61 protein-coding genes and 2 pseudogenes (2 of these 63 cut by a window edge) are annotated in these 57,671 nt (G+C 35.6%); 20 read left to right on the top strand and 43 right to left on the bottom strand.

Going from position 1 to position 57,671, the window contains the following annotated elements:
• The 3 genes in view from LF20184_RS01385 to LF20184_RS01375 are tightly spaced (at most 9 nt apart) and all read right to left on the bottom strand, a layout consistent with a single transcriptional unit that may run on beyond the window.
• Position 1, bottom strand: partial view of a hypothetical protein gene (locus LF20184_RS01385; RefSeq protein ID WP_010018826.1) — a 1-nt sliver only. 974 nt of this gene lie to the left of the window's left edge; only 1 of the gene's 975 nt is visible here; the start codon is cut by the window's left edge — 1 of its three bases falls inside, at position 1; the stop codon falls past the left edge of the window.
• 2 nt (positions 2–3) lie between these two features.
• A complete protein-coding gene (locus tag LF20184_RS01380; RefSeq protein ID WP_010018827.1) occupies positions 4–732 on the bottom strand; it encodes a hypothetical protein in 729 nt (242 codons plus the stop codon).
• 9 nt (positions 733–741) lie between these two features.
• Positions 742–1,095 carry a hypothetical protein gene (locus tag LF20184_RS01375; RefSeq protein WP_010018828.1) on the bottom strand — a complete coding sequence of 118 codons (354 nt, stop codon included), beginning with the start codon at positions 1,093–1,095 and terminating at the stop codon, positions 742–744.
• 211 nt (positions 1,096–1,306) lie between these two features.
• On the opposite strand from LF20184_RS01375, the gene LF20184_RS01370 reads away from it, so the two are divergent.
• A complete protein-coding gene (locus LF20184_RS01370; RefSeq protein ID WP_010018829.1) occupies positions 1,307–2,005 on the top strand; it encodes a Bax inhibitor-1/YccA family protein in 699 nt (232 codons plus the stop codon).
• A gap of 123 nt (positions 2,006–2,128) precedes the next feature.
• Here LF20184_RS01370 and LF20184_RS01365 read toward each other — a convergent pair whose 3' ends face one another.
• From LF20184_RS01365 to LF20184_RS01340, 6 genes are all read right to left on the bottom strand, one after another.
• On the bottom strand, positions 2,129–4,384 hold the full coding sequence (locus tag LF20184_RS01365; RefSeq protein WP_010018830.1) for a hypothetical protein: 2,256 nt from the start codon (positions 4,382–4,384) through the stop codon (positions 2,129–2,131).
• A gap of 159 nt (positions 4,385–4,543) precedes the next feature.
• On the bottom strand, positions 4,544–5,479 hold the full coding sequence (locus LF20184_RS01360) for a metal ABC transporter substrate-binding protein (protein WP_010018831.1): 936 nt from the start codon (positions 5,477–5,479) through the stop codon (positions 4,544–4,546).
• Positions 5,476–6,327, bottom strand: a complete 852-nt coding sequence (locus LF20184_RS01355) for a metal ABC transporter permease (protein WP_010018833.1) — start codon at positions 6,325–6,327, stop codon at positions 5,476–5,478. The genes LF20184_RS01360 and LF20184_RS01355 overlap by 4 nt, the downstream gene beginning before the upstream one ends.
• On the bottom strand, positions 6,327–7,067 hold the full coding sequence (locus tag LF20184_RS01350; protein ID WP_010018835.1) for a metal ABC transporter ATP-binding protein: 741 nt from the start codon (positions 7,065–7,067) through the stop codon (positions 6,327–6,329). Before LF20184_RS01350 ends, LF20184_RS01355 begins: the two co-directional genes overlap by 1 nt.
• 668 nt (positions 7,068–7,735) lie before the next feature.
• A complete protein-coding gene (locus LF20184_RS01345) occupies positions 7,736–10,267 on the bottom strand; it encodes a M1 family metallopeptidase (RefSeq protein WP_010018836.1) in 2,532 nt (843 codons plus the stop codon).
• Positions 10,268–10,595: 328 nt separating this feature from the next.
• Complete coding sequence (locus tag LF20184_RS01340; protein WP_010018837.1) at positions 10,596–11,081, bottom strand: GNAT family N-acetyltransferase; 486 nt, start codon at positions 11,079–11,081, stop codon at positions 10,596–10,598.
• 82 nt (positions 11,082–11,163) lie between these two features.
• Between LF20184_RS01340 and LF20184_RS01335 the strand changes: the two genes are divergently transcribed.
• Positions 11,164–11,622 carry a nitroreductase family protein gene (locus LF20184_RS01335; RefSeq protein ID WP_010018838.1) on the top strand — a complete coding sequence of 153 codons (459 nt, stop codon included), beginning with the start codon at positions 11,164–11,166 and terminating at the stop codon, positions 11,620–11,622.
• A 405-nt stretch (positions 11,623–12,027) separates the two neighbouring features.
• Here LF20184_RS01335 and LF20184_RS01330 read toward each other — a convergent pair whose 3' ends face one another.
• Positions 12,028–12,537 (bottom strand): DUF2798 domain-containing protein, encoded by a 510-nt coding sequence (locus LF20184_RS01330; RefSeq protein ID WP_010018840.1) that lies wholly within the window; start codon positions 12,535–12,537, stop codon positions 12,028–12,030.
• A 198-nt stretch (positions 12,538–12,735) separates the two neighbouring features.
• Between LF20184_RS01330 and LF20184_RS01325 the strand changes: the two genes are divergently transcribed.
• Positions 12,736–13,080 carry a hypothetical protein gene (locus LF20184_RS01325; protein ID WP_010018842.1) on the top strand — a complete coding sequence of 115 codons (345 nt, stop codon included), beginning with the start codon at positions 12,736–12,738 and terminating at the stop codon, positions 13,078–13,080.
• A 44-nt stretch (positions 13,081–13,124) separates the two neighbouring features.
• Here LF20184_RS01325 and LF20184_RS01320 read toward each other — a convergent pair whose 3' ends face one another.
• Positions 13,125–13,769 carry an FMN-dependent NADH-azoreductase gene (locus tag LF20184_RS01320; protein WP_010018844.1) on the bottom strand — a complete coding sequence of 215 codons (645 nt, stop codon included), beginning with the start codon at positions 13,767–13,769 and terminating at the stop codon, positions 13,125–13,127.
• Between the two features lie 80 nt (positions 13,770–13,849).
• Here LF20184_RS01320 and LF20184_RS12925 point away from each other — a divergent pair, with 80 nt between their 5' ends.
• The 3 genes and pseudogenes from LF20184_RS12925 to LF20184_RS13165 all read left to right on the top strand — a co-directional run bounded on the left by LF20184_RS12925 (position 13,850) and on the right by LF20184_RS13165 (position 14,769).
• Entirely contained in the window at positions 13,850–14,269 is a 420-nt protein-coding gene (locus tag LF20184_RS12925) for a helix-turn-helix transcriptional regulator (protein WP_235699457.1), read from the top strand.
• A pseudogene (locus tag LF20184_RS13170) lies at positions 14,248–14,385 on the top strand (helix-turn-helix transcriptional regulator); the annotation flags it as partial. The gene LF20184_RS12925 and the pseudogene LF20184_RS13170, both read left to right, overlap by 22 nt.
• Positions 14,386–14,484: 99 nt before the next feature.
• Positions 14,485–14,769 carry a WYL domain-containing protein gene (locus tag LF20184_RS13165; RefSeq protein ID WP_459561637.1) on the top strand — a complete coding sequence of 95 codons (285 nt, stop codon included), beginning with the start codon at positions 14,485–14,487 and terminating at the stop codon, positions 14,767–14,769.
• Between the two features lie 86 nt (positions 14,770–14,855).
• On the opposite strand, the gene LF20184_RS01310 is transcribed toward LF20184_RS13165, so the two are convergent.
• The 4 genes from LF20184_RS01310 to LF20184_RS01295 all read right to left on the bottom strand — a co-directional run bounded on the left by LF20184_RS01310 (position 14,856) and on the right by LF20184_RS01295 (position 17,000).
• Positions 14,856–15,053 carry a hypothetical protein gene (locus LF20184_RS01310; protein WP_010018845.1) on the bottom strand — a complete coding sequence of 66 codons (198 nt, stop codon included), beginning with the start codon at positions 15,051–15,053 and terminating at the stop codon, positions 14,856–14,858.
• 60 nt (positions 15,054–15,113) lie between these two features.
• On the bottom strand, positions 15,114–15,332 hold the full coding sequence (locus tag LF20184_RS01305; RefSeq protein WP_161595643.1) for a cytochrome b5 domain-containing protein: 219 nt from the start codon (positions 15,330–15,332) through the stop codon (positions 15,114–15,116).
• Positions 15,333–15,420: 88 nt separating this feature from the next.
• Positions 15,421–16,089, bottom strand: coding sequence for an SDR family NAD(P)-dependent oxidoreductase (locus tag LF20184_RS01300; protein ID WP_010018847.1), 669 nt, complete (start codon positions 16,087–16,089; stop codon positions 15,421–15,423).
• A 71-nt stretch (positions 16,090–16,160) separates the two neighbouring features.
• A complete protein-coding gene (locus LF20184_RS01295; RefSeq protein ID WP_010018848.1) occupies positions 16,161–17,000 on the bottom strand; it encodes an alpha/beta fold hydrolase in 840 nt (279 codons plus the stop codon).
• A gap of 119 nt (positions 17,001–17,119) precedes the next feature.
• Here LF20184_RS01295 and LF20184_RS01290 point away from each other — a divergent pair, with 119 nt between their 5' ends.
• Entirely contained in the window at positions 17,120–17,968 is an 849-nt protein-coding gene (locus LF20184_RS01290; protein WP_010018850.1) for a LysR family transcriptional regulator, read from the top strand.
• 38 nt (positions 17,969–18,006) lie between these two features.
• On the opposite strand, the gene LF20184_RS01285 is transcribed toward LF20184_RS01290, so the two are convergent.
• The 3 genes from LF20184_RS01285 to LF20184_RS01275 form a co-directional block, all read right to left on the bottom strand.
• Positions 18,007–18,192, bottom strand: coding sequence for a hypothetical protein (locus LF20184_RS01285; protein ID WP_010018851.1), 186 nt, complete (start codon positions 18,190–18,192; stop codon positions 18,007–18,009).
• An 18-nt stretch (positions 18,193–18,210) separates the two neighbouring features.
• A complete protein-coding gene (locus LF20184_RS01280; RefSeq protein ID WP_010018852.1) occupies positions 18,211–18,975 on the bottom strand; it encodes a helix-turn-helix transcriptional regulator in 765 nt (254 codons plus the stop codon).
• 438 nt (positions 18,976–19,413) lie between these two features.
• Entirely contained in the window at positions 19,414–21,741 is a 2,328-nt protein-coding gene (locus LF20184_RS01275; RefSeq protein WP_148223955.1) for a hypothetical protein, read from the bottom strand.
• A 274-nt stretch (positions 21,742–22,015) separates the two neighbouring features.
• Here LF20184_RS01275 and LF20184_RS01270 point away from each other — a divergent pair, with 274 nt between their 5' ends.
• Entirely contained in the window at positions 22,016–22,336 is a 321-nt protein-coding gene (locus tag LF20184_RS01270) for a PadR family transcriptional regulator (RefSeq protein ID WP_010018855.1), read from the top strand.
• 5 nt (positions 22,337–22,341) lie between these two features.
• On the top strand, positions 22,342–22,674 hold the full coding sequence (locus LF20184_RS01265) for a DUF1048 domain-containing protein (RefSeq protein WP_010018857.1): 333 nt from the start codon (positions 22,342–22,344) through the stop codon (positions 22,672–22,674).
• A gap of 42 nt (positions 22,675–22,716) precedes the next feature.
• Here the strand turns inward: LF20184_RS01265 and LF20184_RS01260 are convergent, their stop codons facing one another.
• Positions 22,717–23,574 carry an aldo/keto reductase gene (locus LF20184_RS01260; RefSeq protein WP_010018858.1) on the bottom strand — a complete coding sequence of 286 codons (858 nt, stop codon included), beginning with the start codon at positions 23,572–23,574 and terminating at the stop codon, positions 22,717–22,719.
• 111 nt (positions 23,575–23,685) lie between these two features.
• On the opposite strand from LF20184_RS01260, the gene LF20184_RS01255 reads away from it, so the two are divergent.
• Entirely contained in the window at positions 23,686–24,567 is an 882-nt protein-coding gene (locus tag LF20184_RS01255; RefSeq protein WP_010018859.1) for a LysR family transcriptional regulator, read from the top strand.
• A 137-nt stretch (positions 24,568–24,704) separates the two neighbouring features.
• Here LF20184_RS01255 and LF20184_RS01250 read toward each other — a convergent pair whose 3' ends face one another.
• The 11 genes and pseudogenes from LF20184_RS01250 to LF20184_RS01200 form a co-directional block, all read right to left on the bottom strand.
• Positions 24,705–24,983, bottom strand: a complete 279-nt coding sequence (locus LF20184_RS01250) for a type II toxin-antitoxin system RelB family anti-toxin (protein WP_010018861.1) — start codon at positions 24,981–24,983, stop codon at positions 24,705–24,707.
• A 1-nt stretch (position 24,984) separates the two neighbouring features.
• On the bottom strand, positions 24,985–25,353 hold the full coding sequence (locus LF20184_RS01245) for a type II toxin-antitoxin system RelE/ParE family toxin (protein ID WP_010018863.1): 369 nt from the start codon (positions 25,351–25,353) through the stop codon (positions 24,985–24,987).
• 62 nt (positions 25,354–25,415) lie between these two features.
• Positions 25,416–25,709 carry a HigA family addiction module antitoxin gene (locus LF20184_RS01240; protein ID WP_010018864.1) on the bottom strand — a complete coding sequence of 98 codons (294 nt, stop codon included), beginning with the start codon at positions 25,707–25,709 and terminating at the stop codon, positions 25,416–25,418.
• A 120-nt stretch (positions 25,710–25,829) separates the two neighbouring features.
• Positions 25,830–26,698 (bottom strand): annotated as a pseudogene (locus LF20184_RS01235) (aldo/keto reductase).
• 99 nt (positions 26,699–26,797) lie between these two features.
• Positions 26,798–28,219 (bottom strand): hypothetical protein, encoded by a 1,422-nt coding sequence (locus LF20184_RS01230; protein WP_010018865.1) that lies wholly within the window; start codon positions 28,217–28,219, stop codon positions 26,798–26,800.
• 79 nt (positions 28,220–28,298) lie between these two features.
• Positions 28,299–28,604, bottom strand: coding sequence for a helix-turn-helix transcriptional regulator (locus tag LF20184_RS01225; RefSeq protein ID WP_010018866.1), 306 nt, complete (start codon positions 28,602–28,604; stop codon positions 28,299–28,301).
• Positions 28,605–28,618: 14 nt separating this feature from the next.
• Positions 28,619–28,915, bottom strand: coding sequence for a type II toxin-antitoxin system RelE/ParE family toxin (locus tag LF20184_RS01220; protein ID WP_029606458.1), 297 nt, complete (start codon positions 28,913–28,915; stop codon positions 28,619–28,621).
• 77 nt (positions 28,916–28,992) lie between these two features.
• Positions 28,993–29,649, bottom strand: a complete 657-nt coding sequence (locus LF20184_RS01215) for a GNAT family N-acetyltransferase (protein WP_010018868.1) — start codon at positions 29,647–29,649, stop codon at positions 28,993–28,995.
• Positions 29,650–29,879: 230 nt separating this feature from the next.
• A complete protein-coding gene (locus LF20184_RS01210; protein WP_010018869.1) occupies positions 29,880–30,746 on the bottom strand; it encodes an aldo/keto reductase in 867 nt (288 codons plus the stop codon).
• 41 nt (positions 30,747–30,787) lie between these two features.
• Entirely contained in the window at positions 30,788–31,537 is a 750-nt protein-coding gene (locus tag LF20184_RS01205; RefSeq protein WP_010018871.1) for an SDR family oxidoreductase, read from the bottom strand.
• A complete protein-coding gene (locus LF20184_RS01200; protein ID WP_010018873.1) occupies positions 31,537–32,079 on the bottom strand; it encodes a DapH/DapD/GlmU-related protein in 543 nt (180 codons plus the stop codon). The genes LF20184_RS01205 and LF20184_RS01200 overlap by 1 nt, the downstream gene beginning before the upstream one ends.
• Positions 32,080–32,194: 115 nt before the next feature.
• Between LF20184_RS01200 and LF20184_RS01195 the strand changes: the two genes are divergently transcribed.
• From LF20184_RS01195 to LF20184_RS01190, 3 genes are read left to right on the top strand one after another with little or no spacing between them, the layout of a single operon-like run.
• The gene (locus LF20184_RS01195) at positions 32,195–32,755 is read left to right on the top strand and encodes a LysR family transcriptional regulator (protein ID WP_235699458.1); all 561 of its coding nucleotides are present in this window, start codon (positions 32,195–32,197) and stop codon (positions 32,753–32,755) included.
• A complete protein-coding gene (locus tag LF20184_RS12915) occupies positions 32,727–33,044 on the top strand; it encodes a hypothetical protein (RefSeq protein WP_235699459.1) in 318 nt (105 codons plus the stop codon). The genes LF20184_RS01195 and LF20184_RS12915 overlap by 29 nt, the downstream gene beginning before the upstream one ends.
• Position 33,045: 1 nt before the next feature.
• Positions 33,046–33,696 carry a nitroreductase gene (locus tag LF20184_RS01190; RefSeq protein ID WP_010018874.1) on the top strand — a complete coding sequence of 217 codons (651 nt, stop codon included), beginning with the start codon at positions 33,046–33,048 and terminating at the stop codon, positions 33,694–33,696.
• Positions 33,697–33,748: 52 nt separating this feature from the next.
• Here LF20184_RS01190 and LF20184_RS01185 read toward each other — a convergent pair whose 3' ends face one another.
• Positions 33,749–34,498 carry an alpha/beta hydrolase gene (locus tag LF20184_RS01185; protein WP_010018876.1) on the bottom strand — a complete coding sequence of 250 codons (750 nt, stop codon included), beginning with the start codon at positions 34,496–34,498 and terminating at the stop codon, positions 33,749–33,751.
• A gap of 77 nt (positions 34,499–34,575) precedes the next feature.
• Between LF20184_RS01185 and LF20184_RS01180 the strand changes: the two genes are divergently transcribed.
• From LF20184_RS01180 to LF20184_RS01170, 3 genes are all read left to right on the top strand, one after another.
• Positions 34,576–35,439: an NmrA family NAD(P)-binding protein gene (locus tag LF20184_RS01180; RefSeq protein WP_010018878.1), complete on the top strand. Its 864-nt coding sequence runs from the start codon at positions 34,576–34,578 to the stop codon at positions 35,437–35,439.
• Positions 35,440–35,520: 81 nt separating this feature from the next.
• A complete protein-coding gene (locus tag LF20184_RS01175) occupies positions 35,521–36,678 on the top strand; it encodes an SLAP domain-containing protein (protein ID WP_010018880.1) in 1,158 nt (385 codons plus the stop codon).
• Positions 36,679–36,838: 160 nt separating this feature from the next.
• Entirely contained in the window at positions 36,839–39,592 is a 2,754-nt protein-coding gene (locus LF20184_RS01170) for a cation-translocating P-type ATPase (protein ID WP_010018881.1), read from the top strand.
• 78 nt (positions 39,593–39,670) lie between these two features.
• Here the strand turns inward: LF20184_RS01170 and LF20184_RS01165 are convergent, their stop codons facing one another.
• From LF20184_RS01165 to LF20184_RS01150, 4 genes are all read right to left on the bottom strand, one after another.
• Positions 39,671–44,302 carry a hypothetical protein gene (locus LF20184_RS01165; RefSeq protein ID WP_010018882.1) on the bottom strand — a complete coding sequence of 1,544 codons (4,632 nt, stop codon included), beginning with the start codon at positions 44,300–44,302 and terminating at the stop codon, positions 39,671–39,673.
• Between the two features lie 299 nt (positions 44,303–44,601).
• The gene (locus LF20184_RS01160) at positions 44,602–45,141 is read right to left on the bottom strand and encodes a dihydrofolate reductase family protein (RefSeq protein ID WP_010018883.1); all 540 of its coding nucleotides are present in this window, start codon (positions 45,139–45,141) and stop codon (positions 44,602–44,604) included.
• Between the two features lie 87 nt (positions 45,142–45,228).
• Positions 45,229–45,687, bottom strand: a complete 459-nt coding sequence (locus LF20184_RS01155; protein ID WP_050783070.1) for a hypothetical protein — start codon at positions 45,685–45,687, stop codon at positions 45,229–45,231.
• A gap of 35 nt (positions 45,688–45,722) precedes the next feature.
• Entirely contained in the window at positions 45,723–46,454 is a 732-nt protein-coding gene (locus tag LF20184_RS01150; protein ID WP_050783071.1) for a DUF389 domain-containing protein, read from the bottom strand.
• Positions 46,455–46,592: 138 nt separating this feature from the next.
• Here LF20184_RS01150 and LF20184_RS01145 point away from each other — a divergent pair, with 138 nt between their 5' ends.
• Entirely contained in the window at positions 46,593–47,054 is a 462-nt protein-coding gene (locus tag LF20184_RS01145; protein ID WP_010018885.1) for a hypothetical protein, read from the top strand.
• 42 nt (positions 47,055–47,096) lie between these two features.
• Here LF20184_RS01145 and LF20184_RS01140 read toward each other — a convergent pair whose 3' ends face one another.
• From LF20184_RS01140 to coaA, 8 genes are all read right to left on the bottom strand, one after another.
• Positions 47,097–48,452: a CAP domain-containing protein gene (locus LF20184_RS01140; protein WP_010018888.1), complete on the bottom strand. Its 1,356-nt coding sequence runs from the start codon at positions 48,450–48,452 to the stop codon at positions 47,097–47,099.
• Between the two features lie 41 nt (positions 48,453–48,493).
• Positions 48,494–49,471, bottom strand: coding sequence for an Lreu_0056 family protein (locus tag LF20184_RS01135; protein ID WP_082607441.1), 978 nt, complete (start codon positions 49,469–49,471; stop codon positions 48,494–48,496).
• A 145-nt stretch (positions 49,472–49,616) separates the two neighbouring features.
• Positions 49,617–50,510, bottom strand: coding sequence for a serine hydrolase (locus LF20184_RS01130; RefSeq protein ID WP_235699460.1), 894 nt, complete (start codon positions 50,508–50,510; stop codon positions 49,617–49,619).
• 214 nt (positions 50,511–50,724) lie between these two features.
• Positions 50,725–51,600: a hypothetical protein gene (locus tag LF20184_RS01125; protein ID WP_010018892.1), complete on the bottom strand. Its 876-nt coding sequence runs from the start codon at positions 51,598–51,600 to the stop codon at positions 50,725–50,727.
• A gap of 49 nt (positions 51,601–51,649) precedes the next feature.
• Entirely contained in the window at positions 51,650–52,528 is an 879-nt protein-coding gene (locus LF20184_RS01120) for a restriction endonuclease (RefSeq protein WP_010018893.1), read from the bottom strand.
• Between the two features lie 142 nt (positions 52,529–52,670).
• Entirely contained in the window at positions 52,671–53,276 is a 606-nt protein-coding gene (locus LF20184_RS01115; protein WP_010018894.1) for a PASTA domain-containing protein, read from the bottom strand.
• Positions 53,277–53,401: 125 nt separating this feature from the next.
• Positions 53,402–54,967 carry a glutamine-hydrolyzing GMP synthase gene (gene guaA, locus LF20184_RS01110; RefSeq protein ID WP_029606459.1) on the bottom strand — a complete coding sequence of 522 codons (1,566 nt, stop codon included), beginning with the start codon at positions 54,965–54,967 and terminating at the stop codon, positions 53,402–53,404.
• Positions 54,968–55,024: 57 nt separating this feature from the next.
• The gene (coaA, locus tag LF20184_RS01105; RefSeq protein ID WP_010018896.1) at positions 55,025–55,951 is read right to left on the bottom strand and encodes a type I pantothenate kinase; all 927 of its coding nucleotides are present in this window, start codon (positions 55,949–55,951) and stop codon (positions 55,025–55,027) included.
• Between the two features lie 92 nt (positions 55,952–56,043).
• Between coaA and LF20184_RS01100 the strand changes: the two genes are divergently transcribed.
• The 3 genes in view from LF20184_RS01100 to LF20184_RS01090 are tightly spaced (at most 56 nt apart) and all read left to right on the top strand, a layout consistent with a single transcriptional unit that may run on beyond the window.
• Entirely contained in the window at positions 56,044–56,622 is a 579-nt protein-coding gene (locus LF20184_RS01100) for an SGNH/GDSL hydrolase family protein (RefSeq protein WP_081454081.1), read from the top strand.
• 11 nt (positions 56,623–56,633) lie between these two features.
• Positions 56,634–57,269, top strand: coding sequence for a GPP34 family phosphoprotein (locus tag LF20184_RS01095; protein ID WP_010018899.1), 636 nt, complete (start codon positions 56,634–56,636; stop codon positions 57,267–57,269).
• A 56-nt stretch (positions 57,270–57,325) separates the two neighbouring features.
• Positions 57,326–57,671, top strand: partial view of a LysR family transcriptional regulator gene (locus LF20184_RS01090; RefSeq protein WP_010018901.1) — the 5' portion only. Its footprint extends 530 nt past the window's final position; the window shows 346 of its 876 coding nt (coding positions 1–346); it begins with the start codon at positions 57,326–57,328; its stop codon lies off the right edge, out of view.

Below are 57,671 nucleotides of genomic sequence, written 5' to 3'. Positions count from 1 at the left end.
CTATTATCCCCTAACTTCCTTTAAGTAGTCGCTGATTTCGTCATACTCGCCTAACTTCATAACTTTGTGAATATTTTCTTTCGTAATAGCCGAGTCGTTGGAAGAAAATTCATAGAAGTAATCAGTTAATAAGTTAAATTTGGCGACTAACTCTTCATCCTCTAAATCAGTTCTTTCACGTAAGGCTTGCATGATAACTTGAGCCCACTGATCATAATTCTTAAAAATGAAAACTGGTTTGGCACTGATTGAAAAGTCCAAAATCCGATCAATAATCAACGAGGAAACATATTTAGCTGACTTCAAATCTGCATAGCTTTTATCAGCTTTTAAAGTGGCATCTTGATAGGCTAACAAGCGCAAATCACAAATCCTCAAGTTATCAAAATAAGTTTCATCAGCATCATTTTTCAAGAAATCATAGTAGACAACTTTTGAATCTTGACGCAACAAATAAAAATAATACGAATCTAAATAATAATGTTCACTCTTGCCTGCTTTTAAATTACGCAATTCTTGTCCCAAAATATTAGTATCCGTCGAAATAACTTTTTGAGAATAATTATTTACTTCCGGCTTCAACAGGCACAAAAATAAATTGGCTGTCTGCGGATTGCCAACAACTTGACTTGGATTGACGTCCGTTTTACTAAAATCCAAAGCTTCTTTATCCTCATCTAAAATTTTTTCATCCGTTTTAGCCCATGGGTTAACATTTACTTTTAATCCCATAATTCCCTCCTATTTAATAAAAAATCGTTCTGCTTGTTGAAAATCATCTGGTAACCCTGTCACTATGTCCCCAATACGACCAAAATCTAATAAACTATGTTGGTATAAATTATTGCGATAAATACTAGTCACGACAAATTGACCATCGCTGTTTTTCCAAACTCCGACGACATATTCATCAGTCTTGATATCTTTTAATGAACCCAAAGTAGCTTTCTTTAAAGCTTGAAATTCTTGTGGCTCCAAAAAGAAATAAGCCGTACTTTTCATAATGATTCTCTGCAACTCGGATTGCTTTTCTACCATTAAAGGTACAAACAATACCGGGCTCAGGGGCGAGTCTTTATCATTTCCAATCTGCATAGCGACCTCCTGTGTTGATATCTACATTGTATAAAATAGGTACGACACATTATGTCGTTTTGGTCGCTTAGGACAAAAAAATAAATATTGATTTATATCAAAGTAAATTAACTACACAAATTAGATAATAAACTCAAGCGGTTTCTTAATTTTACGAGAAATGTTATCCTATTGTACAATTGTTATAATAGTTAAAATAGAGGTGGATTATATGCAAACAATAGACAAAGTAAAATCCGCTGGTTTGGCTAAATTCACATCCCTAGTATATTTATATACTGGGTTGGGAATCGCCTTTTGGATGATCAGCGCGCAAGCCATTGCTAATAACCAAGCATTCTCAATGGCAATATTCCAAGGAATGGCACAACATCGAATTATTTCCATGATTTTGATGATTGGTATACCGATTGCTTTCATTAGCTTATGTGGGTATTTTGCAACGAGATCATACTTCTTAACTTTCATTAGTTACTTAGCTTTCTTGTTCACACTATCCTTTATCGGAGTTCCAATTTTCTACATTTACTCAGCTAGAAGTATTATTCAAATGTTATCTCTTACTTCAGTTGTTTTCGTTGTTTCAGCCGCTATTGGTTTCTTTACTAAAAAGGACCTTATGAAGTGGAACCGAACTTTGATGATTGGAATTATCTCAATTATCGCAATCGAAGCTATCAACTTGTTAATTTTCAGAAGTACTCCATTGATGATGTTAGTCAGTGCAGCGATAGTTATTCTCTTCTTGTTCTACATCGCTTTTGATTCTCAAAACATCAAACGTATTTATCAAAGTAACTCAACTTCAAGTAGTCTTGGTGCAATTGCCTTACTTGCTTCAGTCACTTTGGTAATGGACTTCATCAACGTCTTCTTGAGCTTGTTACAACTATTTGGAGACAACAACTAGAACTATTTACGAAACGTATCCTTTGCCTTTTAAAAAATAAGGTAGTATTATATGAAATCTACAAAAAGACTCGAAAACATTTAGCCCTCAGCTATGATTTCGAGTCTTTTTGCTTTTTATTATTTAAATTGTGTCGGATAAAACCCAGTCCATTTTTCCGGAGTAATTTCCGATGGTATTTTGTCCAGTAGTTTTTAACATGATTCCTTCAGAGTCATTCCAATTTTGCCCTACATTAGTAACTTCACGTCCGCTACCTTGCTTGTAACCTGTAGCAATCGGTACATTATCATTGTTGAAAAGATTGGTTATCACGCCACTGGAACTTTTGAAAATAACATTACCCTTAAACGATGTATCTCCATTTGATAAACCTTCATTAGAAGCTGATAACTTCCAAGGCGATGTTGTTCCATCTTTTCGACTATCTTCAACTAAAATATTCCAAGTACCTTTTCGAGGAATCAACATTGATGGTGTAGCTTGGTTAATATTTCCAAAGGAATAATCATCTACACTCAAAGCTAATCCACCGGTCTTCGTTATTACAACCGTTGAAGTTGTGGAGACATTACCTTTTTTGTCCATGACATGAACTTTTAAAGTATTAGTTGGTTGCGTCAATTTATTGTAAGGAATATCAAAATTCAATTTTCCACTAGTTGTATTCGCAATATTAGTACTATCAGCCAAAGTAAATTTGTCCAATGAATCGTCATTTAACGTAGCATAAACTGTAACATCAGAATTATTTACCGTTGTTTGATCCGCATAAGATACGACACCAGTTATATTGGCATTCTTACCAACGCCGACTGAAATATTGCTTTGATCCAAACTAAGATTGATTGGCTTACTTTTTTGAATAACAAATTCTGGGGTATCTGTATCTTGAATTAAATTGGGACTACTAAAATTAGCATGAGCTGAAGCCACCAATGTATTAGCATACACCGTGTTAGCTACCCCATAAAGTGTGATTGTTGCATTTTTATTAGTATCATTTAATCCTTGACCAAGAGTGTGCGTAACAACTTGAGTAGTACTATTTTCTTTTGTCGTTATTTCACTAGCATAGATTGGTTCACTTTTATCATCAGTCGCATTATTGTAAGTCACATAACCGATAATTCCATTTGAGAAAGTCACATTCGATGGCAAATCAATCTTGGCGACATTCTCGGTCCAATCCTCACTACCACTCTTATAGCTTAAATTATAGTTAAAAGCTAAATCATCACCAGAATTAACTGTATTATCAGTACTATCATCTTTGATAGCTTTATTCTGCGTTTGATCGACAATATTTGAGGAAACTTCACCTTCAATTTCAGAAGGGATAGATTCAAAAGCAATCAAATTAGCTTCATAGGCATCCCCGTTACTAGAGACGAATCCCCAACGCAATTTTCCACCGATTTTATTCAAAGCATCGTGTCCACCAAATTCGTTCGCTTGAACTGCAGAAGTGGTCGCTATTAAAGGATTAGCTCCTTTAGAACCATCAAGATTTTTATCATTGAATTTATACGTGATAGTGAAATCATTAGGATGCCAAGTCAAAGTCAGATGATGCCATTTTCCATCATGCAACTCGATGTAATTAATACCTTGATACAACATGGAGAAATAATTTTCTTTAAAAATCAATCCAGAAGTATTTCTTATATACGTATTTGAACTACCAGGATAACCATAGGCAATGTGTTGGCCTGAAATATTATAATCAAAGTCATCATAGGAACTCTTTGAAGAGTTTGAGTTAGTATCAAATTCCAAAGCCCAACTCTTTTGAATAGCAGTATTAGCTATCTGAAGTGGATCAGTTACTGAGGTATCATTATCAATTCCCCAAACACCCATACTTTCACCTCTACCTATTTCAGTTCCCTTATGAGCAAAAGCTTTTATTCCATCGTCAGAATTCTGTAAAACAAAGGCCATCCCATCACCAAAACCGTCACTACTATTTTTGTGCGTTTTGGGTCCAAAATACATCCATAAAGATAGGGTCTGTTGCTTAGTTATATCAACATAGTTCCCACCTTCGACGTTAGACCAGATAGCTCCCGCTTGATTCTTATAGGTGTTTACTCTAATAGCACGAAATGGATCATAAGAAGCGGCCGTTGGTCGTCCCATAGCAGTTTCCAAGATAGCATAATTTTTTGTTCCATTGTATCCACTTAAATCCCCTGGCGTAAACTGTGTCGAATCTAATCCTAAATTATTCGGCGCATCGTTTAATCCTTCCATTGATTCATTCAAAGCATCCGTTTGTGAAGTTGCAAGAGAAGTCACTGGACTGTTTAGAATAATTATTAAATTAAAAAATATTGCTAAAAAAGTTAAAAATAATAATCGTTTTTTCCCACTCATAGCAACCCCCATAAAGTACGTTATATTAATCACAATATCTGATTAATATAAATTTTATACCCATTAACAATAATTACAAGCAATAAATAAAATATCATTTTTAAAATAATAATTTATGATTTAATGAAAAAAGTTCCCACAATTAAATGTGAGAACTTTTTATTTTAATCCGTCGTAAATATGATCAATATTCCACTTCATCATTGAATAATAAGTATCTCCATCACTACCTTCTTTGGCTAAAGAGTCAGTAAACAATTTAGAATAAATTTCTAAACCAGATTCCTTCGATACTTTTTCCATCGATTTAGGTGAAACAGAAGATTCAACGAACAAGTTTTTAACGTCAGACTTTCTAATTTTACCCAAAACCCGTTGCATTTGTTCAGGCGTTCCTTGCGATTCGGTATTAATTTCCCAAATATAGGCTGGTGTTACGTGATAAGCCTTACCGAAATACTTGAACGCACCTTCTGAAGTTACTAGCAGACGTTGTTTTTCAGGAATTTCTAAGTATTTTGATTGTGCTTGATGATGCAATTTTTCTAACTTAGCGATATATTTATCAGCGTTTGCTTGATAGTAATTGGCATTCTTCTTATCTTTTTCCTTCAAAACTTTGGTAATAACTTGAACGTATTTGACCCCGTTGGCTAAATCTAACCAAGCATGTGGATCTTCTTCATTCACGTTGGTCGTCAAATGTTCTGGTGTTACTTCACTACTAGCTGAGAAAACATCTTCATTGAATTTCTTATGCGAAGTCTCGACTAGTTTGTTGAACCAACCATTCCCACCAGTTTCTAAATTCAAACCGTTGTGGAAAATCACATTAGCTTCAGTTGCGGCTGAAACATCACTTGGTTGTGGTTCGTATTCGTGCGGATCAGTTCCTCGTTTGACGATACTGTACAATTCAATTCGGTCGCCACCAACGTTTCTGACCATATCTTCCAAAATTGAATTAGTCGTCACGACTTGTAATTTATCGCCGGCAGTTAAATCAGCAGAATGATTATCGCGACTATTTAAGAAGAAGTAAACTCCACTGATCATCGCAATCACAGCGACTAGAGTTATCCAAATTCTCTTCATCGAGCCACACTCCTTTTCAATTTAAAGAAGTTCTGCTTTGGTGAAAAGATAAACGATAAGGCGAACAAACTAGCTGCCACGATAACGATTGCCGGACCTGATGCCCAGTTGAATGTGTAACTAAAGTACAGGCCGGTTATCGCTGAAATTATTCCTACGACTGCCGACAAAACTAACATAATGTTTAATTTGTCAGTCCATAAAAAGGCTGTTGCGGCTGGCGTGATCAACATTGCTACCACTAAAATAATTCCGACCGTTTGTAAGGCGGAGACAGTAACCAAAGTTAACACCAGCATCAAAGCGTAGTGAATAACTTGGACTTTCAAGCCGTACGTTCTAGCGTAAGTTTCATCAAATGACGTTACCAACAATTCTTTATAGAACACGACTACGAACAAGATTACTAAACCTAATACAACCGCTGTAGTCATAATGTCGCTGTCACTAACTGCCAAGATATTTCCAAATAAAATATGATGCAAGTTAGTGGAACTTTCGGCCATTGAAATCAAAATAAATCCTAAAGCGTAAAAGGCACTAAAAACGACCCCAATTGACGTATCAGTTTTAATTTTACTTCGTGAGGCGACAAAACCAATCAACAAAGCCGCCAGAACACCAAAGACTGATGCTCCTAATAAAATGTTGATACCTAACATGTAAGCCACAGCAACTCCGGGTAAAACCGCATGCGAGATGGCATCTCCCATCAGGGACATCCCTCGTAAAATAATGAAACTACCGATTATCCCTGACATAATTCCGACCATAACTGCTGTTAATAAAGCACTTTGCAGAAAGTCGTATTTGGTTAAAGCATTAAAAAATTCTACTATTGATGCCATCACTGCACACCTTCCTTTTCCGCAAACAAGACTGAAGAAAGATCTGCACTAAAAGCTCGTTCGATATTTTTTGGATTATAAACTTCATTAGTAGGTCCAAAATCCACGATACCGTGATTCAAAATCACCAAATCATCAAAATAAGCGTGAACTTTATTCAAATCGTGGTGAATGACGATAATTGTCTTACCAGCATCTCGCCACTGTTTCAAAATTCTCATAATAGCTGTTTCACTCTGCAAGTCGATTCCAACAAAGGGTTCATCTAAAATGATAATTTCTGCTTGTTGAACGATTGCTCGAGCCACGAAAACTCGCTGCAACTGTCCACCGGATAAATTCCCAATTTGACGTTTAGCAAACTCCGTCAGTGAGACTTGTGCCAAAGCATCTTGTGAAAGTTTCTTCTCGGCTTTGCCCGGATTTTTAAACAAGCCTAATTTTCCATAAGTCCCAGTAAGGACGACATCAAAGACATCGATTGGAAAAGTTAAATCTAAATCCTTTCTTTGTTCAACGTAAGCAACTTGCTTTTGAACTGATTTCATTGTCTGACCATCATAGTCAATATGACCATCTTTTATTTTGATCAGATTTAAAATTGCCTTAATGAGTGTAGATTTCCCTGCACCGTTCGGTCCAATGATTCCAGTGATTTTACCTGCGTTAAAGTTAACGGCAACATCAGAAAATACTGGTGTGTCATCGTAAGCGACAGTGAGGTTCTTAACAGTTAACATAAAGAGCCTCCATTCTTAGGCGGATTACCCGCTCTATCCAAAGAGTAACATATACCTTATGGCGTTTCAAGAAAATTATTAGGTTTGCTTAACTTGAATTTTAAATACGGTTTAATTTTAAAGAGAGGGAATAAATATGCCGTCGTCCGCAAAAGCCCTGTGATTGGCTGGAACGCTGCCGGCACTATTTTGAGCTTTTGCATGGTCCCAAAGACGCAAAATCTCAAAACTAGGCCTTCTTGTAAGTGCTAAAGCACTAACAAGAATCTGGCGGCTGAGCCATCACAGGGCTTTTGCTCCCGACTAAATTTCAATTTCTACTTTAATAGAATTAGACACATACTTTCTAAACAACCACTCTATTTCTTTGTAGCATCATAAAAAAAGAAGATATTACTAAAACCACAGCACTACACTGCAATTCTAATAATATCTTCTATTAATTTTCTGAAGTAATTTATATAAAGATAGAAATCACTATCTAGTCGGGAGCGAGGTACTGGAAAATGCTCAGCCGTGAAATCCCACTTAGCGATTTATCGCTTAGTGGAAGCCCAATCTTGAAGACTTTGCCCGAACCTGGGCTTAGCAAAGGCTCCAAGTTGTGGCCACCGCGTTCCAGCATTTTTCAGGGCCGAACGGACAACGGCAGCTTAATCTTAAAAAGATTATTTATTTTCAGCAACTGCCTTATTAACGGCATCCTTTTCGCTTTCAACTAATTGAACCTTAGTTTCAACAATCTTAATATCCATCTTGATTTCACGTGTCAAACCTGGTGTATTAACCTTTGGTTCGAAGAAGGCTTTAAATTCAGCCAAACGTTCTGGTGTATGGAAAATCATTGAAGTAACGGTGATGTAAGTTGAGAATTCCATGTCTCCACCAACAGTCTTTTCTAGCCAGTTCCAGTCATTTCTGATCCAGTCCCAAGCATCTTGTTGAGCGTATTCGTTAGCCAAAGTTCCACGATACCATGCACGTAAGTCTTGTGGCTTGATGACATCAGCATTTTCAAATTGTTTAACGAGTTTTTGAATCAAGTTAGCATCTGGTGTACTTGTGATAGCTACTGCCAAGTCAGCTTTGTAACTAGGGTCACTTGATTTAACGTAATCATTCAACAAATTGTCGAATAGTTCTGCACTACCGTAATTCTTAACTTCATTTCTCAAAACTAACAAACGAATATCAGCTGATAATGCACCTAAGTTATCTTTATTATTAGTAAAAATCTCGTGAGCTTGAGCTACAGCATCTTTGTTCTTAGCGTACAAAGCGGCATTGAGAACGTAAGGACGAGTCAATTGATCATCATTTGATTCGTCTTCTTTTGGTTCCCAACCTAAACGAGCAACTTGGTTAGCACTCAATTTGTTGAAGAACGCCTTCAAGTTTTCTTCGGCTTCTGAACCTGGTGTGACGAATTTCTTCAAATTGTTGGCTGTACGATACAAAGCAGCGTTAACAACATTTGACTTACTGTCAGAAACTTTTGTCAACAATGGCACGATTGAAGCGTAAGAAATTTGATGTGCATCGGCTAATAATTGTAGGTCTTGAATGATACCGAGTTGTGAAATGGCATCGATTGAGTCAATGTTTGCCAAAATATCATTCAAGAGAGTTTCATCATATTTAACGATGAAGTGAGAATTGTTACCGACATTTAGACGGAATGGCACACCGGCATCTTTATGCAATGTTTCGTAGTCGCCAATTGTGATTGTTTGGTCAGCCATAATCTTAGGAGCAGCACCGTAGTTACTGTTCAAAGGAATTTGCCATAGACGGCCTTCATCTTTACCAGCACCGATAAAGAATTGTTGTTGTGACAATTGAATTTTACCGTCAACGACACTAGCTGAAACTACTGGATAACCTGGTTGTTGGAGCCATGAGTGCATAATCTTACCAACATCGATTCCAGAAGCATCGCCTAAAGCATTCCAAAGGTCATCCCCTTGAGCGTTACCGTACTTGTGAGCTTCAAAGTACTTCTTCAAACCAGCGCGTAAGTTATCGTCACCTAACAATGAACGTACCATAACTAGCATACGAGCACCTTTGGCATAAACGATAGCTGAGTCAAATAAAGCGTCGATTTCAGCTGGATTGTTGACTTGAACGTGAACTGATTGAACACCGTCAGTCGCATCACGTTGTAAAGCAGCTGGAACATCAGATGTTTGGAATAATTCCCAGACATTCCAATCAGGTTCGATAGCGTCAACAGCAACGTATTCCATCATGTTGGCAAAACTTTCGTTTAACCATAAGTCATCCCACCACTTCATAGTTACCAAGTCACCGAACCATTGGTGAGCTAGTTCGTGGGTAATAACAGTAGCGACTAATTGCTTAGTATCAAGTGAAGTATTGTCAGGATCAACCATCAAGTAAGCTTCACGATAAGTTACTAGTCCCCAGTTCTCCATTGCACCGGCAGAGAAATCAGGAAGTGCCAATTGCCATGAATGTGGAAGTGGATAAGGTGTTTGATAAAAGTCTTCGTAAAATTCGATGGCACGTTTAGCAATACTTAAGGCAAAATCTAATTCGTTAGCTTTGTGAGCTTTAGTTGCGAAAACGCCGACTTCAACGCCACTCTTAGTTGTCGTAACTTTACTTTGAAGATCACCAAAGGCAAAGGCAATCAAGTAAGTTGACATCTTAACCATTGTATCGAAGTAGTGAATGCCATTTTCAGTTCTGATTTCAGGCATGTTAGCTAAAATTGTTTCGCCAGGTTTTTCATCGAACTTGATAGCCATGTCAAATTTAGCTTTGGCTTCAGGTTCATCGACACATGGGAAAGCTTGACGAGCAAAAGTAGTTTCAAATTGTGTACCGATAATTTGTTTCTTTTCGCCATTTACTTCGTAATATGAAGGATAGATACCCATCATTGAATCAGTAAGCTTGGCATTGTATGTGATAGTTAAAGTTGTTTCACCAGCTTGTGGTAAATCGATATTGATTGCATCATTGTTATCGTCAGTAGTGAATGGAACATCTTTACCATCAGCTTGAACAGATTCAATATTCAAATACTTTTGGTGGATAGAAATTGATGGCACTTTAGCTTCACCATCAATAACAGTCTTACCAGAAAATTGTTTTGTACCACGGTTGATATCGATAAAGACATCATAGCGGCTAGGTTGAAATTTATCATAAAAACGTGTTATTTCAGTCATAAGTTCCCCTTTAATCTTTTTTTAATACACTTCTAATTAATTATAATCTTTAGTTTAGATGAGTTTCAACATATTTGAAATGATTTGAATCAAAATAGTATTACGCTGCCGTCGTCCGTTCGGCCCTGGAAAACGCTGGAACGCTGTGGCCACCACTTGGAGCCTTTGCTAAGACCAAGTACGGGCAAAGTCTTCAAGATGGGGCTTTTACATAAACGATAAATCGCTAAGTAAAAATTTCACGGCTGAGCATTTTCCAGGACTCTCGCTCCCGACTAGATAAACTGTTTCTAAATTTGACTCATATGTTTCAAAAAATATATCTATTCTAATCGACTACTTTAACCAAGTTATACCAAGTCTCACCGGCATGTTCTGAATCAGCTACTCCGAGATTCTTAAAACCATTCTTCAAATAAAATGGTAGATTCTTTTCCAAACTAGTTAGAGAGATACTTTCTCGTTGAGCTTTTTTAGCGTTATCTTCCATTGCCTTCAACAACTTACTCCCAATACTGTGTCCTCTAAATTTGGGATCAACGGCGATGGTAAAGATAATTTGATTGCCACCGGTCGGTAAATTCTTGGGCGTGTTCTCGTACATCCAGTCTTCCACGAATTTTTCTTTGACAGCCGGTCCTACTACAAAACCTGCTATTTGTTCATCGATACGAGCTACTAAAAAAGTATCCTGTAATTTTTCGATTCGATCTTGGTACTGTTCTTTCGTTCCCGCTTCTTCGGGTGTGAAACCTAAATTCTCTATTCTAACGATTTCTGGTAAGTCTTTTAATGTTACTTTAGTAATTTCCATGTGTGACCTCAATTTAAATGATTAATATTTTGATTAATTTATACTATCATAATCATAGAGTTAAAAGAGGAGTGTTGATGTTATGGAAACTGAAAAAATGATTAGTTCTCGTAAAGCTGTTCGCCAATATAACGGTCAAATTACTGACGAACAACTCCACAAAATTTTACTAGCTGGTAACGCTGGACCTGTTGGTATGGGTGAATATGACAATTATCGCTTAACAGTTATTCAAAAACCTGAGGTCCTTAACAAAATGAGCGGAATTTACGATGCTCCAACTGTTATCGTCGTTTCAGCCAAGAATCCCGATACTATGGAAGATATTTCTGCCGGTGCCATTGTTCACAACATGGAATTAGCCGCTGAAGACCAAGGATTGGGTGCCAATTACAATATGGCGAGCGTTGGCTCAATTCCTAGTGATGTTTTGCCTGATGGTTTCAAAGCAGTCTTTGCTTTAACCGTTGGTCAAACTTCTGAAAAATTTGTTCCACGTGAAATATCGATGGATAGAATTAAAACTAATATCGTTAAATAGAAAAAGTGAGTTGAAATGAACCCCTTAGTTTGGACAGAAAACAAACTAAGGGGTTTACTTCACGTTGGCAAATAAACAGCGATAATTCTTTTGTATGCTAGTTTTATTCAAAACATCCCTATATACTTAAATTATAAATATTTCTATTAAAGGAGCGATAGTATGCGTAAATTCACTTCTCTTTTAACCATGGCACTATGGGCGTTAGTCGTTGCATTCATAATTAAAAATACGTCGATTGAACACAGTCCTAATAATTTTAATTTGAGCATTTCCATCCATCAAGACTCTTTTGGTTATCTTTTAGTCAGCACTTTACTCGTTACCGTTTTTAATTATATTTACTATCATTTAATTCGTACTAGAAAATAAAAAAGAACGCTTATTCAGCGTCCTAATTTTAGATTAAACTTCTTCTTCAACGATTTCTTCTGCTTCAGCTTTCTTAGCAGCAGCACTTTGCATCTTACCCAAAACTCCACGAGCAATAGGTCCAACGATGATCAATTGCAATGGTAGAGCAACAATCAAGTTAAAGATCCAAGTATGACCATAAGTAGCCAAGATGTGTCCTTGAGCTAGCTTTCCTTCAACAGCGATTCCGAAGAATGACATGAATGTTACCATTCCAAGAACCATCATAACTGAGATTGTAATACCGATCAAAACGGTATTTTTCTTCATATAATCATTAATAATGTATTTGAAAGCCAATCCTTTAGCAATTGGTCCAACAATCAATAAATCTAAGATAATCGCAACGATCAAACCTAGTGGATAACCCTTTAAGATTTCCATAACTAGTCCACTACTTAATCCCTGTGCCATTGCGACGTTGTAACCTGTCATTACTAACACCATCAATCCGGCCATAATGGCTGTGAATACAACTTCTTCTTTTAAATTACGTGGCATATATTTTCCCACACTCCTATTTTTTTATCAGCGAAATTAAATATACCACGTTAAAAATTTTTTCATAAGTTACAGTTTGATTACAATTTCAAAAAATCGCTTGCATTTTTAAATGAAAACGTACTCATTCTAATTAGATTGACAAACAGCCCTTTCCAACTCAAACTAAGTATAAATAGAAGAAACGTAGGTACGAAAATGGACAAACAAACTAAGTTCGTCAAATTATCAAATATCGGCTTGGATAACTTGGAATTATATAAGAAAGTAGAAACTGGTTATTTAGACAACGTTTGTTATTTATACACTAACAAAAACAGTCGCAGCGCTTTTGTTGCCATGAACTCAACTCAAAAGGTTTTGGATTTTTATAAATTCCACACTTCAATGGATAAAGATGATATCGTCGACAAGATCAAAGCTATTTTCAGCAATGACGAAGCAACTGATTTCAAAAAAGAATTCGAAAACACTAAAGAATTCACTTTAACAGACAATGTTGTCGTTGAATTGCCTTTTGACAATGGCGTATTCAAAATATAGTAAATAAGCTCAGTTAGAAATTAAATCTAGCTGGGCTTATTTTTTTAATTATAAAATTTAGTGAACTTATCATCTAACTCATTAACCGCTTGAGCCATTGCTTCATCGATGTTGACACCATCTGTCTGCAAGCCTTGAACTCTCACGATTGAAAAGTCATCAAAGCCCATCAATTCACGAAAAATCCCGTTCAAATACATGCGTGAAAACTCTAGCGGCGTATAACGATCATTATTCGTATAGATCGAACCACTTGCTTGCAACAACATCATTTTGTAATCGTCAGTCATCAAACCAACTGAACCCGCTGGTGTATATTTGAAGGTTTCGTGAGCTACCAAAACATTGTCGATATAGTCTTTCATCTTCGAAGTAACGTTAAAGTTATGCAATGGTGATACGATAACGATTCGATGATGTGATTTAAATTGATTAATCAGTTTTTGATTGATCTGGTAGATTTGCTCTTGATCAGGAGTTAAACTGATGTGCTTAGCTTGTTTTTCCCAAATTCCTAACAATTCTGAAGTAGTTAACTGAGGGATTTTTTCTTCATATAAATTAATCAAATCGACTGTTTCATCAGGAAAGTTCTCGTTGAATTTTTTCAAAAATAAATTCTGAAGTTTGATTGAATAGTGACTGTTATTTCTAAAATCTGGTTGTGCGTTAATAATTAATGTTTTCATTCTTAATTTGCCCCTGTCTTAATTGATAAATTAATACTACAATTCAATTATGACAAAGTATGGCACTATTGGAGAAAAAGATGGATAAAGCAAATCGACTCAATCAAGAATTAATCTTTCTCAGCAATAAGAATATTTTCCACGTGACTGATTTAGTAGAAGAATTTCATATTTCTAAACGAACAGCTTTGCGAGATATATCTGACTTAGAACAAATGGGACTAAGTTTTTACACCGAAAATGGCCGCTACGGTGGTTACCATTTAATCAGTAAGGAATTGTTGATTCCAATTACTTTTAACTTGGAAGAGATCAACGCTATTTTCTTTGCCTTGAATGCTCTGACTTCCCTTTCCGCCACCCCATTTGCGAAGTCTTACAAACACATTTATGACAAGTTAATGGCGACTCTGCCAAATATCAACAAGATGCAGTCACAAAGTTACAAAACTCAGTCCACTATTACAAGACGCCTTCTATCTCGACACCACAATTTTTAGATTCCATTCTCAACTCAATTTTAGAAGGAAAAGCTCTCGATATCGTTTACCAATCGCAAGAACAGACCATTCAAGCTTTTGATTTACTTTATCGTCATGGAATCTGGTTTTGTAATATTTATAATTTTAGTACAAAAAAATGGGCGACTTATCGTTGCGATAACATCACCCACTGCCAATTCAATTCTACTCAAGAAACTTTGACCCACGATCAAATGCAAAAAATCCAAAATGATTATGAAAAAAATTACCACGATATAAAATTCGAATGCACTTTGACCAAACTTGGTGTGGAACTGTTTTACAAGAACAATTATCCCAACATGTATCTCAAAAAAGTGAACAAAGTCTACTATTTATATGGTGGCTACAATCAGGAAGAATTTGATTACATGGTCCAGTATTTAATTACTCTTGGAAACAACGTCAAAATCAACTATCCGCAAGAACTCAAAGATGCCTATTTAGCTGAATTGAAACGGATAATCGCACAATATTGATTTTTTCGACATCATTTAATCCCAAATGATGTCGAATAGCTATGCTGATGTTAAAAGCTCTTGATTATGACTGTTTAAAAATGAATTTAATCAAGAATTTCTTTCCCAACTAGTGGGCCACTGAATGCTTCCTTTTGTGTAAGATCATGAGTACTAAGAAATTTCTCGTCTTCAAAAGGATTAGCGATTTTCTTTAAATAAACCAATTCCCCAAACCGTCCTTGGAAAACATCGTATTCTAAATCTTCAGCTTTTATGCTTTTGGGAACCGAAATTTTTCTCATTTTACAAATCCTCCACGACGAAAAAATCATGCTAATAACTTTATTAACATGATTTTTTGCTTATTTTAATTTTCCAACTTCATTTAACTTAGCTAAAACTGAATGCTTATGTGGTGCGTGATTAATTACTTCTGAGAGATCCTGACCGGCGACATTTCCATGGTGCTTTCCACCTTGCCAAGGACCAACATCAGTAACATCATAGATAATCCCATCAATTGCAACATAGGCAGGTCGACCTTCCTTTCCATCAAACTTCTTTAATTCGTCTAACGTCATTTGCTTATCTGGCACATCTACAACCTCACTTTCCTTCTATTTACATCCTTATTATTACACGTTCCTATACAAGCAACATGTTATATGCTCATTCAAATTCAGAATGGGAAACGTGTTCTGGATAGAAGGCTTCCACTTGATCACGTTTTTCCAACAAATCCCAATACGTTTGAGCAACTTTGTCCGGAGCCATTTTGTCTGATGAACCGATGATTCCTTGAATAGTCACTAAACCGACAAAGATATCATCAGTAGCGACTTCTTTGTGCAAAGTATAGGCGTAACTTCTCAAAGCGGCTTTAGTCAAAGACAACGTTGAAGCTTTATCAGATGGACGAATTCCTGCTCCACCACCAGTGAAAATAATTGAACGTGGCAAATTGGGATTAGTACTCTCAATAAAGGATTTAGCCGCATTGATAGCACTCAAAACGTTAGTTTCAAAAATATCCCCAATCAAACCGACGGTACTGGACAATGCATTATCCAAGTGCTTATTTCCAACGTTAAAGACTAAATTATTAATTTTTCCATCTCGCATAATTAGTTCTTGAATCATTTTATCTGTGCCCGCAAAATCATTGACGTCGCAAGCATAGTTGGCGGCCGCAATATGTTCTTTGCGCAATTCTTTAGTAGCAGCGTTCAACTTCTTTTGGTCACGTGATACCAAAATTATCTTTTGACCGTGTTGTCCGTATGATTTAGCGACTTCCAAGCCGACACCACTATCTGCACCGATTACTATTGTTGTCATAATATTGCCCCCTCACTTCGATTATAATTATAAAACAAAAAAACGGCACCATTACGATGTCATTTTCTTGATTATGCCCATTTATTCAAAATTAATTGACCAATTTCTTGATAATGTGTTTCCAAAACGAAGTGACCACCATCTAACAAATGAACTTCTGTATTCTTATCATCCTTTGTAAAAGATTGAGCTCCTTGATAAACAAAACTGGGATCATTTTTACCCCAAGCAGCGATAATTTCTGGTTGATACTCACGGACATATTTTTGATATTTAGGATAATTAGCAACGTTGCTTTGATAATCGAAAATCAAATCTGACTGTCTCTCTGCATAATCAGGTGATTCAGTATAGTGAATATCTAATGTGTAGCCATCTGGAGAAACGCTGCCTGCTTTTTCACCACCAGTGTATTGACCGATAATTGTCTCCGGTTTAAAGGCTGATTTATAATTTTCTCGTAATTCTTCAGTAGGATTTGCCCAATAACTCCTGCGACCTTCCCATTTCGAACCGAGACCTTCTTGATAAATATTGCCGTTTTGACTGACGATACCAAGAATTCTATCTGGATATTTCACAGCTAAATTAAAACCAATCGGTGCTCCATAGTCGAAAACGTACATGTAGAATTTATCAATCTTCATTGCATCTAAGAAACCATCAACGTAATTCGTCAAATTGACAAATGTGTACTTGAATTCTGTATGAACTGGCGCATCTGATTGACCAAAGCCGATGAAATCTGGAGCGATGACGTGAAAATCATTCTCTAAGATTGGCATCAAATTTCTAAACATGTGACTAGCCGTAGGAAAACCGTGTAGTAGTAGAAATGTTGGTTTATTACTGTCGCCACTTTCACGATAAAAGACGTTCAATCCATTTACTTTAACTGTTGAATATTTCATCTTTAATGACCTCGTTTATTTGAATTAACTTACAAGTTCAGTATATGGTCATTTGGATATATAATAAACTACGATAATGAGAACTTTGATATATCAAAAACAGATATCAGGAGCAAATTATGAATACCAATACTTTAGAAATGTTCATTACAATTGCACAAACTGGCAGTATTTCCGGTGCTGCTGAAAAATTAGGCTATGCTCAATCTAATATTTCCACTAAACTTCGCCAATTAGAAGCTGACTTAAATACACAATTATTTTATCGAAATAACCGTGGTATCACGTTAACTGATGCCGGCAAAGAATTTTACACCCGAGCTATCAAAATTATCAGTTTGACTAATGATGCAATCGATCAATTAAAACATCCCAAAAACATTCAGGGAAATCTCAAAATTGGCACCCTTCAGACTGCCGCTTCAACTTTTTTGCCAGAAATACTTTCCAAATTTCACCAACAAAATCCGCAAGTTGAACTGTCGATTGCCACGGGGACAACTTTGTTAAGTGCCAAGAGGGTTCTCAATTATGAATTAGACGGTGCTATCATTGGGGGCCGCGTTAGTGAAAATAAGCTCGCTACTATTCCTTTAATGGATGAACAATTATCATTAGTCGCTCCAAATACGGAAATGGATATCGACAATGCGCCCCTGTTAGTATTTCCAGTCGGTTGTGCCTATCGTAAAACTTTGGAAAGTTATCTCGATTCTAAGCAAATCATGATTCATCATCCAATTGAGTTTAATTATCTCAACGCCATTGTCGCCAGTGTCAGTGCGGGATTGGGCATTAGTTTATTGCCTACAAAAGTAGTTCAACCTTATTTGGATCAAGGAACTATCAAAGAAATTCCACTACCCAAAGATTTTTCAACTTTGCCAGTTTCTTTTACTTATCGAAAAGACCACATTATGACACAATCATTTCAAGAATTTATTAAAATACTAGATAAAAAGGATTGAATCTTAGTACAGATTCAATCCTTTTTTATATAACATTATTAATTTCTAGTTATAACAATCAAAATAACACCAATCACAAGTGCAATCGCACCAAAAATTCCAAATGGTACGGTAATTCCACCCCAAGCTCTCTTATTAGCGATAGCTCTGATTTTGAAACTGATAGTCGCAATACCCGCTAGAATTACACCAATCGCGAAAAACACGATACCTGCATTTAACATTTCCCTTTTCCTCCAACTCTAATTATCTGGTAAGACTTTTCTAAAAATAGTCTTCCGATATTCCAAAGGCGACATCCCTACTTTTCTTTTAAATTGCTTAGAGAAATCATTCAAATCATAGAATTTTAATTTCTCAGCAATCTTCTTAACTGTACTATCCGTACTTCTCAACAATTCTTGTGCCGCTCGCATTTTTTGAACGCCGATAAATTCACTGATAGACATCTGCATTTCATCCCTGAAATCTCGTTGTGCTTTTGCTGGGTTGCAATATTGATTTGCATGTATCAGGACATCTTTTACCGTTACCTTATGATAAACATTCGTATTAATATAATAAATAATATCCAAAGTCGATTCCAGTCTACTAGAAAAAGATAGGTTATCCACTTTCATCAAAGAACTAAAACTATTAATGACCCGTTGTACCCATTCTAAGTAATCGTCTACTGGTTGATCACGCAGGAGATTGTGATACCTTTGTTGTAACTCTAAGAAAGGATAAATTTCCACATGATTTTGAATCCCTTCGTGAGCTAAATCATCGATAAAACTGTGCATTTGTGAAGTCTTTTGTGCAGCGGTCAAAGATCTTATTAAATCTTTATTTTTATCTATATTATTTTTGATAAATTCAAATCCTTCTACCAACATACCCCGACGATAATAGCGTAAAAAATCTCTTTGAATATATCCCAACAAAATCAGTGCTTTTTTCTCAGGTTGTTGGTGAACATACGATTTAAGATGATTTAAATATCGCGTATAAAACAAATCATCCATCTTCGTACCCTCCTTTTTACATTAATATAAATTTACTTATGATTAAATCATCATAACAATTTTCTGAACAAGTACGCCATTTTTTGGCCCAATGCCATCATTCAAAAAGTGTCGCTTGTAAAAAGGAATTATACATAATTAAAGTATTAAAAAACTTGATTTAGTATCAAATAGAAAAAAGATAATTGAATTTTTACTAATAATAAAAAAGGCATGCTTCTGTTTGAATACAAGAAACACGCCTTAATATTTAATTACACCCAATAATAAGGAACTTGCTGAGATAATGCTGACAAAACGCTCATACCTCCCCCTCCTATTGAATTTAAGCAACATATATCAATTTTTTTACAAGAAGATATTAGGTATTGAAATACTGGAGCAATGAAAAATCGCATAATCGAAATTGATTATACGATATTCCTTACTTAGAATTTTTTATGGTCCTTGAACTAAATCCCAATTAATCGTTCCCTTATATTTTCCTCCTTGTTTAGTTTTTCCATTAGATTGTAGTAATATCCCTTCACTTGGCAACCAATTTTGTCCAATAATGGTTGTTCCTGTTTCAGAATCACCATCCGATCGAGCAATTTCAATTGGTTCACCCATAGCTTCAATATTTTGATTTGATTTATATACTATATTGCCATTAAATGTATCAATTGTCTTATCAAAACTATTTTCTTGAGTTAACAAACTGGCGCTAGCAGTCAAATTCCAATTAGTATTTACCGAATTAACATTAACTTTCCAATCACCTTTTCGGCCCACTAATCCTTTATAAAAAGCATTAATATTTTTAAAAGAATACCCTTCAGTATTTAATTGCAAAACGGCTGATTTATTTACTACATCAATCGTAAAAGTAAGGGTATTTGACTTATTTCCCAATGAATCCCTAGCATAAATTGTTAAAGTGTTATTTCCCGTATTTAACTGATCATTTTGTAATTCACTGGTCAATTCTTTAGAGATAGCATCCGAAATATCTAACTCGGTATCACCAATATTTTTTATTGGAACATTGATTTGTTTAGCCGTTTGATTATTGATCGATAGATAAACCTCTGCCCCAGGATTAACAAATGTCGATTTATCTTTATATTTTAAAGAACCGTTAATCTCTACATTGCCACTAGGGAAAGCTTTGATTGGATCAGACGTAGTAGAAGATAATTGTAAATCTTTAACTTGTTTGCCTCGAATAATAAAACTTTTAGATGTCGTTCTTCCAATATAATAATCACCATTGAAATAACTACTGATACCAGGGACCTTAATTTCAGTATTATCGGCTGCTTGAGCGGTCATGTTAACATCTACAACTGCCTTTGAAGCGGTGGTTGCTGTATCAGAAGCAGCGATTCCTTTTGTTAATTTATATTGCAAATAATTGTCGGAGACTGTCGGTTTATTAATAGCAACAGTTGTTGGACTAGTTTTGCCATAAGTAACTGAACCATAATCAGTTGTATTTAAATTTGTACCAGTAGGTACTCCGACAACCGCACTAATATTAGTCCAATCAGTAACTCCTCGGTTATAACTGAGAGTATTTCTAAAAATCAACTTATCACCAGAGTTGACATAATCATTGTCTTCAGTCAGAACTCGATTATCTTGTGTTACATCAATTACTTCTGGATCAACAGAAACATTCATAACCGGAGAAGCATTTTCAATAACCATATCACTGCTGCCTTTGCTACTATCAACGCGATAAGTAATACCCCATCTAGCCAATCGTTTGCCATCAGCATTTTTAGTTAAATCCAATTTATTTAAATCGATTGAAACCGTACGTTCTATTCGTCTAGGATTAGCCTGAGTATCTACTGAATCTGTTCCAGAATTAGTGTTAGAACTACCATCTTCATAAATGTCATTAAACCAATATGTCATAGTACCTTTATCGCCATCATCTTTAGGAGCTTGATAAAGTAATCTTAAATGATGCCACATTCCTACTCCATTAGCATAACTTATATTACTAATATCAACTTGATTACGAGCTAAAGTATACGCAGTAGTTCCTATCGAAGTAGTGGTTGGCAAATAACTACTGCTATCACCGGGATAACTAGTAGAAATATAAATTTGACCCGTAGTTGGAACCCCTTGATAAACACCTTTGTCAAAAGAATCATTGATTTGGCCACTACTATTAATCCGATTATCCAAGTTTAAAGACCAACTATTTTGTACTACATTACCTAGATGTGGCGCATTGTCATCTGCAGCATACATACCAAAGGTTTCATCAGGAGCCAATTTGATACTATCATTACTATTTAAAGTTCCCGAAACATTATCATATGAATAAGCATTTTGCTGACGAGGATCATTTTGAATTGAAAAAGTTAGACCCCCCGTAGAGTAATTAGATGTCGTATCTGTATCTCCTCCCCAAATCCAGAAAGAAAAATACTGATCTTTATCCAAATCCATCTTATAGGCATCATTGCTCCATAAAACACCAGCTTTAGCACTTTTACCCCATAAACTAATATAACTGCCACCATGATTTATGGGACTACTGGAAAAGCCATTGTTAATTGGACTGATAGAATTTTTATCTTTATTTATAAATAAATTGTTATTACCTTTATTATTTCCATCATCGTAAGTAAGTGGACGAAAGACCGTTGTTGTTTTTAGGTCATATGGATCTAATAATTTATCTCCTGCTATACCACTAGGAACAAGGTTAGAATCAAATGGATGTAATGTCGTAGGACTAGCTGAAGCATCATCCGTCTTCAAAAAAAATATTATAAAAAGACTCATACCTAATACTATGTAAAAAAATTGCTTTTTTGCCCTCATATAGTTCATCCCCCAACGACCACATGTTATTAAACTGGCTTTATTATAAAACTTTTTAATATTTTTAATTAATATTTAGCATATCAATCAACAAAATCTCTATTAAAATAACTTACTTTTATAATTTATATATGCTTGTGTTATTCACTACTTAGTATTACTATATACATATACTTAGTAACACTAAGTACCATAAAAACGAGGTAACAAAATGAAAGGTTTTACCGAATTACTCAAAGGTTCACTCGAAGGTATCGTCTTGCAACACATCAGTAAAGGCGAAACCTACGGATACGAAATCACCAGCTACTTGATCGACCTAGGATTTGAAGACATCGTTGAAGGAACCGTCTATACTGTCCTCTTACGGCTTCAAAAAAATGGCTACATCACTAGTGAAAAACGTAAATCAGAAGTCGGTCCACCTAGAAAATTCTATCGTCTAACTACTGATGGCGAAAAATATCTAAAAACATTCTGGGAAAAATGGGCTTTCCTAGCTGAGAAAATGGAACAATTAAAGGAGAACTAACTAACATGGAAAATTTTTTTAAAAAGATTATCGGCGACAAAAAAGAATATAAAGCTTTTAAGAAACAAGCTGCTGAACTACCCTCCCCTTACAAAGAAACTTTTGAAGCACTTGAAAAATATATGTGGAACTTTGCCAAGGGTGATGGCTTTTTGAAAGTACAACAAGAAATGCTCGAAATATTCCAAGAAAATGCTGAAGAGCAGGTACCTGTTAAAAATATCATCGGAGACGATCCAGTGAAATTCTGTGACGACATCATGTCGCAATATCCCGATGACTTATGGTTAATTACTAGTCAAAATAAATTACGCAACCAAATCAAAACTTTAATTTAACTCAAAAAATCCTACTAGATTAATTTCTAGCAGGATTTTTAATTACTTCAATTTAGCTAAACTTGAACCAAAGATTTGTTCAATCGTAACCGGATCACGGTGATCGAAGAATTGACTTTCGTTTTTGTCCAAACTACTCATAACTTTTATATCGTCAGCACTCAATTCAAAATCAAAGACATCGATGTTTTCTTTAATTCTAGCTTCGTGAACTGACTTAGGAATGACCACGATACCACGTTGCAAGAGCCATCTAAGGATTACTTGACCATTAGTCTTATTGTATTTCTTGGCAATTCTAGCAATCGTTTCGTTAGTAAAAATATCATGTTTTCCTTCAGCAAATGGTGCCCAAGCTTCAACGCGGATATCTTCTCGGTTGGCGAAATCTACTTCTGAAGGTTGTTGATACCAAGGATTGACTTCGATTTGGTTAACGACTGGTTTGATGCTAGTTGTCAATTCCAAATCCTTCAATTGATCGGCATAGAAGTTTGAAACCCCGATAGCACGAATCTTACCTTCTTTTTGGGCCTCTTCCAAAGCTCTCCATGCACCAACAGTATCGCCATATGGTTGATGTAATAAATACATATCAAGGTAATCTAAGCCAAGATTTTTTAAAGAAGTATCGATTCCCTTTTTGGCACGGTCATAAGTGAAGTCTGAAACCCACAATTTTGAAGTGATGAATAAGTCTTCACGATTAACGCCAGATTCTTTGATAGCTTCCCCAACGGCGGTTTCATTTTGATAAGCAGCGGCTGTATCAATCAAACGATAACCATTTTTGATAGCTGTTAAAACTGCTTGTTTACATTGTTCCAAGTCAGTTATTTGGAAAACTCCAAAACCTAATTGGGGCATTTCCATTTCATTGTTTAATTTAACGTTTTGCATTTTACTACCTCTTCTTTTAGCTGATGACTACATTTTATAATCATGGTTATCATTTGAAAATTACTTGTTTGATATGCTACCATACGTTCAATGTATACTGTGAGGTGCAAAATGATAGATAACTACTTATTAGAAGAACTCGTTGCTTTAAAAAAATACGGTACTCTAGCTGCTACAGCTCAACACTTATTGGTGACTCAACCGACAGTTACTCGAGGGATGCAAAAATTAGAAGATGAACTAGGCGTACAAATCTTTGATCGGCAACCTAATCGAATTACTTTGACCAAAACTGGTGAATTGGCTGCTAAAGAAGCTCAAAAGGTCATCGATCGAAATAACCAATTAATCGAAACAGTTCAAAAATATGATTACAATCACAAAAATATCAAGGTCGGTTCAGTTGCTCCTGGTCCTTTGATTTTATTGAAAAAGTTACAATCATCCAAACTAGCTGATGCCAATCTCGACTTAGATCACAAGTTAATGGATACAAAGGATGTTTCCGGAAAGCTTTTGAATCACGACCACTCATTCATTTTGACTAATCAAGAACTCATGACTGACGAAATTGAATCATTATACATTGGAACTGAACGTTTATCCGTCAACCTTAACCAGTTCACACTCTTAGCTAATAAGAAATCAGTTTCATTTGATGATTTGAAAGGTTTGAGTTTCATCGTCCTATCAGATATTGGTGTTTGGAAAAAAGTCGCTGAAGGCAAGATTCCTGATGCTAAGTTTCTTTATCAAGAACAACGTGAGGCTTTTTCTGAAATTACTAAGTATTCCGATTTCCCTTACTTCACAACTAATATTTCTAAAATTGATCCCGATGATACTTTCTCCGACCACGACCAAATCAACGTTCCTATCAGCGATGAAGCTAGTAAAATGGATTTTTACGCTGCTTATTTAAAAACCAACAAAAGGCAAGTTGCACCTGTTCTTAAGACAATGTCTGCTTCTTGGAGTAAATATTTAAGCTAGTCTTTTGAAATTGTGACATTCTATGTTTTAGATTAGATTTATTTTAAGCGGAAATGACTTTCATGTTAAATACTTATGTCCTATTACATTTTATTATGAATATAAAAGAGCCTTGCATTTTCAACTGCACGGCTCTTTTAGTTACTTGTTAATTTAGATTCTGGGATGATTTGCATTCTTATTTCTAAGCCTAGTCCATGTGCATATCGATTTAAAGTTGTTAGTGAGGGAACTGATTCCATCCTTTCAATTTTTGCTAATTGTGGCTGTTTCATGCCAATTTTTTCTGCTAAATATTTTTGACTTATACCTCTTCTAATTCTCTCTGATTGCAAATAGCTTAAGGTATCTATAATTGTCATTTCATCTTCTGGAATAGAGGTGATTGATTTCTTGAATTTTTTCCATGTGGTCATATTATCTTCCTTTCCGATTATACCAATCATCAAGTTTTCTTAATGCTTTTTCTATCTCTTTAGTACTAGTCTTATTCTGTTTTTTAGTGTAATGATGTAGTAAAACAAACTTATTTCCATTCCAAATAGCGTAAAATATACGTTCTGGCATCGGACGCAGTTCCATAATTGGATATCTATATCCCTTTAAGAATTTGGATTGTGGTTCTTTTAATTGATTTCCAAGTAATTCCAACATATTCATTTGATGAATAATTTTTCTCAACAGAATTTTATCATTTTTCTGATTACTCTTATCTAATTGCCGTAGATAATCATCTATTTCACTGAAACCATTTTCATCTTCATAGAAAACTATTTCATATGCCACAAGTTTGCTCTCTTTCTACGTCTATGTTTGAACTAATTTACATTCATAATATAACACATTTGCTAATTGATTCGAAACTGCTTGATTTGACGATAATCATCACCCTTAGTTTCTTCAGCATTTCGCAAATCAATATCATTTTGTAAATTTAAAAAGTATTTATCAGATACTCCAAAAAATCTTCCTAATCTAATGGAAGTATCAACGGTTATTTGTCTCCGGTCATGAAGGATGTCTTGTATTCTAGAAGTCGGTACATTAATATTCTTGGCCAGTGCATATGCAGAAAGATTCAAAGGATTCATAAATTCCTCTTTCAGGATTTCACTAATTTTAGGTGTTGTAATTTTATCCATACACATCTCCTACATTTTTAATTATTTTTATTATACACGTATCTCATGTACATTCAATTTTTTTATACAAAATAAGAGCTCCCAGACATAAAAATCTGAGAGCTCTCTTCTTATCTATTACTAATCATTAGCGTGGACATCAAAAGCATTCAACAACATATCTTCAACACCGGGTGCATCAGGATTGTGCATACCTTTACCATTACGGTCTAAGGCTCTGATTGCATCCATTTCATCTGAAGTTAATTCAAAATCAAAGATATCCTTGTTAGATTTAATTCTTGCTTCGTGAACTGACTTAGGAAAGACGATCACACCTTCTTGATGTTCAAAACGTAGGATAATTTGTCCAACATCCTTACCATATTTCTTAGCTAGGTCATTCAACAATGGTTCGCTGAACAATTCCTTACTACCTTGACCAAGTGGACCCCATGCTTCTAGAGTCACGTGTGCTTTTGCCATAATTTGGCGTAGTTCCTTTTGTTGGAAGTATGGGTCAAATTCAACTTGGTTAACACTAGGCATGTCGCAAATTTAGGAACAAATTCATTCCAAATCTTAGGAGTCATGTTGGAAACACCGATTGAACGAATTTTGCCGGCTTCTTTAGCTTCTTCCATAGCCTTCCAAGCTTCATCAACTTTGCCATATGGTTGGTGAATCAAATATAAATCAATATAGTCTAAGCCTAATTTTTTAAGTGAAAGATCAATCGCCTTTTTAGCATCTTCATAGGCATAATCTTGGAGCCACATTTTGGAAGTTACCCAAATTTGGTCACGAGGGATGCCGCTGTCTTTGATAGCTTTGCCGACTTCTTGTTCATTGAAGTAAGCGACTGCTGTATCAATGTGACGATAACCAAGTTTCAAAGCATCGCTGACTGCCTTATAAGTAGTTCCGTCTGCAGGAATTTGGAAAACACCGAAACCAAATGATGGAATTTCTGTACCGTCATTTAATTTGAATGTAGGAATATTTGTCATGTAATTACCTCTTCTTGTTTATTCGTTGTGACTAGTATAAGACGTAATTCATGATTAAAAAATTACTAAAATAACATAGTAGTATGCATTCACTGTATACTACTTTTCAGCAAAAAGATTCAAAATCTGATTTGCTAATATTTGATCAATAACTCTTTCATCTGCTTTAAATTGAACTAGCGCTCTTACGATAGTTTTTTCTTTTACCATTCCAGAATCAAAGGAACCAGCAATCATTTGCCAAGTTTCTATCGACCAATTTTTCGGTATTTCTAAAGTTCTTGCATATATTCTTGTTTCTAGTGAAACGACGTATGCCATAGCATCAATAGCTTTCATATATTTAGGTAATTTATATTTATCCTTATCAAGCCATAATTTTATGCCATCTTTTATACCATTACGCTCAATTCGTTCAAATTGCTTTCTGCTCCAACGATGATTGTTGTGTACACTAATATGCTCATCTGCAATTTCTTCTAAACCAACTGAAAACCTATCAATGATACTATCCAGATGTTCCGGATGATTCAAAACAAAACGCATTTCTTCTTCAGTAAAGTTATGCTTATCAACTATCTCTTTTGGCAAAAGGCTGTCAATGCCGCCATTATCATTTACTTCTTGAATGAATTTTTCAACTTCAGCCCTATTGTCAATATCAAGGCCACGACGCTGCATTTCTTGATAAACCAATTTGCTAGCACCATAATTTCCCGGGTCCTTAGCGGCTTCCAACATGTCAGCTTCACCAGCTGCTAAATATCTTTTATAACTTTCAACCTTTTTAGAATTAAGTAATGCTCTTTCACCAAGATAATCTAACATTGAAGACATCGCGGGAACAATCAATTTATACTCATCAACACTCAAATCTAACTTCTCTACAAATTGATTTCTCATTACCTCACAAATAACAAATTTGGTCCAAGTTTTGGGAGTTTTCCGGTAAACATTATAGGCACTCTCCGCCATCAACTTCATTAAAATTTCTATCATGCCTTTATCTACACCTTTAGGACGTTTATTCCAAGCTGAGCTTTCTTCATAAAGTTTCAACCATTGTGAAACATAAGTAGAAATGTCATCTGCCACGTGAGGTGTCCATTGTGGTAAATATGGATCTTGATATTCTGGCTCTAAGATAAATCCATCGGTTTCTTCAAACAGAGTTTGTGATTCAATAAGTTGAAGTAAATTATCCATCTTAACAGCTGATATTTTCACCTGTTTAGTTCTGGCCAAAAATTTCAAAACTGCTTTTAAAATCTCATAAGTCATATTGAACCATTCTAAAGAATATTGAGTTTCATCACTTAAATTCTTTATCAATCCCAACGTAAAAGGAGCAATAAAATCAGCATCCCATTTCGTATAATCTCCATGGCCAGTATATTCTGCTGTATCTCCAATACCCTTCACTAAAGCTCGAGCATTTTCTTTGGATTGACTACTCAATCTAAAATATTCTTCACTTTTTAAAAAATCTGATGTTATATCTGATAAATGTCTTTTTTTCATATTTTTTCTCCTAGTGATAGGATACCGAAAGATATCAAAAAGAGATGAAATTTAACTTAAAAATTCCATCTCTTCCCGTTTAATTCTCTATTTTAGAAAAATTACATCCACTATCTTTTTGTTCTAATTTGATTTGTTTAAGATCATCACGATATTGGGCTTCCATATTAAGCCAAAAAGTAGTTGGTATACCTAAAATTTTGGTCAATTTGTTTGCAATCTCAGGCGTAATTTCTATTTTCCCAGTAAATAGTTGCTCGGTATCTTTTTTGTTCATACCTATTTTTTGAGAAAAGTCACTAATTGTGATTTTTCGGTCTACTATTTGTTCGTAAATTGTCGCCCCCGGTGCTACGGCAATTGTGTCTTTCCCATATGAAAACATCCTGATACCTCCGACTAATGATAATCTACTATTTCTATGATACATACAGTCTTACTCACACCATTAACTTTTGTAAAAACCATTCTGAATGGATGTACTAAATCAACTGCGTATTCTCCCATTCTGCTTCCATGCAAAGGATGACATCTTCCAATAGAAAATTCAACTAATTGCTCTACCGTATCCGCTGCTCTAATTTCAACAATTCTTTGCTTAATTTTTAAAGACATTTTGACACCATATCTTCGCGTTGTAATTTTTGGATTCAAACACTCATTTTCTAGTTTCCGGTTCTTAAAAATAATTTTCATCTTTAAACCTATCACATTTAGTCTTCATAACTAAATTACGATATATTTAATTGAATCATTTTTAAACTCTCAAAATACTATCCCAATTCCACATCCTGCGACTCAATCAACTTCTGAAAATGTAATTGTGAAGCATTATTAGTCACTTTTTCTTTGAAAGGAAATTGTGCATCAAAGGCATCCACTTCGGCTTGGTTCACACCATAAACTTTATCTTCAACGTATCTACCCGCACAATCTTTTAAAGCATCTTGATACAATGGAACAACTTGTAGAACTGTCGCAAATTTGTCGTTAGCCATTCTAATATTGTAATTCTTAGCTGGTTCAAATCCTTTTCTACTATAATAATTAGGATCTCCGTACAAAATAATCCCGTTGTAACCTAATTCCAAAGCTAGTTTTTTCGAATGCTCAATCAATCGTCCACCGAGGCCATTTTGTTGATACTCCGGTGCCACTGCCAAAGGTCCCAAGCACAAAATAGAATGTGTTTTGCCATCGTCACCTTGGATTTTATCTTCCAAAAAGGCGGCACAACCGACAATTTCATCATCTACTACTGCGACCGTGTCCAATTCCGATACAAAACGAGGATGTTTTCTAATTTTATTCATCAAATAATGTTCGACACAGCCTGGTTGAAATTCATTCCAAAAAGCGTTGTGCAACATGATTTCTGTTTTCTTATAATCTGATTTTGTTTCTAGTCTTAATTTAATTTGTTTAGTCAATTTTTTATATTCCTTTTTAATTAGTAAATCGCCTCTCAGAATACAAAAAAAGTGCAGTCGACAAACTGCACTTAAGGACTTTTATCAAAATACTTTGATAATATCTGTAAGGCAATTTGGGTACAACAAAGAAAGCTATTTTTCTTTGTTCAAATTTTATAATCCTTACTTAGATACAATCATCAAGCATTTCTCCTGAATTTTTATTATCTTAAAGATAACACGTTGCTCTAGATTTTACCACCGAATACTGGATAAGCACTGGCATCTCCATAGTTCATTTGGTCAATCTTTGCCAAAGTCTTCATATCTTCAGCTGAAATTTCAAAGTCGATATCAGCATTTGACTTCATGTGATCTGGGTTAGCTGTCTTTGGTAGAACGACAACATTTAATTGCCAATCATAGCGAATGCACAATTGTGGAACAGAAACATTGTATTTGGCAGCCATTTGTTTGATTGTTTCATCATTCATAGCAGCACCGTGAGCAATTGGTGAGAAGGCTTCAACAACAATACCGTTATCTTGAGAATACTTAATCAAATCACTTGGTGTATCACCGATATGAATTTGGACTTGGTTAACAGCGGGTTTAGTGTCAGAATTCTTGATCAAATTGTCCAAGTCTTCTTTTTGGAAGCTAGAAACACCGATAGTCTTTAATTTACCAGCTTTAACAGCATCTTCCATAGCACGCCAAGTTTCCAAATTTCCCTCAAAGTGACGGTCATTGCCTTGATTTACTTCTTTCCAAGGTTGAGGATTGTGGATAATCATCATATCCAAATAATCCAAGCCCATCTTTTCCAAAGTTTCATCGATAGACTTCTTAGCTTCATCATAGTTCTTAATTTCAGCCGCAACTTTAGAATTAACGAATAACTTATCACGTGAAATCCCAGCGTTTTTAACACCTTCACCAACACCACGTTCATTGCCATAAGCTTGAGCAGTATCGATGTGACGATAACCGATTTCAACAGCAGATTTAACGGCGTCAGCTACCTTATCATCAGGAATTTCCCAAACTCCTAAAGCTAGTTTTGGAATCTTAACTCCATTGTTCATTGTGAATGTTTCATCAAAAATTGACATAAAATTTCTCCTCTTTGTATCATTTGTATTATATATTTTTATTAAACTTCTTGTCCTGTAGGACGAATTACCATTTCATTAACAGCCATATTCTTTGGTGTATCAATGACAAAAGCTACCGCTTGAGCAATTTCTTCTGGATCTAATGATGTCATTTGTGTTCCTGAAGCTTGCATAACTTTTTCCAAACCGTCATGAACCGCCCCATTATTAACAGACTTATACAATTCTGTCTTAACAGATCCTGGAGCAATAATAGTAGTCTTGATATTATTTTGATGTTCTTCTTGGCGAAGTCCTTCCATGATTGCTCGAACAGCATACTTAGTTCCTGAATAAGCAGCGTAACCTGGCAATACTTCATAACCTAAAACTGAAGATGTTGTAATGATATGACCACTCTTTTGCTTTTTCATAACTGGTAAAGCAGCTGCGATTCCATTGAGAACACCTTTAACATTAATATCGAGCATGTTTTGCCATTCATCTTGTGCAATTTGGTCTAAGTTATTTACCGGCATGATTCCAGCATTGTTGTAAAGAGCATCGACACGTCCAAATTTAGCAACAGTTTGATCGACGACATTTTGAACTTCTTCAGCCTTAGTAACATCAGCTTCAACTGCCAAAATATCACTATCAGGATTTGCTTGTTTGATTTCTTCCAAACGATTCATTCTTCTAGCTGCGATTGTAACCTTAGCACCTTTTGAAGCTAACAATTTAGCTGTGGCAGCACCAATTCCACTTGAAGCACCCATAATTACTACTACTTTATTTTGTAAACTCATTAATTTTCTCCTTTAATAGTTCTAATAATTTGTGCCGGTACACCACCGACGATGGTATTAGCGGGAACATTTTTAGTGACCACTGCCCCAGCACCAACGATAGAATTTTCACCAATAACGACACCTGGTATAACTGTGACATTACTGCCAATCCAAGCGTTGTCGTGAATGTAAACTGACTTTAAATCCAAATGACGTCTCTGCTCAGGATCAATGCGATGATTGACTGAAGCAATCGTGACATTAGGTCCAATCAAGACGTTGTCTCCCAAGTAAATGCCACCCATATCAGTGAACATCGAACCTGAATTGATAAAAACATTTTTTCCAATGTGTAAGTTGCGACCAAAATCAGTCCAAAATGGTAATCTAATTTCAGTCGATGGGTCTATTTTTTCATTAATGATTTGGCTAACAGTTTGACGAACTTCATCACCACTGTGAACACCAGTATTTAGTTCTTGGACTAATTTCTGATTAATCGGAACAATCTTTTCAATCTGTTCATAGGCTTTTGTACCTAGATTCATTTGTGATTTCAACAAAATACCTCGTTTCTCTTAACGGTTGAATTTATTATACGAACTGATTATTATAATGTTAAATACTCATTAATAATGGTTATCTATAACATTTAATTATAATAGAGGTGTGACAATGGATATTAGAGTTTTGAGATACTTTATCAAGATTGCTCAAGAACAAAATATGTCAAAAGCTGCTCGAATGTTGCACGTTTCTCAACCGGCTTTGTCCAGACAGATCAACGAATTAGAAACAAGACTGGGAACCAAGCTCTTCATCCGTGGCAAAAGGCAACTGCAATTGACGCCTGATGGATATTACTTGTTCGAACGAGCTCAAGAAATTTTGGCGTTAGTAAATAAGACCACCTATAATCTTCAAAAACAAGATGTCGTCAGTGGCACACTTGATATCGGTGCTGGTGAAAGTATGGCGCTAAATTGTGTCATGGAAACTATCAAAGATATCATGCACAAGTATCCTGAAGTTCACATTAACTTTAGAAGTGGCGACGCTGAAACGATTCAAGCCGATTTGAGTAGTGGTATCTTAGAATTTGGTATCATCATGGGACACCGTCAACTCGATAATTACAATACTTTACAATTACCTGCCGAAGACCGTTGGGGAATTATTATGAAACGAGATGAACCACTAGCCAGTCATGAAAGTATCTCGCCAAGTCCAAGGTAAAAAAACTTTCCAAGATTGGAGTAACGGCTTGATTGAGCAGTTCAACTTTGTCGGAACTTATAATTTGATCTTCAACGCTGCTTTATTAGTCAAAACTGGTGCTTGTATGGCACTGACTTACGACAAATTAACCGACACGACTTCAATCGATGGACTAGTTTTTCGTCCGTTGAAACCACAATTAACCGAACCTAATACAATTATTTGGAACAAAAGCCGTAACTTACCAACTGTTGGTAAACTATTCTTAGAAACATTACGCAAAAATATCGCTAAAAAGGAAGTTTAATATGGATTTTAAAAAAGTACTCAACAATCGTCATTCTGTCCGTGATTTCAAAGACACACCGGTCAAAATTGATTTAATCAAAGAAATTGTTCAAGAAGCTCAAAAAGCTCCTTCATGGGTCAACTCCCAACCTTGGAAAGTCTACGCTGCTACTGGTAAAACTTTGGAAAATATTAAGCAAGCTTATTTAGACAAAGACTCTCAAAAGGGATATCCTGATTTCCCCGTCATGCACCGAGAAGATTGGAGTAAAGCCGCTCAAACTAATATGAAACAATGGCGTCACGAAATAGTGCACCACTTTGACGACTTTGATCAAGCTCACGAGAAAATGAGTTTTGCTAGTTCTCACTTATACAGCGCTCCGGCTATGCTTTTCATTACGATTCCGAAAAATTCATCAAAATGGTCAATTTTCGATGCTGGAGCTTTCAGCCAAACTTTGATGTTATCCGCTCAAGACAAAGGCCTCGACACGATTCCTAATTACACTAGCGTTCGTTTCCCTGATGTCGTTAGAAAATTTACCGATATTCCTGATGATGAAACTTTGGTTGTCGGTATCGCAATTGGCTACGCACAAGATTCAATCATCAATACTTATCGCTCAAAACGTGTGCCCGTAGATGATATTTTGAAAATTAAAGACTAAAAAAACCTTGCTAGATTGTAGAAAATACTACATTCTAACAAGGCTTATTTTTTTAATCCAACATGAATTTTGTCGCAATATCCAAAGCTTCTTGACGAGAGTTATTAATTTCAAATCCGTGATCTGCATCATCTAACAAATGCAATTTATCATTGGTATAACAGTCATCGTAACGCTTTGAAGCAATATTATTTACTACAGTGTCCTTCAAACCATGAACTAAACAGACTGGTCCGTGATATTGACTGGCAATTTCATAAATCGGCAAAGTTTGAGCTGTTCGTAAGTAAAAACCACCCAATATCAAACCCTTTTTGATAGGTAAAGTATCAGGAATACTTTTTGGATCATAAGTATAGCCTTGAGTGTCACCTTTTAGAGCATCATCTTTTAAAGTTGCGGCTGGAGCCAACAAAGCTAACTTAGCAATTTTTTCAGGATAGTAACCAGCCAACATACTAGCCACAACTCCACCTTGAGAATGGCCCAACAAGTAAATATTTTCGACACCTTCAAGGCTGCGAGCATAATCCAAAATAGCTTTACTGTCAGAAATTTCATTCAAGACTGTCATATCTTGAAAGCGTCCGTCACTTTCGCCATGACCATTGAAATCAAAACGTAATGTCGCTAATCCCTCGGCCACAAAGCGTTGAGATAGTTGATACAATAGTTGACTAGGTTCCATCCCCCGATTAGAAGTAAAGCCATGCATCAAAATAACCAAATTAAATTTATCTGTTTGTGGTTTAACGAAATCCCCTCGTAAAGTTAATCCATCCCGTTTAATTTCTACTTTCATTTTTCCAACTCCTTTTGATTATTCTAATACTAAAAGATATATGATAGAGATAAAAATAATTGTATTGAGGTGGGATAATGGAAAAATTTTTAATCATCGGGGGAACTGGAAATATCGGTTTTCCATTGATAGAGTTCTTAAACAAACAAGCAAATATTCAAATCGTAGCTGGATCACACAATCCTGACAAGGCTCAAGAAAAATTCCAAGGTATGAAAAATGTTGTAGTTAAGAAGTTTGATTTTTTGGACAGCACTACATTTGCTGATGCTTTTGACGGTGTATCAAAGGTTTTCTTCGTACGTCCACCACAATTGGGACATCCTAAACAAGACATGTTGCCATTCTTGCGTTATGTTCAAAGCCAAGCTATCGATCAAATCGTCTTCGTTTCACTATTAGGTGTTGAGAAAAATCCTATGACACCGCACCATCAAATTGAGCAGATGATTCTCAAACTAAATATTCCTTACACATTCATTCGTCCAAGTTTCTTCATGCAAAATCTCGACACGACTCATCTATTTGACATCAAAAATAACCATGACCTCTTCATTCCAGCCGGAAATTCTCGAACAAGTTTCATCGATACTCGTGACATCGGTGAAATTGCTGGTATCACAATGCTCGACGACAAATATCTCTTCCAAAAACTCAATATCACTGGTCCTCAAACCTTGAATTACCAAGAAATTGCCCAAGTTATGACCCAAGTTTTAGGAGTTAACATTACTTATAGCAAACCTAGTCTATTAAAATTTCGCCAAACAATGCTAAAACGCGGCCTCAAAAAAGATTTTGTCAACGTGATGGTGATGCTCTACTTAATTACCCAACTAGGTAACGCCAAAGAAGTCACCGATACCGCAAAAAAGGTCCTCGGACACAAACCTAGAAATATCAAGGATTACGTCGAAGATTATCGTAATTATTTTATCTAAAATCGTATTGAAATATTTATAAAATCAACCTATGATTAAATCATCCTATACTTAGGAAAAAATTATAGGGGGATTTTTTTTATGAAATTTGGAAAATCAGCTACAATCATTGCTGCCTTGGCAATGGCTACTACTGGAGCTTTGGTAATGTCTCAAAAAGATGCCGAGGCTGCCGGAGTTGCCACAGTCTCAGCAAACAAGATAGCTAATTTATACACTGCTAACGGGGCCTTGATCCACAATCGAGCTTTAGCAGCTAATTCAGCATGGGCTGTCGGCAAAATCGTCGATATCAATGATGAAATGTACTATCAAGTAGCTACAAACGAATACTTAAACGCTGCGGATGCTTCATACACTGTTAACGTTCCAACAGTTCAAAAATCATTAGCTGGTAAGATCATTGGTGGTAACGCTCAATTGTATCGTGATGATACTAATTCAATGTCCAACCGTGTTTTAGCTAACGGTTCTTCATGGCTAGTCGGTAAAATCATCGTCAACAAACTAGGCCAATACTTTGCTCAAGTTTCCACACACGAATACGCCGACGGTTTAAATATGGCTTTCAACATGCCAGTTCCTCAAGCTACTTATGTGGCTGACTTTGGTATCAATACTCAAGGCAACACAAATACGAATACAAACACTGATACCAATACAAATACAAATAATAATAACAACACTTCAACTAATGTTGACATTAACAACGATAACAACACTAGTTCCAACCAAAATACTTCTGACTATCAACCTAATCTAAGTCAAATCAACAAGTACTTCGTTGCCTATCTAAATGCCCTTCACAAGGCTAACGGCACAGCTCCAGTCCAACTATCTCAAGACTTGATGAGCTACGCTACACAACGTGCTCAACAACAAGATGGTCTTAACCTTGATCACTCAACAGCTGACAGAGATATGTCTGAAAACCTCGAAGGTGGTGGCTTCGACTACATGAAATATGCTGGTGTTAAATCTGACAAAGATGCTGCCTACTTCATGCTCAAGAGTTGGTACGATGAAGATAATAACTACTCCACACCAGGACAATCCGGACATTTCGGTCACCGTGCTGCTTTGATTTACAGTGGTCCAAATGTTGGTCTTGGAATTACTAACAAAGATGCTGCCTTTGAAGCTGACTGGAATTACGATACATTGAGTTCTTTCCAACAACTTTATAACTTCACGGGAACAGATCCTAATACCAAATTTATTTCTAAAGATGCTATCTAGCAAACACCTGATTGGCGTGTTTTTTAAATAAATGATACAATTGTCTTATAGATAAATATAACTAGGTTGAGCGCAAGCTTTCAAGATAACACTTCCGAGGGTAAGGAAGTTTCTTGAAGTTTGCGCTTTTTTTCGGCCTAAAATTGAAAGGACTGAATTTATGAAGAAGTTTTACCAACAAACTAAAGATGAAGTGTTAAACAAACTCCTAGTTGATGAAAACACTGGTTTAATCAACGACCAAGTCCAACAAAATCGAAAACTCTATGGAGAAAACAAGCTACCCGAAAAGCAAAATGACCCCTATTGGAAGATTTTTTTGCGTAGTTTTAAAGAACCCATCGTTATTGTTTTGTTAGGTGCCGTCATCTTATCGTTTGCTAGTTCCATCTATGCTTTTCAAACCCAACCTAATCCCCAACACGGTTTTGAGTCTCTATATGAAGCTATCGCAATTTTAATTTTAATCATCATCAATGCCTTTTTAGGCTTTTGGCAAGAAATCAGCGCTCAAAAAAGTCTCGATGCCCTGAAAGAAATGAATGACCGTTCAGCGACTGTCTTTCGAGATGGTGAATGGCAAAGTATTTCGACTAGTGAAATTGTCGTCGGCGATTTATTAAAAGTTCAATTGGGCGATTTCGTTGAAGCTGATGTTCGTTGGCTCCAAACTGACGAGCTCCAAGTTATCGAATCCCATCTGACTGGTGAAGCCGATGCCATTCAAAAAAGTACTGACGTCATTAATCAAGATGCTCAACTCGGCGACCGCTCCAATATGGGTTACTCCGGATCAACAGTTGTCAATGGTCAAGGTGTCGGGATCGTCGTGGGAATTGGCGCCAACACTGAATTAGGTAACATCGCCAAATTGATTGAATCGGTCGATGACAAAGTTTCCCCACTACAAAATACTATTAATAAATTAACTAAAACTTTGATGAAAGTTTCTGGTGGAATCGTAATTTTAACTTTTATCATCGGCATCATTCGTGCTGGAGAATTGAGTATCAACTCTATTACCTCAGTATTATCAACTTCAATTGCCCTAGCAGTGGCATCTATTCCTGATGCTTTACCTGCTGTTTTATCAATTGTTTTAACTATCGGTGCCAGTAAAATGGCCAAGAATAAAGGTCTCATCAAATCACTCGACAGTGTAGAAACGCTCGGTAGTACTTCCTACATCTGTTCCGACAAAACTGGGACTTTAACTCAAAATGAAATGACTGCTACGAAATTTTACGATGGAAATGCCGTCTTCGATGTTTCCGGATTAGGTTACGCTCCAACTGGACAGATCACTAATCCGGACGGTATTAAACCTAAGAATTCAGTTTTCTTGACTGGTGCAGTTCTTTGTAACGAAGCCGTGATTAAAGAAGAAGACGGCGAATTCAAACCTTTTGGTAATCCAACCGAAATTGCCTTGAACGTCTTAGGACAAAAAGCTGGTATCACTAAAGATCAGTTATTAGAAAATAGTGAAATTGTTCGGACACTGCCTTTTACTAGCGACCGTAAAATGATGAGTGTGATTGTTAAAAATAGCGACGGTTATCAACTTTATACTAAAGGTGCCCCCGATGTGTTATTGAAAAACAGCCAAGATATCATTTTGAATGGCGAAAAGGTTGCTGGACTCGATGCCCAAAATAATTTTATGGAAATCGTGAATTCCTTTGCCCATCAAGCCTTACGAACTCTGGCCGTTGGAGTTAAACCTCTGTCGAAGAAGCAAGCTCTAGCTAGTACTACTGAGGAATTAGAAACTGACTTAACTATCGTCGGAGTGGCCGGTATCATCGATCCTCCACGTCCTGAAGTTAAACAATCCGTCAAAGAATTGCACGATGCTAATATCGAAGTCGTGATGATTACTGGAGACCATGCCAATACTGCCCGTGCTATCGCTTTTGACCTCGGCATCATCAAATCAAAAAACGCACCAGTCATTAATGGTAGTGAAATCGAAAAAATGTCTGATGATGAACTGTTCAAGAAAGTTCCACAGACTAACATTTACGCTCGCGTTTCTCCAGAACACAAACAACGTATTATCAAACAACTTCAAAAACACCACCAAGTTGTAGCCATGACTGGTGATGGTGTCAATGATGCACCAGCTTTACGAGTAGCTGATATCGGTATCGCTATGGGAATCAACGGTACTGAAGTTACTAAAGACTCAGCCGACTTAATTCTTTTAGATGATAAATTCACTACGATTGAGAAATCAGTCAAAAGTGGTCGAACAATTTATGCTAATATCAAGAATTTCATGCGACATGAATTAACGACTAACGTAGCTGAAGTTTTGGCTTTATTGTTAGGCTTACTTTTATTCGGCCAAACAGTCGGGCAAGTTCCTGCCGATACACCAACTTTGACTGCTTTAATGGTCTTGTGGGTCAACATGGTCAGTGACGCCCTACCTTCATTTGCTTTAGGATACGACGTGGCCGAATCGGATATCATGAAAGAAAATCCCCGCGATCCTAATGAATCCGTCTTAGCTAATCACACTTGGTCTCGAGTATTGATTCGAGGAACCATCATGGGGGCTATGGTCTATCTTGGTTTCTTATGGGCTGCTAACTTCGGCTTAAACAGCGACGAGGCTCAAACAGTTGCCTTCTTAACACTAGTTTTCGGTCAATTGTGGCACGTCTTCGATGCTAGAAGTTCTCACACTTTATTCAGAAGAAATCCTTTCAGCAACCCCCGTCTTCTTGTAGCAGTGTTGTTTGCTGGAGTGACTTCTATTTTGGTAACTATTTTGCCATTCTTCAATTTAGTTATGGGAACCGCTACTTTGCCAGTTTGGATCTATTTAGCAGTAATCTTCGTTCCTGCTTTACCAACGTTGATTTTGTCCGGTTTGAAAGAGATTTTTAAGATTAAAATTTGGTAAAAATAAGCTGATAGATAAATTTCTATCGGCTTTTTTGTGTAAAAAAGAACCATACCATTGAGGCATGATTCTTAAAAATTAATTTTTATACCAAACAGATGTGTCTAGATGAACACCATTTTCTTGTTTGAACCATTCATTTGTAGCGACACGGTAATACGTTGAATCATCGTAATCGATTGCTACTTTATCACTGAGCCATGAGGTCTTCTTTTCTAGTGCACGATTGCTGTTAGTGTTTTTTTGAATGTCATAAAGGTTGTAGTAATCTTTTGTTTCATCAACATTCACAATCATTTGTACATCCTTAACGAAAATAACATCATGTGAATCGATCCATTCGCCAGTCGCAACTCGGTATTGTTTGACACCGGTACGATTGTTGACACGATATTGATCAGTTATCCAACCAGAATCTTCAGACAATGCACGGTTTTGAATCGTTTCGTTAGCGTGGTTATTCAAAGAATAATACTCTTGTGTTTCTTTAGTAAGAACTACACCAGGGTCTTTGTAATAAGTCCACTCATCTTCGGTATCATTGCCGTTGTCGCGGAAATAGACATCATTAGCATCAATCCATTCACCTGTCGCAACTCGATATTGTTTGACACCGGTACGATTGTTGACACGATATTGATCCGTTACCCAACTAGAATCTTCAGACAATGCACGGTTTTGAATCGTCTCATTAGCGTGATTGTTCAAAGAATATGTTGGCTCTGTTGTCTTAGTTGTTACCACACCGGCATCTTGATAGTAGGTCCATTCGTCTTCGGTACCAGTATTATTACCCGTATTTGTTGATGAACCACCACTACTATGATGTTGGTTAACTGTTATTGCACGCATAAAGGTAACTGTCGGATTTTCAGCATCATGATTTACTGTTCCATTCAATGAATCAAAATTATAAGCGTAGTCAGCATTATCCGTTAATGGAATCGTAACTTTTTGATAGTAAGTTCCCGCTTTAGCAAAGTTACCATTCTTATCTACAACGTCAGATAACTTATTGCCTTCCTTATCATAAAAGCCATCAAAAGTTGGATCTGATTTAATAAGGGATACTTTATCTTTACCCGTTAAAGTAATATCAGCTGGATTCTCAACGGATTTAGCTGTCGATGAGGTTCCCGTAGTCGTTGAAGCATCCTTAATATTATCTCTTGGAGTTAAAACTTTAGCGGTGATTTTTTGATTAACAGTTACCGAATTTTTATCCGAACTTACATAGCCTGGTAATTTACTAAAATCATAATATTCAGATACACCTGCTAATAAACTAAATGTAACCTGACGATAATAAGTCCCTGGTCTCATAATCTTGAACCCAGAAGCATAATCTGATTTTTCACCAGCAGTTCCATCTACATTTACATTGTAATATTCGGAAGAGAATGAAATACCATTATTGTTTTCTTTATCAACTAAACTGTTTGGATTAGTATCTGTTAAATCATAATCTTCAGTATTAGATAAAGCACTGTCCTTGTCACCAACTGTTACATCTACGTTCAAATCTTGAATATTATTACCCTTATTTGAATCGTCCGTCCAGTTTACCGTACTACCATCATTTTTATTAACCGTAATCGGTTGAACATAAGTAATAGTACCATCTGAATTTTTAGTAATATTAGGGTCATTAAACTCATAGCTTTCAGCAGATAAATCCGTTGGCTTAAATGTTATAGCACGGTAATAAGTTTTTGCTTTATCAAAAATACCGTTTTTAACAGGAGTATTTAAATTGCTATCTTCATATACGGTATCAGATTTAACTTCTGTAGGGATAACTTCTGTATCAGTCTTCAAAACATAACTAGAACTATCAGGTAACTTATTGATAGAATCCCTTACCGTAATCTCTGGTACAGTTACTGAATCTACTTTAGCAGCAATTGGATCAACAGTGATTTTTTGAATATATGTGACTTCATCATTTTCTGCGTCTATTTTTTCAGCATTTGGAAAACTATATTTATATCCGTCACCTTCGTTGAGTTTGAAAGTAATAGTTCTGAAGTAGGCGCTCTTAGTCAATCCATTAGTAGTATCAGCAATCTTGGATTCATCACCCTCTAAAGCATCTTTTTCTGATTCATAATAGTCTCCAATTGTTACATTAGATACAATTGAATTAGGATTATCCGAATCAGAGACATCTTTTATATCATAAATTGTAGAATCATTTAATTTTGTTCCATCAATAGAAGCACCATCACTTGGTGTCCCAGCTATTACGGTCAGATCATTAACATTTTCTGATGTTTCTTTGGGTTCAGAAACTATTACTGGTTGTGCATAATAATAATAATAAATGGCTGTTCCATTTATGTGAGCCTTAATATTTTTTGATACTAATTGATATCCTACAGGCAATAAATTACCTAATACCATTCCTCTTGTGCGTAGAATACGATAATATGCTCCCGGCTTTACAAATTTTCCGTCCGTTATAATATCGTCATTAATTCTAATCTTATTAATTGTTTCATCGTCCGGGATAGTTTTATCAACTTTAAATTCGGCTGCATTTAAAGCATCAGAAATACTTCTGAAATAGCTTATTGTTTTATCAGCATTTCTATATATAGTAAATGACATTGGTGAATCCCCCAACTTTACTTCTTCCTCAGTGTCGGCTTTAACAGAATATGGAATATTGTTTTCATTAGTTACTAACTCATCACTTACATCTGTACCTAGAGGTACATTAAGAGAATCCACATAAATATCAACATCATGACGGTGAACTGTAACCTTTTGCACATAAGTTACACTATTTCCATTGCTATTATATCCAACAGCATTCTCTAATTCAGGAAGATTATAAAAACTCGGATTTTTTGGCAAAGTGTAGGTTACCGTTCTATAACTATCTCCATTATTTGTATATAATCCATTCTTAACTACTAGTGAATTGGGATTGGATCCCTTCAAAGCATCTTCAGCCTTACCATAATAAGAAGTTCCTATTTCCACATTACTACTAATTATATCTCCACTCTTTGTACTAATTTTTAATTCATCAGTATTAGTATTGACGGGATCCATATAATAAACATTAACATCAGGGATATCTACAGTTACATCTATTTTTTGTGTAGGATCACCTATATGAACTTTTTGAATATAAGTAACTGTATTATTATCAGTATTCAACACATAATCTTTATTTTCTTCCGTACCAAACTTATTAGTATCAACAGAACCAGCAATTAAATGAAATGTTATTGTACGAAGATAATTCCCTGATTGAATAAAGTTTCCGTCACTATCAGTTACATTAACTGAACTATCTTTATCATTATTTAAAACTTTACTTGAATCAGTATCTTCGGAATAATAATTATCACCAAAGGTAATTCCTTTATTGGCGTCAGAATCATTTATTAATGAATTTCCATTCTTATCATTTAATGTATTAGTGTTATTTTCTCTTTCTGAATCTTCTTCAGATTTTGCTGAACTATTAAAATCTGCATTAGCAGTCGAAATATTCTTAGTGACGTCTGGTCTATTATCTTCTGAAACTGAAACTAATCTAGTAAGGGTCAATAGTCCTTTTGACTTATTTATAACAAAATCTTCATTCTCTGTAGTTTCATTACCATTTATTGTAGTTTTATATACTGGTACAGGTTGATTTGTATTAGGATCATTCTCACCGCTTAACATTGCAGAAATTGCGGCATCATCATTTGTACCATTCTCAAGTTTATATGAAATTGTTTGATAATATTCTCCTGGTTCAGATACCGTTCCATCAGAAGAAATTAATCCTGTTTCACCTTGATCAGTCGCATCAGGATTAAAATCTGAGCTTTCTGCATAAGAAATTGCATCTGAACTATTTTTAAACAGATTCTTACCAAAAATAGGTGTTCTTTCTTTAGAATCGCTACTATTTTCCGTAGATTTATCAACTATTGATAAATCATTGCCGGTACCGTCAAAATCTGAAATTGAGGTACCAACTCTTGCTTTAACATCATTCTTATTAATATTGAATTGACTTTGATATAATTTAAATTCAAAGCTTGTTAAACTTGGATCCAATCTATCTAATGTATTTGGAGTATATCTTGTTTCATTCTTATCAGTTGTTAATCTTACATGAAAAGTCAATGGAAACGGAATAGATCCAGCTTCAAAATTACCTATTGCAGTTTGATAATCATCCAAATTTTGAAGCTTAACCGGATTACCATTACCATCCACAACTTCCATGGATACTAAAATATCCCTAAAATAATATTTACTATCATATTCCGTTGAAAAATTATTATCAAATTCTGCCCTACCAGACTGGCTGTTCAACAATTCAATATTTTTATCATCCTGAAAATCTTTAAATTTTGCAGGATTTTCTGGATCTAAGTAAGAAAACATATGACCTGATTCGGCTTCAGAACCGCCAGGCACATAATCTTTTTTCCCTTTTAAAACACTTACAAGTCCTGAATAATCAGACACATACTGATTTTCAAATTGATTTTTAAAAGTTGTAAAATATGCCTTTGTAAAATCATCATCAGAATTGACTATTGAATCCCCTTGTATATCACCATAAAGAGTATTGGGGTTATAAGTTGCGGCAGCCACAATATTACTGGGGATAATTTCTGGAATCACAACCGGAGCTCCAGCAGCTAACAAAGCTACTGCAATTGCACTACCAATATATTTAACATTCTTCTTCATAGAAAAACCCCTCCGTTTTTCAAAAAACTTTAATTAATCTCAATAACATATATAAAAATTAAAAAAGTTACTTCACTTGAGGAATCCGAATGAAATAGCCTAATTAGCATAACAGCGAATCTTAGAAACATTCTAATACCTTGATAATAACACTTATTATGAAAATGGTTGCATCCAATTTATAACTTTATAAATAAAATAAATCATAAATATAATGTACAAATATCACTATGATATATAAAAATTATATTCAACAAAAAACCACTCAATTTTCAAATATCAAAAATTAAGTGGTTTTATTATTTTTCATATGTTAAATATGCGATACCATTTACTTTTTTAGCTGTTACTAAGTTGAATTCTTTAAAATTAGTCTTATCGGAAAACAACGGAATGCCTTTGCCTAAGACAATTGGAACGATGCCAATTTGATAAACGTCAATTAAATCGCTATTAACTAGTGGAGCAATCACGCTGCTGCCACCGACGATCCAAATATCCTTTTTCGATGATTCCTGTTTCAGTCCTCGAATTAAATCTTCAACATCCTCATCAATAAAATGGATATTACCAACATCGTCCCCGGGATGTCTAGTCATAATATAATTTTCAAAACTATCGTACGGATAATTATTGGGAGATAGCTTGTTGGCAACTTGATCATAAGTCTTGCGGCCCATAACTACTGTATCGACATGCTTGACGAGTTTTTCATACTCACGATCTTTCGTTTCCCCTGAAGTAAAATCATTATCAATCAAATAGTCGATATTGCCATTTTCTTCCGCAATATATCCATCTAAAGTTTCCGCAATAAATAGAATAACTTTTCGTGCCATAACCCAATCCTCCAATCAGCTTTCTTAAACATAATTATATAGCCAATCAAAGGATTATCCGATAATTATTTCTTTACATTCCGTATTTTATTCTTTAGTAAAGTGCAACGAATAATCAATATTCAATTTATCAGCTGACGTCTTAACAAATTTCTTAACTGTCGTTTGATTGTCAGGAGTATCATCCTTTAATCTAACCAAAATCAAAGCCTTGTCGCTCTTATTTTTCTCGACTAATTGACCGATATAAACTTTCTCTACAATATCTGGATATTCTTTGGTAATTTGACTCTTTAATTTCAATAGATTCTTATCGCTACTACTTGTTGTCGTTTGAGTAGTACTGCTCTTCTCTTGGTCGACATACTTCTTGAAGGCATTGACACTCAAATAATTACCTTTCGAAAGTTGTTGAAATTGTAATTTGTAATCACCCAATTGATAGTCGCTCAAACGATTATCCAGACTACTGATTTCTGACTTGTTCAAATCATCCCCGATAACGACCAACTTGATTTTTTTATCCTCGAATTGCTTATTGACCACGTACAAACCGGGTAATTCATTATCGATAAAACTCGTTAATTGTAGGTTTGTTTGACCAAAGTCGAAGCTGAAATCAAACTTGGAATCGTAATGACAATCGCCGCAATGATGATCAGTACTTGATTCTTTACAGGAATACCACTAGCACGGTGTTGTTTAAAGTTAAAAATCAGCGTTCCTAACATCGTGGCTAAAGCAATAAAGAATGTGTTGATTAAGAACAAATAACCAGCACTGAAAACTATTGACCATTTAAACTGACTTAGTCCATATCCTACAGTTGACAAAGGTGGGATCAAAGCTGTCGCAATCGCAACTCCGGGTAAAATATTTCCGGGGTCTTTTTTGGCTGAACCGATAATGCCGGCGACACCACCGAAGAACGCTACTAACACGTCCCAAATGGCCGGCTGAGTTCTGGCAATGATTTGTTCACTGGCATCTTTAATCGGCGAAAGTGAAAAATAAATCGTTGCCGCAATCAACCCGACAATCATTTCAATCAAATAAACCATGACGGCTTTTCTCAATAGTTTCGTATCACGAATCCCGACACCATAACCCATTCCGATGATAGGGTCCATAATTGGCGATATCAGCATGGCACCAATAATTACCGCCACCGAATTCATATTCAAGCCAACACAAGCAATTATTGTCGCACAAAATAACACCGCAAAATTCAACCAGCTAAGATTGAGATTTTGTCGGACGTGCTTGTCAATAATATCCGACTTTAGTAGTTGATCTTCTCCATCCATATCCATTGTTATCCCTCACAAATGTTTAGTTAGTTTTATTTTATTACATTTGAGTAGCTTAAAAAACATTTCCCGCACGCACAATCTGAAGATAGCTTTTTTCATCGTAATTTATTATTAATCAAATATTAATAGGAAAATACTATGAAGCAAAAAAAGCGAACCACTTTACAAAAATTAGGCAATGAACAAAGATTCCGTTTTTATGGGGAATTCAAAAAATATGATTTTAAATATACTGATTATTATAAGAAGCATGCCGTACCAACAATCTTATTACTCAATATTAAATTAATTAGTGAAAACACCGAAATATTTATGACTGATCATTTATGGTTCAATTTAACCAAGGGTTTCAAGCAATTAGGTTTATTGCATGTCGGAGATAAAATAAGTTTTAACGGTCGAGTAGCTGAATATACCAAAGGTTATCGAAGAAGTGATAAGGATTACGACATTATCCGTCCTACTAAAGTTAAATTAGAGGAAAATGTCATCAGACCTGAATGGTATTTGAAAGAAAGTTGGGAAATGTGTAACTGCATTTATGATATGTATGCCACCGACTATGAGAGTCGAGGGATTGCTAAACCTTATTCTTTCTAAAAAAATAAGCCTCAACAATCGAGACTTATCAATAATTTTATATTAGCTCATGAAATCTTCAGCCAAATAGTAAGTACCGTTCGAGTTATAAACTCCCAGACCAACATGAGTCATGTGGAAGTCCATTAAATTAGTGTAGTGATTGTACTCACCCGTTTCTTCTCTAAATGATTGCATCAAACTTTCAGCCATTTGTTCAGGTGTTCCCGTATAACCCATAGCAATATTTTCTGCTTCATAACCACCATTAGATGGGAAAGCTGTATAGCACATGGTTCCGTCTGGTCTTTGATGATCAAACTTAGTTGAAATTTCTTTAGCACGAACTTGGGCTGTATCAGTCAAAGCAGCAGTTTGTGTCAAAGGAGCGATTCCCTTAGTAGCACGTTCTTTGTTGATAGAATCTAACAAGGCAGCTTGGATACTAGCAACATCATTAGTTGGAGTAGTAGTCTCTGGTGTTTGATTAGTATCGGTTGATGTGTCAGTCGTATCATCTTTGGCACCTAAGTATCCAGAAAACTTAGAATCAATTGTCATAGTATCAACTGATTTATTAACAGTCATATGATCAGCACTGATAAAGTCACCGAGAGCAACTTCATAATAAACATTCCCATCGACATCTTTAATAGCTCGATCAACTTGCCACTTACTACCATTCTTTAGAACACGATACTTTTGAACGTCACCTTTAGTTTGTGTGAAGTACATTGGAGCATCACCGTTGATGATAGTACCCGTGGCTAATGAGTCATCTGTTGATGTGTTGGTGTTGGTATTGGTATTGGTATTGGTGTTATTGTTAGTATTTTCGCTATTGAAATTTTCGTCCTTAGAAGCATCGTGAACGTTGAAATTACTACTATTACCAAAATCTGCTACATAGGTTGGTTCTGGTAAAGCCATGTTAAATGACATCTTTGTAGCATCAGCGTATTCGTTGGTTGAAACTTGGGCAAATAATTGACCATCTTTGTTGACGATGTATTTACCAACGATCCAACCTGAACCTTTGGCTAAAGCACGACTGGACATGGCACCGTCTTTACTGTTGTATAAATTCAATTGAGTTGTGGTTGTTCCAACTAATTTACTTGATTGAGTCTGACCATTTAAACTCGAATCACTAGCTTTTAAATACTCATCAGTTGCGACCTGGTACATTGTTTCATTGTTGATTGTGACGATTTTACCAACGGCCCAAGCTGAATTGGATGCTAAAGCACGGTTTCTCAAAACTTGACCCTTGCTGTTATAAAGTAATGCGATTGAACTAGAGTGAACAGTTGCGACTGTTGAAGCCTGTGCCTTAGTTTGGTTAAACATTGCTGCTCCAGTAGTAGCTACTGCCAATGCGGCGAGAACTGCTGCTGACTTTCCCATAGAAAATTTCATGAATATAATCCCCCTTATTTTTTAATCATTAAATTAGAACATTATTCACCATCGATATCTGGCATACCATTGGCTATACTCTGAACATATTGTTTTTGATCCGCCGTTGAATAAAATTGTTTCTCCAAATCTTCTATACTCATCGTATGTTCAATTTCATCTGTGTTGTCAGTTTCTTCATTGTAACGTCTAGTCCAGTAATGAACCGTATTGCCATCAATCGTAAATCCAACATTAGAAGCTGAAGTTCCAGTACCAATCCAATATCTGCCACCAGAAGTATAAACGCTTAAAAATTCAAGACTTTGAAGATTAGTATTATGCGTACATAATTCATATACCATAGTTCCAATCATCTTTGGATCAGTAACGGTCTCTTTACTAGCAGAATCATCCGTCTTTGTATCAGAAGTATCCGATGAAGCACCTGAATCAGCTTTATAACTTCCGTCAACAATTGCATTGAAGCTTTCCTTCACTTTAGTATTCTTTGTCTCAAGTAAGTTAGGTGTTCCATCTCGACTTTGATCTACTAAAACAATTGGTTCACCATCGTGAAAGGTGAAGAAATATGTAATGTGATTTGGAAGTGGTGGTCTAGTACCATCATAGTTGTAAATAGCGACCACATTGTATGAGTAATTTCCTTTACCCGTCTTACTCCAGCCAATCGAACTATTTGTTCCTTCGACACTGACTTTTGATAAATCGTCTGGATAAGTCGTTCCTACTGAAGTCTTCAACGAATCAGTTCCATTGTATTTAACGTATGACTGCTTCATTGTTGGTGCCCACTGATTGATAAAACTCTCTAGTTGCTTATCTTTAGTATCATTCCACAATGTCGATTTTTGATCAGTAGTGTTTTTTTTCTTAGTTTTTGTCGACTTACTTTTAGTTGCCTTAACTGTAGTTTTCGGATGTGATTCACTCTTTGAACTATTTTGATTGCCACATCCTGACAACATTAAAGCCCCTAAAAATAAAGTTGCGACTAAACCAAATTGCTTGATTTTCATCTCACCTTTTCCCCCTAGTTCAAGCTTTCACGTTGATTATACATCCATCCTCATTCGTTTAAAAAGTACTAATATAAAAATTTTTATGTTTATTAAGGAATTAATGGTCAAAAAAAATACCTTTGAATTTAATCAAAGATATCTTTTAATTATTTGAGTAATTAACTATTTTTTCTCCGGCATTTTTACCGTAAACAATTTTTTGAACATTCTTAGCAATTTCCGCAATTCTTGAGAAACCACTCAAACCACTTTGATTGTGTCCATTGGTCATGATAACAAGAACGTACTTTTGACCGTTTGGTAAAGTGACAATCGCCGCATCATTGTTAGTATCATCAAGAAAACCGACTTTATCTTGAACAGTCGTACCTGAGTTAGCTTGGGCTACGCCAGTTGGAATCCCGGTTCGATAAATTTGCTTGCCCATTAAATTGAGTAACTTTTGTTGATCAGATGAATTCTCAAACGAACCAGTTCCATTAGCCAAATCTCTTAACAACAGTTCTAAGCTGTAACTAGTAGTTTGGGCTGCTTGACCATCTTCAAAAACATTGTCGTAATAACCTTGCTGCTTCAAGTAAGAACTGATCGTATCAGCTCCATAATTATCAATCTGTTCTTCCGCAAAGTCATTTTCACTATTAACAATCATCTTAGTAAAACCAGTATTATTCTCACTAGTCCAACTAAAATTGCCGTTTTGTTTTTGACCCATCAAAAAGGCTGACAGATACAACTTGTAAGTACTGGCGGCTGTCTTGACTGTCGAAGCATTAGACTCAACTTCCAAACTACCGTCTTGGTAAACTTGATTGTATTCGCTATTAGAATTACTGTCATCATTTCCTAAATTATAAAAACTAACACTCGCCGTTCCGTCAGCAGTCACGGCATTTAAATAATTAGTCAGATTAGTTTTGATAATCTTGCGTTTCTTCTTAATGGCCTTAGTTACTTTAGAATTGTCGTTACTATTCGTCGAAGCCTGTGAATTGCTGTGATAGTAGCTAAATCCGGCAACTAACAAACAAACCACTAAAAATAAACGTAAATATTTTTTGCGTCTTCTCTTTTGAACTCTTATGAGATTACCTCATTTCCTCAATTACAAATCTTTCAGTAATTCCATTATACGAGCCATTTTGAGAAATGATTTATACGTTTTCTTTACGTTATTTTTACATTCGGGCGTTTTGTTATCGATTTGCAATAAATGTAAAAGCTTATTTTACCATCATCTACGATCTTTTTTAAAATGGCAATCTGTCATCCGCTTCTTCATCCCTCGTAGCAAATTTATCAATTTCATACAAAAGTCTTAAAATAAAACCTTCATTTGTAATGCTGAAATCACGAACCTTATCTGCATAACTCATTTCTGGTTCAGAGTCGTCAAAATGCGTCAATGTTTCGCTAGCATCTTTTATACTGGCCTGAAGACTTTGATTAATAATATTAGCTTGTCTTTCTTTCATCCACTGCTGAGAAACAACATAATTCAATAAATTAGCAACTTCTTTATTTCTAGCTAAGCAATAATCTTTTGTCATAACTGGTTGTGAAAGACTACTAATAATTATAGTTTCTTCAATAACTTTACGATTCCAATTATTAGGGGTTAGGCGATAACAATCATAAATTTGCTTTGACAAGTTTCTCATATATTCAAAAAGATTAGCTTGAATGATACGTTCTTTGGACGCTTTATTATACGCATTAATCCACTTATCAATAGTTAGATCAATCTCATAAGCAGTTTGCCAACTCCACTTTTTTAATCCCGTCTGCACATTATTAAATCTTGGCAAAAAATAGAGTTCATTTTCCTTCTCAAAATATTCTAATAAATCTTGCAGTTGTTCTCGTGACATTTCCAATTTATTTTCAGTTACCAAATAATTAAAGTAGGCTTTCACAATATTATATACAGCCAACAAAGCTCCATCTACTTCTGGATTATAACTATATTCAGAAGTATTTTCTAATAATACTAAAAACTTTGAAATACTATCTTCATCCCATGATTGAAGTAATTCAAAATCGTCAATCACCTCAATCGTCATTTTTAATGTTGACTGTGGATAATTATATAGAACTTTATATTCACTACTCTGCGTAAATTCCAAAGTTACTCTCCTATCCTCTCAACAAATTTATCGCCAAAATACATTTTATCTAATAATAATAATCGTCCAATGTATAAGTAATTACAGGAGTTATGTGCAATTTATATTTTTCAACTAAATCGGCTAACGCCTGTCCGTCTATCAAAGTCACGGTATTATTTCCTTGAGTAGCTTTCTTTTTAGCTTGATTCGTAAAATGACTCGTGGTGATAAAAATGCCATATTCTGCATTAAAACCATCCATTACTCCTTTAAACTTATCAATTTCTGGTTCGGAGACCGCTCCTTGAGTATATCTTTTACATTGGACAGCTACTCTACTCGTTCTAAATTCATCAGACGTGAAATACCCAAAACCATCAATACCATGATCCCCTGACCTAACAATTCCCATTTCCTTATCAATAACGACACCCATTTTAGAAATGAGTAATCTAGAAAAGCTCTCAAATTTTGCTGGTTCAAATTCCATTAAACATTTTAATAATTCTGACTTCCAATTAAGATCATCTGTATCTTCTTTTTCGGCAGCATCATTCGTACCAGATGCTTCTTTAGTTTTTCTCTCATTATTTTTCTGTGATTTCTTTTTCCAGAAATCAGCTATAATTTTTTCCTGCTTAGCAGTCGGATAATTATCTAAATTATCAGTTCTTCCCAAATCGGTTAAAGTTATATCTTTTCCACGTTCTAATTTTTCTACATATCCGACACTATACAAACTTTTCATACCAAAATTAAAGTCAAACATAAATGGTGAGTAAGATCCTGTTTTCCCCATCTTTGTTGAATACACATCATTGTACTTTATTCCACAATATTCATTATCAGATATAGTTTTTCTAATAGATTTTCTATTGGCTACTCCACCTAAATCACGTAAAGCCATTATTATTGATTTTTCTACTAAGGTTCTTTTACTTTCCATAAGGTTGCCCCCACCTATTTAAACTTATAATCACTACAATCTTACCAATAATGTTCAGAAATAGTCTAAAATTCTAGCATCATGCTTGTGAGATTTGTACTAAAGCGTAAAAAAAACATCCTCATACGAGAATGTTTTTAAACTATTTTTCTATTTCATCAGAATCTTTAGAATCTTTGATTTTTTTAGACCGTTTTGAATGTGGAACTAACTTTTTAGAAACTTTCAAAACCTTATTAGCTCCTATTGCAGTTCCATGACCAACTTTATTAACTAAGGCTTTAGCGGAATCTTTGCGAGATTGTTTCTTGTGAATAATGTCCGCTAAAATTCTTTTACTTTCTTCTAATCCCTCGTCATCTAGATAATAAACTTTCACAAAACCACCCGCTGGCAAGACGGTTTTGGGCTTAGGGACAGTTTTCATAACCGTATCTGTTTTAGTAGTTGCCAATTTAATATCTGGATCAACCTTTACAAAAGCATATTTAAGGCCTATCGAATCGAATAAATCTTTTGTCTGATCCAAACTTAAACCATTGATATCTGGCAGTTTAATATCAAATTGATGGCGTTTATTACGTTCGTCTATTTGATGATTAGTAACCTCGGCTGTGGAACTGATTATATTACCAGCAATATCTATCGTTTTATTTAAAGTTTTGCCTAGTTTTGAAATTCCTTTGGAATCCGTTAACTTGTCTACTGCTTTAATAAATTTGTCCATTTTACCATCTTTTGCCGACATAACCGTTCCCATCCTTTCAAAAAGATATAGTGTATTTATCTATATTTAATTTTAACAATAATAACCGAAAGCAGAACAAAAAGCATCCCTGAACTTAATCAGAGATGCTTTTAATCTACGGAATATTATTCCCACTCAATAGTTGCGGGCGGCTTAGAAGTAATATCATAAACTACACGGTTGACGTGGTCTACTTCGTTTACGATTCTTACGGAAATCTTTTGCAAGACATCCCAAGGAATTTGAGCGAAGTCAGCTGTCATACCGTCGATTGATGTAACGGCACGGATACCGATTGTATAATCGTAAGTTCTACCATCACCCATAACACCAACTGAACGAATACCTGGTAAGACTGTGAAGTATTGCCAGATTTTTTCGTCTAGGCCGTTTTTAGCGATTTCGTCACGAAGAATCCAGTCACTATCACGAACGATTTGTAACTTATCTTCGGTAACTTCACCGATAACACGAATTCCAAGACCTGGTCCTGGGAATGGTTGACGCCATACTAATTCATGAGGCATGCCTAGTTTTTCACCTAGTTCACGAGTTTCATCTTTGAACAATGTACGAAGAGGCTCGATCAACTTGAAGTGCATGTCTTCTGGAAGTCCACCAACATTGTGATGAGATTTGATTGTTTGAGCAGTACTTGTACCACTTTCGATAACGTCAGTATAAAGTGTACCTTGGGCCAAGAAATCAATTCCATCAAGCTTTTGAGCTTCGTCATTGAAGACTTGGATAAATTCGTTACCGATAATCTTACGTTTCTTTTCTGGATCAGTTACACCAGCAAGTTTGTCTAGGAAACGTTTTTGAGCATCAACTTTAATGATGTTCAAACCAAACTTACCTTCCAAACTGTCCATAACTTGGTCGGCTTCATTCTTTCTTAGAAGACCGTGATCAACGAAGATACTTGTTAATTGTGTACCGATAGCTTTGTGTAGCAAAACGCCAACAACAGAAGAATCAACACCACCTGATAGTCCAAGAAGAACCTTCTTGTCACCAACAGTGTCACGAATCTTTTGAATTTGTTGATCAATGAAATCATCCATTGACCAGTTAGCTTCTGCGCCACAAACGTCAAATGCGAAGTGTTTCAAAATTTCTGAACCGAATTCAGTATTTCTAACTTCGGTATGGAATTGAACACCATACATTTTACGTTCGTCATCAGCGATTGATGAAATAGGTGCATTTTTACTTGTAGCTACTACCTTGAAACCAGTTGGTGCTTCCTTAACAAGGTCACCATGACTCATCCAAACGAATTGCTTTTCTGGCAAGTCTTTGAACAATACAGCATCCTTATCAGTAACTGTAATATCAGCACGTCCGTATTCACGGTTATCAGCTGATTCAACTTTTCCGCCAAGGTTATAAGACATCAATTGCATACCGTAACAAATACCTAAGATAGGAATACCTAGCTTGTAAATGTCTTGGTCGATTGAAAAGGCATCTTTATCGTAGACACTCATTGGTCCACCAGAAAGAATAATACCTTTAGGATTGATTTCTTTAACTTCTGCAGCAGTAATAGTGTTTGGTAGTAATTCAGAGTAAATTCCAATATCTCTGATACGACGAGTAATCAATTGGTTATATTGACTACCGTAGTCTAGAACGATGATGCTATCAGCATCAGGCCATTGCTTGCTCAAATCAATTTCCCCCATTTTTTTATTTATTCTATTGTATACGAAATCACGTTCCATGTCATATATTGTATACGCTTAATATTTTCTTAGATAAATTTTATCGATCTGATGGTCTTCAGATTTGTGCAAAATCAGGTCGGCTCGATTCATTGTCGGCTTAATATAATCGCGCAAATTTGGATAGTTGATTGTATCCCAAACGTTCTTTGCCATATCCATCGCTTCTTTTTCAGGCATCCGGGTAAATTGGTAATAGTAACTGTTAGGATCGTTGTGAGCTAGATCCAATAACGTTTCAAAACGATTCAAGAACCATTCTTCAATATCATTTATTTCAGCGTCAATATAAATTGAAAAATCAAAGAAGTCACTGACATAAATCTGTTCGTTCTGAGGCAATTGTAATACATTGATACCTTCAACGATCAAAATATCTGGATTGTCAGTTTCTTCATACTTTCCTGGAATAATATCGTAAATGTTATGTGAATAAAGTGGATACTTGATGCGACCACCTTTAGTTTTGACGTCGCCTAAGAACTTCAAGAGTTTGCCCATGTCATAAGTCTCTGGGAAACCCTTTTTGTCCATTAAATGACGTTCTTTCAAAATTTTACTAGGATATAAAAATCCGTCGGTCGTCATCTGTGACACTTTATACTGCGGATAAGCCCGCTCCAACATTATTTTTAATAATCGTGCCGTGGTACTCTTCCCAACTGCTACTGAACCGGAAACACCAATAATAAACGGAACTTTTCGAGTGTCTCCACCCAAAAATTCAGTTTTTAATTTGGTCAACTTGCGATAATTCTTCAAATAAATATGAAGTAAATGGCGGATTGGCGCATAAATCGAACGAACGTCATCGATTGAAATTTCATCGTCCAATGACTTGATTTTACGCAATTCTCCATCAGTAATCGCCTGCTTGGTATATTCACCGTGGAAGTTTTCCCATTGCTTTCGAGTAAATTCATCATAGTTAGCTAAACTTTGCATATTGTCAAACCTACTTAATATAATAATTAACTTTTATTAGATTTCTGGTATTCTAGTATAGTATAGAACTTTTTTGAAAAAGGAAACAATATATGAAGAGAATAGTATTATTTGGGGACTCGACCATGATGGGTTTTCGTGATGGCAAAGCTAGTGATATCTTGGCTAAACGCATCCGAAAAGACTTTCCTGGTTATGAAGTCATTAATATGTCGATTTCCGACTATAAGACCAATAATGCTATGACACGTGTTGATCGAGTTAAACGTCTGAATCCTGCCGTAGTAATTTTAGGATTTGGCGTCAACGATATTTCGACAGACGATGAAATCAAACCTGGTAAATTTGCGGCCAATTTGACTAACATAATAGAAACTTTAGGATCAAGTAAAGTTATTTTATTATCTCCTCCTTATATTGACTGGATCAAAGATCCTACCAGACCTTGGACCCGCCAATTACAATTCGAGTTGGTAACGGAACATTTGAGCAAGCAACTAGACGTATCGTATATCGACTTGCTACATGACATGGCAAATTGCGATAATCTTAATGACTTGCTACAAGCAGACGGTTTGCACTTTACCAAGCAAGGTTATAGCCTCTTAGAAGACGAGTTAATACCAGAAATTAAAGCCACATTAACTAATAATCAGTTAGTGTCGAACTAAAGGAGCACTTTATGGATTTAAATATTCCTCAAAAATATTTTATTTTATCGTGTAACGAAAAAGGTAGTATTCGTATTTTTAAGAATACCAGACGTCGTGCTTATTTGGCGGAAAGTTCATTCTTTGATCTAGCGCTAAATGACATTATCGATTTGACTGACAACAGTGTCATCATTAATAAGGTTTTGCCGGATGACAAAAAATATTTGAACGAATTTTTCCAAATTATCAACAAAAATCAAGGTAAAAGCGTCACTCACGTTTTGCGAGCCATGGCTACCAACGAAAAGATCACCCGAGCTATTTATAATGAAATCGGCGATTCTTTAGTTGATCAAGTCGACGTGACAAAGGCTGTGACTGGTTTAGTTTTCAAAACTAACAATTACTTGCCTAATAGAAACGTCAAACGTGATTTAGTTTCTGACTTGCGTAAAGAAATCCTGACGGCGGACAAAATTTCACCAGAGGCTTTCGCATTGTTAGCTACACTTTATGGCAACCACGACTTGAAGTTTTACTTCTCACAATTTGAACAAAAACAACTCAAAGATAAGATGGCTTTGTATAACAATGATCCTACTTACGAGAAATTGTTCGAATTGTCGAAACGTTTGAACCGCGTTACTTTGACACTTTTGAGTTAAGGAAAACTAAGGGCATCCTCTTGTGAGGGTGTCTTTTTTTATAAAAGGAGAAAACTATGAATTTTACTCGTCTACATTATTTTTGCGACGTCGCTCGTCTGCATAGTTTTTCAAAAGCTGCTGATGAAAATTTCATATCTCAAACAGCTATCAGCCAACAAGTTGCAAAATTAGAAAAAGAACTTAATGTCACATTAATCGACCGTAATAAATTGCCAATCGAATTAACTCGAATTGGCGAAGTAGTCAATCGCCGTTCTTTAATAATCCTCGAACAATACGGCGTTTTAAAGGGTGAGATTGCCCAATTACGTCAGACTCAAAATACTTTAACTGTGGCCTACCCTAATGGTGCTGTAGAACCCGTCGAGCAACTAGTTTTACCTAAAATTCAAACTATCG

It is taken from the genome of Companilactobacillus farciminis KCTC 3681 = DSM 20184 (assembly GCF_002706745.1).
GTDB classification, from domain to species: Bacteria; Bacillota; Bacilli; order Lactobacillales; family Lactobacillaceae; genus Companilactobacillus; species Companilactobacillus farciminis.
The sequence above is the reverse complement of the archived record's forward strand: the minus strand, read 5'-3'. Positions and strand labels throughout refer to the sequence as shown.

Coding starts and splice junctions, on each gene's coding strand:
- LF20184_RS01380 (WP_010018827.1), bottom strand. CDS start 732: ATGGGATTAAAAGTAAATGTTAACCCATGGGCTAAAACGGATGAAAAA.
- LF20184_RS01375 (WP_010018828.1), bottom strand. CDS start 1,095: ATGCAGATTGGAAATGATAAAGACTCGCCCCTGAGCCCGGTATTGTTT.
- LF20184_RS01370 (WP_010018829.1), top strand. CDS start 1,307: ATGCAAACAATAGACAAAGTAAAATCCGCTGGTTTGGCTAAATTCACA.
- LF20184_RS01365 (WP_010018830.1), bottom strand. CDS start 4,384: ATGAGTGGGAAAAAACGATTATTATTTTTAACTTTTTTAGCAATATTT.
- LF20184_RS01360 (WP_010018831.1), bottom strand. CDS start 5,479: ATGAAGAGAATTTGGATAACTCTAGTCGCTGTGATTGCGATGATCAGT.
- LF20184_RS01355 (WP_010018833.1), bottom strand. CDS start 6,327: ATGGCATCAATAGTAGAATTTTTTAATGCTTTAACCAAATACGACTTT.
- LF20184_RS01350 (WP_010018835.1), bottom strand. CDS start 7,067: ATGTTAACTGTTAAGAACCTCACTGTCGCTTACGATGACACACCAGTA.
- LF20184_RS01345 (WP_010018836.1), bottom strand. CDS start 10,267: ATGACTGAAATAACACGTTTTTATGATAAATTTCAACCTAGCCGCTAT.
- LF20184_RS01340 (WP_010018837.1), bottom strand. CDS start 11,081: ATGGAAATTACTAAAGTAACATTAAAAGACTTACCAGAAATCGTTAGA.
- LF20184_RS01335 (WP_010018838.1), top strand. CDS start 11,164: ATGGAAACTGAAAAAATGATTAGTTCTCGTAAAGCTGTTCGCCAATAT.
- LF20184_RS01330 (WP_010018840.1), bottom strand. CDS start 12,537: ATGCCACGTAATTTAAAAGAAGAAGTTGTATTCACAGCCATTATGGCC.
- LF20184_RS01325 (WP_010018842.1), top strand. CDS start 12,736: ATGGACAAACAAACTAAGTTCGTCAAATTATCAAATATCGGCTTGGAT.
- LF20184_RS01320 (WP_010018844.1), bottom strand. CDS start 13,769: ATGAAAACATTAATTATTAACGCACAACCAGATTTTAGAAATAACAGT.
- LF20184_RS12925 (WP_235699457.1), top strand. CDS start 13,850: ATGGATAAAGCAAATCGACTCAATCAAGAATTAATCTTTCTCAGCAAT.
- LF20184_RS13165 (WP_459561637.1), top strand. CDS start 14,485: ATGCAAAAAATCCAAAATGATTATGAAAAAAATTACCACGATATAAAA.
- LF20184_RS01310 (WP_010018845.1), bottom strand. CDS start 15,053: ATGAGAAAAATTTCGGTTCCCAAAAGCATAAAAGCTGAAGATTTAGAA.
- LF20184_RS01305 (WP_161595643.1), bottom strand. CDS start 15,332: ATGACGTTAGACGAATTAAAGAAGTTTGATGGAAAGGAAGGTCGACCT.
- LF20184_RS01300 (WP_010018847.1), bottom strand. CDS start 16,089: ATGACAACAATAGTAATCGGTGCAGATAGTGGTGTCGGCTTGGAAGTC.
- LF20184_RS01295 (WP_010018848.1), bottom strand. CDS start 17,000: ATGAAATATTCAACAGTTAAAGTAAATGGATTGAACGTCTTTTATCGT.
- LF20184_RS01290 (WP_010018850.1), top strand. CDS start 17,120: ATGAATACCAATACTTTAGAAATGTTCATTACAATTGCACAAACTGGC.
- LF20184_RS01285 (WP_010018851.1), bottom strand. CDS start 18,192: ATGTTAAATGCAGGTATCGTGTTTTTCGCGATTGGTGTAATTCTAGCG.
- LF20184_RS01280 (WP_010018852.1), bottom strand. CDS start 18,975: ATGGATGATTTGTTTTATACGCGATATTTAAATCATCTTAAATCGTAT.
- LF20184_RS01270 (WP_010018855.1), top strand. CDS start 22,016: ATGAAAGGTTTTACCGAATTACTCAAAGGTTCACTCGAAGGTATCGTC.
- LF20184_RS01265 (WP_010018857.1), top strand. CDS start 22,342: ATGGAAAATTTTTTTAAAAAGATTATCGGCGACAAAAAAGAATATAAA.
- LF20184_RS01260 (WP_010018858.1), bottom strand. CDS start 23,574: ATGCAAAACGTTAAATTAAACAATGAAATGGAAATGCCCCAATTAGGT.
- LF20184_RS01255 (WP_010018859.1), top strand. CDS start 23,686: ATGATAGATAACTACTTATTAGAAGAACTCGTTGCTTTAAAAAAATAC.
- LF20184_RS01250 (WP_010018861.1), bottom strand. CDS start 24,983: ATGACCACATGGAAAAAATTCAAGAAATCAATCACCTCTATTCCAGAA.
- LF20184_RS01240 (WP_010018864.1), bottom strand. CDS start 25,709: ATGGATAAAATTACAACACCTAAAATTAGTGAAATCCTGAAAGAGGAA.
- LF20184_RS01230 (WP_010018865.1), bottom strand. CDS start 28,219: ATGAAAAAAAGACATTTATCAGATATAACATCAGATTTTTTAAAAAGT.
- LF20184_RS01225 (WP_010018866.1), bottom strand. CDS start 28,604: ATGTTTTCATATGGGAAAGACACAATTGCCGTAGCACCGGGGGCGACA.
- LF20184_RS01220 (WP_029606458.1), bottom strand. CDS start 28,915: ATGAAAATTATTTTTAAGAACCGGAAACTAGAAAATGAGTGTTTGAAT.
- LF20184_RS01210 (WP_010018869.1), bottom strand. CDS start 30,746: ATGTCAATTTTTGATGAAACATTCACAATGAACAATGGAGTTAAGATT.
- LF20184_RS01205 (WP_010018871.1), bottom strand. CDS start 31,537: ATGAGTTTACAAAATAAAGTAGTAGTAATTATGGGTGCTTCAAGTGGA.
- LF20184_RS01195 (WP_235699458.1), top strand. CDS start 32,195: ATGGATATTAGAGTTTTGAGATACTTTATCAAGATTGCTCAAGAACAA.
- LF20184_RS12915 (WP_235699459.1), top strand. CDS start 32,727: ATGAAAGTATCTCGCCAAGTCCAAGGTAAAAAAACTTTCCAAGATTGG.
- LF20184_RS01190 (WP_010018874.1), top strand. CDS start 33,046: ATGGATTTTAAAAAAGTACTCAACAATCGTCATTCTGTCCGTGATTTC.
- LF20184_RS01185 (WP_010018876.1), bottom strand. CDS start 34,498: ATGAAAGTAGAAATTAAACGGGATGGATTAACTTTACGAGGGGATTTC.
- LF20184_RS01180 (WP_010018878.1), top strand. CDS start 34,576: ATGGAAAAATTTTTAATCATCGGGGGAACTGGAAATATCGGTTTTCCA.
- LF20184_RS01175 (WP_010018880.1), top strand. CDS start 35,521: ATGAAATTTGGAAAATCAGCTACAATCATTGCTGCCTTGGCAATGGCT.
- LF20184_RS01170 (WP_010018881.1), top strand. CDS start 36,839: ATGAAGAAGTTTTACCAACAAACTAAAGATGAAGTGTTAAACAAACTC.
- LF20184_RS01165 (WP_010018882.1), bottom strand. CDS start 44,302: ATGAAGAAGAATGTTAAATATATTGGTAGTGCAATTGCAGTAGCTTTG.
- LF20184_RS01160 (WP_010018883.1), bottom strand. CDS start 45,141: ATGGCACGAAAAGTTATTCTATTTATTGCGGAAACTTTAGATGGATAT.
- LF20184_RS01150 (WP_050783071.1), bottom strand. CDS start 46,454: ATGGATATGGATGGAGAAGATCAACTACTAAAGTCGGATATTATTGAC.
- LF20184_RS01145 (WP_010018885.1), top strand. CDS start 46,593: ATGAAGCAAAAAAAGCGAACCACTTTACAAAAATTAGGCAATGAACAA.
- LF20184_RS01140 (WP_010018888.1), bottom strand. CDS start 48,452: ATGAAATTTTCTATGGGAAAGTCAGCAGCAGTTCTCGCCGCATTGGCA.
- LF20184_RS01135 (WP_082607441.1), bottom strand. CDS start 49,471: ATGAAAATCAAGCAATTTGGTTTAGTCGCAACTTTATTTTTAGGGGCT.
- LF20184_RS01120 (WP_010018893.1), bottom strand. CDS start 52,528: ATGGAAAGTAAAAGAACCTTAGTAGAAAAATCAATAATAATGGCTTTA.
- LF20184_RS01115 (WP_010018894.1), bottom strand. CDS start 53,276: ATGTCGGCAAAAGATGGTAAAATGGACAAATTTATTAAAGCAGTAGAC.
- guaA (WP_029606459.1), bottom strand. CDS start 54,967: ATGGGGGAAATTGATTTGAGCAAGCAATGGCCTGATGCTGATAGCATC.
- coaA (WP_010018896.1), bottom strand. CDS start 55,951: ATGCAAAGTTTAGCTAACTATGATGAATTTACTCGAAAGCAATGGGAA.
- LF20184_RS01100 (WP_081454081.1), top strand. CDS start 56,044: ATGAAGAGAATAGTATTATTTGGGGACTCGACCATGATGGGTTTTCGT.
- LF20184_RS01095 (WP_010018899.1), top strand. CDS start 56,634: ATGGATTTAAATATTCCTCAAAAATATTTTATTTTATCGTGTAACGAA.